Genomic DNA, 56,140 nt, shown 5'->3' with positions numbered 1-56,140 from the left:
CGCCACCCGGAAGGCCAGATGTATATCGCCCTGCAGGGATTGATCGTGCTGGAAGCGGGCGGCAACCGTACCGTGCTGCCGCCGGGCCGGCTGGGCTGGGTGCCGCCGCAGATGGCCCATGGCGCCCATGTCCACGGCAGCAAACTGCGTCCCGGCCTGGCCGGCTACACGCTGCACCTGGCGCCGTCGCTGTGCGACGCTTTGCCGGCCCAGCCCCAGGTGTTGCGCATGTCGCCGCTGGCCACGGCCCTGCTCGACCGCATGCGGGCCTGGCCGGAAGGTACGCCGGGCGATGCGGCCGAGCACCGCCTGATGATGGTATTCCTTGATGAAATGGGCCGCGCCGAACCCGATCCGCTGCGCCTGATCATGCCGCGCCATCCGCGCCTGCTGGCCATGGCCACCAGCATCGCGGAAAATCCGGCCGACGAAACCGACCTGGACGGCTGGGCGGAACGCATAGGCCTGTCGCGGCGCAGCGTGACGCGCCACTTCCGCAATGAAACGGGGATGTCGCTGGTGGAATGGCGCCAGATCGCGCGGCTGCAGAAAGGCATGGAATTGCTGACGGCGGGCGAGTCCGTGACGACGGTGGCCATGAACCTGGGCTATGACAGCGTGAGCAGTTTTATCGCCCTGTTCCGCCGCATCCTGGGCACCACGCCGGCCAAGTTCCTGCCGTGGGGCCAGGTCTAGCGATGGCGTCAGCCGGCCGTACCCAGGATGACGCTGGAGGCCTTGAAGATGGCCGTGGCCGGCGCACCCACGGCCAGGCCCAGCTGCTCGGCGCTGTCGCGCGTGATGATGGCGGCGATGGTGCCGCCGCCCGGCAGCGTAATGCTCACTTCCGTATTGACGGCGCCCGGCTGCAAGCGCGCCACCGTGCCGGCCAGCTGGTTGCGGGCCGAGAAGCGCGCGCCGGCCGCATCGGTGACAACGATGACGGACGACGCCTTGACCAGCGCGAACGCGGCCGCGCCCACCTGCAAGCCCAGGCTGTCGCAACTGTCGCGCGTGATGGTGGCCACGATGTGCTGGCCACCCATGATTTCCAGCACCACCTCGTCGTTGACGGCGCCCTGCTGCAAGGCCGTGACGGTGCCGCTGAACTGGTTGCGTGCGCTGGTTTGCATCTGCATCTTCCGTATCAATAAAAAATCGTCGGCCAGGCCGTGGGACTGGCTGCTCAGGTGGGCGATGAACCTGTCGTGCTCGGCGGCGATCTGGCGAAAGTTGGCCACCAGCTGCGCGCCGCGCGCCGTCAGCCGCGTGCCGCCGCCGCCCTTGCCGCCGGCCACGCGCTCGACCAGCGTGGCGCCGGCCAGGTTGTTCATGGCGTCGATGGCGTCCCAGGCGCCCTTGTAGCTCATCTTGACGGCCTTGGCCGCACCCGTGATGGAGCCCGTCTCGGCAATGGCGGCCAGCAGCGCCACCCGGTCCGGGCCGCCCAGCTTTTCGCCGCCCACCGTCATCCACACATTGCCTTGCAGTGCCATAGTCGGCGCCGCGCCTTGCTCCCCGGCGGGTGCAGGCTCAGCCTGCCGTTTGTCGTGTTCCATCGTTCGTCTCCGGGAATTCAAAAGCCTGCACCGGCGCGATCCGGCCGTCTTCCATGCGCAGGATGTGTTCGCCAAAGGCGCGCGCATCGTCGGGATCGTGGGTGATCAATATCATGGGAATGGCCAGGCGGCGCTGCAAGGCGTCGAGCTCGGCGCGCATGCGCGCGCGCAGGCTGGGGTCGATGGCCGCGAACGGCTCGTCCAGTAGCAACGCCTGCGGATCGGCCACAAGCGCCCGCGCCAGCGCCACCCGCTGCCGCTGGCCGCCGGACAGTTCATGCGGGAACTGGTGCGCCACGTGTTCCAGTTCGAACGCCTGCAGCCAGTAGCGCACGGCCGCGCTGTCGGCCCGCGCGCGCGGATTGAACCAGCCGCGCGCCAGGCCGAAGCCGATGTTCTGCCGCACGTTCAGATGGGGGAACAGCGCATAGTCCTGGAACAGATAGCCCACCTGGCGCTGCTGCGGCGCCAGGTCCACGCCGCCGCTGCGGTCGAACAGGCAGCGGCCGTCGAGCGCGATGCGGCCCGCGTCCGGCGTCATCAAGCCGGCCACGGCTTTCATCAGCTGGCTCTTGCCGGCGCCGGACGGGCCGTAGATGACGATGCGCTGGCTGTCGGACACGAACTGCGCGGCCAGCGTAAAGGTGCGGGGGCCTGCGCGCAGGGTTTTCCGGATATCGACCTGGATCTGCATGACGGTCAACCGTTCACGAGACGCTTGGGCGTCAGCTTGCTGGCCAGCACCAGCACCACGATGCAGGTGACGGAAGTGACCAGCACCAGCATGTTGGCGCTGTCGTCCTGCCCCGCCTGCACGGCTTCATACACGGCGATGGACAGGGTCTGGGTCTTGCCGGGGATGCTGCCGGCCACCATCAGCGTGGCGCCGAACTCGCCCATGGAGCGGGCGAAAGCCAGCAAGGTGCCGGCCAGCACGCCGCGCCAGGCCAGCGGCATGGTCACGCGCAGGAACACGCCGAACGGCGACACGCCCAGCACGTGGGCCGCTTGCTCGAGCTGGCGGTCCACCGTTTCGAACGCGGAACGGGCCGCCTTGAGCACGAGGGGAAGCGCCACCACGGCGGCGGCGATCACGGCCGCCTGCCAGGTAAAAATCAGATTGATGCCGAAGCTGCGCTGCAGCCAGCCGCCCAGCCAGCCGTGGCGGCCGATCAGCACCAGCAGGTAGTAGCCCAGCACGGTGGGCGGCAGCACCATGGGCAAGGTCAGGATGGCGTCCAGCAGCTCGCGGCCGGGAAAGCGGCAACGCGCCAGCAGGTAGCCCAGCGCCAGGCCCAGCAGCAAATCGATGGCCGTGGCCCAGCCGGCCACCTTGAGCGACAGGGCGAGGGCGATCCAGGCCGGGCTATCCATCATGGCGGGCCGCGCTCAGGGACGGCCGAAGCCGTACTTGGCCAGGATGGCCTGGCCGGCCGGGGCCAGCACGAAGGCGACGAAACGGTGCCCCGCCGCCTGCTGCGCACTGCCGGCGGTGATGGCGATCGGGTAGCTGACCGGCGTTTCCGTGGGCACGGTGGCCACCACCTTGACCTTATCCTTTTGCACGGCCACATCGGTAGCGTAGACAAAGCCGGCGTCGGCCTCGCCACGCGCCACGTAGTCCAGGCTCTGGCGCACCGAGGTGGCGTAGATGGCTTTCGGTTCCACGGCCGCCCACAGCCGCGCCTGCTCCAGCGCATGCCGGGCATAGCGACCGATGGGCACGCTGGCCGGGTTGCCCAAGGTGACGCGCTTGACGGCCGCCTGCGGCAAGTCGCCCAGGCCCTTGATGTCCGGCCCGCCGGTGGCCGGCACGATCAGCACCACGCGGTTGCCGGCGAAATTGCTGCGGCTGCCCAGCTGCAGCAGCTTCTGGGCCTCGGCCTTGTCCATCGCTTCCTGGTCGGCCGAGGCGAACACGTCCACCGGCGCGCCCTTGGCGATCTGCTGCACCAGCGCATCGGAGCCGCCGAAATTGAGCTGCACCTTGTCGCCCACGTGGGCTTGCTCGTAGGCCTGGGCCATATCCTTGAAGGCATTGGTCAGGCTGGCCGCGGCCGACACCGTGATCTCGGCCGCGCCGGCCGTTCCCGCCGCCGCGCCCAACGACAGCACCAACAGCGCCGCACCCACACTGGCAATCCGCATCGTTCACTCCCTTTCCAAGATGGCAAGAAACGCAATATACGGAATTATATAGCGCAACGATTTTTCCCGCTCTACATCGAAATAGCTAGGCGCGATACGCATTTTTCGTAAACCTTCTATAATTTCAGGAATTACTGAAAATTCAAAAGGACGCGTATCATGATGAATCTCACCCCGCTGGCGCAACGCTTCATCCTGCACTTTGGCGAGATGGGCAGCCGCTGGGGCATCAACCGCACGGTGGGCCAGATCTACGCCCTGCTCTACGTGAGCGCCCGGCCCCTCAATGCCGACGAGATCGCCGAGGCGCTGTCGTTCTCGCGCTCCAATGTATCGATGGGGCTGAAGGAACTGCAATCGTGGCGGCTGGTCAAATTGCTGCACCAGCCGAACGACCGGCGCGAATACTTCGAGCCGCCCAAGGATATCTGGGACATCTTCAAGGCCTTGCTGGAAGAGCGCCGCCGGCGCGAAGTGGAGCCCACCCTGTCCATGCTGCGCGACGCCCTGCTGGAAACGCCAGCCAACGACGCCGACCGCGTGGCCCAGCAACGCATGCGCGAAATGTACGACCTGATTGAATTGTCCAGCGCCTGGTTCGACGACGTGCAGCGCCTGTCGCCGGAAACCCTGGCCTCGCTGATGAAGATGGGTTCCACCGTCAAGAAGCTGCTGGACGTGGGCGAAACCGTGCGCGACAAGTTCCGCTTCGGCCGCGCCGATACGGCCCCGGCCGGCGACGACGGCGCTACAGTGCCGGCCGCTGCCGGCGCAAAGGACGGCCAGTGAACACACCACCGCCCCCTGCCCGGCGGCGCGGCATGCCGCTGGCGCTCGCCATCGGCCTGGCCCTGCTGCTGAAGGGGGCGCTGCTGTTCTGGCTGTGGCACGCCTTCTTTTCCCATCCGCAAGCCCAACACATGCGGATGCCCACGGTGCAAGTCCAGCAGCACCTGCTGGCCGGCGCCCCGGCATCCATCCCCGCCTCCCCAACTCCAGAGATGAAAAATGACTCCGCTCGATGATGTCGTCAGCCTGTCGCGCCTGCAGTTCGCCGCCACGGCCATGTACCACTTCCTGTTCGTTCCCCTCACGCTGGGCCTGTCCTGGCTGCTGGTGATCATGGAATCCGTCTACGTCATGACGGGCAAGGAAATCTACAAGGACATGACCCGCTTCTGGGGCAAGCTGTTCGGCATTAACTTCGCCATGGGCGTGACCACCGGCATCACGCTGGAATTCCAGTTCGGCACCAACTGGGCCTATTACTCGCACTACGTGGGCGACATCTTCGGTACCCCGCTGGCCATCGAAGGCATGATGGCCTTCTTCCTGGAATCGACCTTCGTCGGCCTGTTCTTCTTCGGCTGGAGCAAGCTGAGCAAGGTGCAGCACCTGGGCGTGACCTTCCTGGTCGCGTTCGGCTCCAGCCTGTCGGCCCTGTGGATACTGATCGCCAACGGCTGGATGAACCATCCGGTGGGCGCCGAGTTCAATTACGAGACTATGCGCATGGAACTGGTCAGCATCGTCGACGTCATCTTCAATCCCGTGGCGCAGGTCAAGTTCGTGCACACGGTGGCGGCCGGCTATGTGACGGCCTCCATGTTCGTGCTGGGCATTTCCGCCTTCTACCTGCTCAAGGCGCGCGACATCCCGTTCGCACTGCGCTCGTTCGCCATTGCGGCCGGCTTCGGGCTGGCGTCCACCTTGTCCGTCATCGTGCTGGGCGACGAATCGGGCTACACGGCCGGCGAAGTAAACAAGGTCAAGCTGGCCGCCATCGAAGCGGAATGGAACACGGAGCCGGCCCCGGCCGGCATCACCGTCGTCGGCCTGCCCAACGACGCGGCCGAGCGCACGGACTACGCCGTCAAGATTCCGTATGTGCTGGGCCTGATCGCCACCCGTTCGGCCGACAAGCCAGTGATTGGCATCAAGGAACTCAAGCAGCAGCACGCGGTGCGCATCCGCAACGGCATGCGGGCCTATGCGGCCCTGACCCGGCTCAAGGGCGGCGACACCTCGCCCGCCGCCCGCGCCGCCTTCGACGCCGTCAAGGCCGACCTGGGCTACGGCCTGCTGCTCAAGAAATACACGCCCAACGTGATAGACGCCACAGAGGATCAGATCAAGCTGGCCGTCAACGACACCATCCCCAAGGTGGCCCCGCTGTTCTGGTCGTTCCGCGCCATGGTGGGGCTGGGCCTGCTGTTCCTGTTCATCTTCAGCTGTTCGTTCTACTTCCTGATCCGCAAGCGGCTGGCGGCCCAGCGCTGGTTGCTGCGGCTGGCCGTGTGCGCCATCCCCCTGCCCTGGCTGGCCGCCGAGCTGGGCTGGGTGGTGGCCGAGTACGGCCGCCAGCCGTGGACCATCGCCGGCATCTTGCCCACCCACCTGTCCGCCTCCACGCTGCAGGCGGGCAGCCTGTACTTCAGCCTGGCCGGCTTCATCGGCTTCTACACGCTGTTGCTGGTGATCGAGATGGGCTTGATGATCAAGTTCGCCCGGCTGGGGCCGAGCAGCCTGCACACGGGCCAGTACCACTGGGAACGCACCGATCGCGCGCCCGCACACTAAGGAGCGACCATGTTATTCGATTATGCAACCTACAAAATCATCTGGTGGTGCTTCGTCGGCGTGCTGCTGCTGGGCTTCGCGCTGACGGACGGCTTCGACTTCGGGGTCGGCATGGCGCTGCCCTTCCTGGGGCGCAACGACGGCGAGCGGCGCGTCATCATCAACACCATCGGCCCCACGTGGGAAGGCAACCAGACCTGGTTCATCGCCGCCGGCGGTACCGTGTTCGCCGCCTGGCCCCTGGTGTATGCGGCCGCCTTCTCCGGCTTCTACATCGCGCTCATGCTGTGTCTGTTCGCACTGTTCTTCCGGCCCGTGGGTTTCGACTACCGCAGCAAGCTGGCCGACCCGCGCTGGCGCAACGCGTGGGACTGGGGCCTGTTCACGGGCGGACTGGTGCCGCCGCTGATCTTCGGCGTGGCCTTCGGCAACCTGCTGCAGGGCGTGCCATTCCAGTACGACAGCACCATGCGCATGGAATACACGGGCAACTTCTTCCAGCTGCTCAACCCGTTCGGCCTGCTGGCCGGCGTGCTCAGCGTGGCCATGCTGGCCATGCACGGCGCCACCTTTTTGCAGCAAAAGACGGATGGCGTCATCGCGCGCCGCGCCCGTGTGCTGGCCATCGGTGCCGCCGCCGTGACCATGGCGCTGTTCGCCGCGGGCGGGCTGTGGGTGGCCCACGGCATCGCCGGCTACCGCATCACGGCCATGCCGGACGCGAACACGGCCTTCATGCCAGTGGCCAAGACGGTGGTGCAAGCCACGGGCGCCTGGCTGGACAACTACAGCCGCTGGCCCGCAACACGCGCCTTGCCCATCGCCGGCTTCTGCGGCGCGGCGCTCGTCATCGTGCTGAGCCTGCGGCGCCACACGGTGGCGGCCTTCCTGGCCAGCGGCCTGACGGTGGCGTCCATCATCCTGACGGCGGGCGCGGCCATGTTCCCCTTCGTGCTGCCGTCGTCGCTGGCGCCGGGCAGCAGCCTGACGGCCTGGGACGCCGTCGCCAGCCACAAGAGCCTGGCCGTGATGTTCTGGGTGGTGGTCATCATGCTGCCCATCGTGGTCAGCTACACGGGCTGGGTCTACCGCGTGGTGCGCGGCAAGGTCACGCTGGAACACATCCGCGACAACGAACACACGGCATACTGAAAGGACGACACTATGTGGTATTTCACCTGGATATTGGGCTTGGGGCTGGCGCTGTCGGCCGCCATCATCAACGTCATGTGGCTGGAGGCCAATTACGCCTTCGGCCAGCGCGACGAGGATACGACGCGCGCCAGCTTCGAGGGCGCGCGCGAGCGCGAGCTAAGGTAGTTCCAGCGTCAGGCCGCCCTGCAGCAGTGGCCGGACGAGAACCTGGTAGACGTCGAAATCAAAGTGCGGCGGAGCCTTGGCACGGCGCCGCCCCTTGCCGCGCGGCCCGAGGTAGCACCAGTGGTCAACCACGTGCACCTGCCGCACGCCATCGGATTCCTCGACGATGCCGACCGCGCCCGCGAACGGCCATGGGGCAATGTGGAGCGGCTCCAGCGCGGCCCGTATCCGCTCCCCGTGCGCCTCCCGGCTCTCGGCGCCGATGCAGACACCGGCGCAGCGCCCCAGTTGGCGGGCAAAGCAGGGCCGGCCCCGTGCCACTTTTTCCAGCCCCAGCACGGCGCAGCACAGGCAGGCACGGTCGGCTACATTACGCAGCGTTTCCATGGCGCTGGAGCGGCCGCCAAACAGGCCGTACAAGCCTTCCGTACGGGCGAAATCGACTTCGCTGGAAAACACTACCTGGGGCAGGTTGCCTTCCATGCGCAGCGCGCACATCTCGCGCAAGCCGCGCAGTTTCTGGTTATAGGGCGGCTGCCACTGCTTGATCAGTTGCGACTCGCGCAACAGCGCCCCGAGCTCGCCGCCCGTGCACTCATAATCGACGCGGCAACTTTGCTGCAGCATGCGCCCTTCCTCGGCCGTGCGCAGATGGCTCAGCACGCGCTGGCGGATGTTGACGCTCTTGCCCACGTATAGGGCGTCGCCATCGGCGTCGCGAAAAATGTAGATGCCAGGCTGGGACGGCAGCGCGTCCAGGCTGGCGCGGTCGATGTGGTCGGGATAACTGAACGGCAAGGTGGCGTCGCCGTGGATCAGGAGGCCGAGGGAATTGACGTGGGTACGCATGAGTAACGAACTATCGGACTGGCGGACTATCGGACTGGACGGCTGGCGAACTGGCGGCTGTCGGTCTGCCGGCTTTTCACCCTTCGGGCAGCTCGGCAATGGTATCCCCTGATGATACGGCGTTTTCGGCCGCTATGGTATATTGCCGCCTCCCCTGCCCGGCTCCCCATTGCCTTTCTGTTATGTCCGCCCTCAAGTACCTCAGCGCCTATTCCGAACAAACCCAGCAACAGGTCTCGCAGCTGGTCGCGCAAAATCGCCTGGGCGAAGTGCTGCTCAAGCGCTACCCCAAGGCGCACGACGTACGCACCGACAAGGCCTTGTACCAGTACGTGCAGGACTTGAAGACGGAACATCTGCGCAACGCTGAACCGATCAACAAGGTGGAATACGACAGCAAGATCCACGTCATCAACCATGCGCTGGGCCTGCATACGGCCATTTCGCGCGTGCAGGGCGGCAAGCTGAAGGCCAAGCATGAAATCCGCGTGGCCACCGTGTTCAAGGAAGTGCCGCTGGAATTTCTGCGCATGATCGCCGTCCATGAACTGGCCCACGTGAAGGAAAAGCAGCACGACAAGGCCTTCTACAAGCTGTGCACCTACATGGAACCGAACTACCACCAGTACGAGTTCGACCTGCGGCTGTACCTGACCCAGCTCGACACGGCCGGCCAGCGGCTGTGGCCATAGCGCGCCGCGGCGTCAGCCGCCGCCAGGCTGCAGCGCCACCTGGGCCCTGATCCGCTCCAGCTGGGCCGGCAGGCGGCCGATCAGCGCCGCGGCCTGGGCCAGACTGCCGTCCTTGCCCATCCCTTCCAGCGCCTGCCCCAGCGCCGCCAGTTCGCCAGCGCCGGCGGCGCTGGCCGACGACTTGACCTTGTGGCCCAGCAAGCCGATGGCGGCCAGGTCCCGCCGTTCCAGCGCCACCTGCAACTCGGTCACCGATTGCTGCAACGATCCCACGAATACGTCCACATAGCGCGCCAGGCGTTCCGGATTATCGACGCACAGCCGGCTCAATACCGACAGGTCCAGCGCACAGGGGCCGCCATCGCAAGGCGGCTTGCCCGCCGCCTGCTGCCGCCGGCCCGCCACGTCCGAGGCGCAACCGGCCCACTTGCGCACCGCGCCGTACAGCAGCTCGAAGTCGACGGGCTTGCTGATGACGTCGTTCATGCCGGCCGCCAGATACTGCTCCCGCTCCTCCTGGCGCGCATTGGCGGTCAGGGCGACGACCGGCAACGCGCACAACGCCGGATCGGCCCGGATACGCCGCACCGCCTCCAGCCCGTCCATCTCCGGCATCTGTATGTCCATCAGCACGCAATCGACGGTCTGCCGGCCCAGTATGGCAAGCGCCTCGACGCCGTTGTCGGCGATCAGCACCGTCGCGCCGGCGTCGGCCAGCATGTCATGGGCCACCTGTTGGTTGAGCGGGTTGTCTTCCGTGAGCAGGATACGGATGCCGGCCAGGCAACGCTGGCTGGCCATGACCGGCGTCTGGCCGGTCTCGAGCGGCGCGCGGCCGAACGCGAACTCGATCGCGCACCAGAAGGTGCTGCCCCGTCCCGGTGAGCTGGTCACGCCGACCGTGCCGCCCATCAGCGTCACCAGGCGCTTGCAGATGCTCAGGCCCAGCCCCGTGCCGCCAAACTGGCGCGTGGTGCTGGAGTCGGCCTGCTGGAACGCCTGGAACAACTTGTCCTGTTCCGCGCGCGCGATGCCGCAGCCATGGTCCTCCACTTCAAACCGGATCAGGCTGCCGCTAGCGCCGACCATCGTTTCCGTCGCGCGGATCACGATCTCGCCACTGGACGAGAACTTGACGGCATTGTTGGCAAAATTGAGCAGGACCTGGGTCAGCCGCAAAGGATCGCCGCGCAGGTAGCGGGGCAAGGCCGGATCCAGCTCCAGCCGCACCCGCAAGCTCTTTTCCAGCGCCCGGAACAGCACCTGGTCCAGCACGTTCTGCAGCAGGCGCTGCAGGTCGAAGTCCGTCACTTCCAGGTCCAGCTTGCCGGCATCGATCTTGGAGAAGTCCAGGATATCGTTGATGATGCCCAGCAGATGCTTGCTCGACAGCTGGATCTTTTCCAGGTAGTCGCGCTGGCGCGGCTGCAGCTCCGTCTTCAGCGTCAGGTACACCATGCCGAGGATGGCGTTCATGGGGGTCCGGATCTCGTGGCTCATATTGGCCAGGAAATCGCCCTTGGCCCGGTTCGACGATTCGGCCGCGTCCCTGGCCTGTTCCAGCTCGCGGGTGCGGGCCGCCACCCGCTCCTCCAGGTGTTCGTTGGCGTGGCGCAGCGCGTTTTCGATCCGGCGCCGGTGCACCAGGTAGCCCGACAGCAGCAACGTCACCGCCAGCATGGGCACCAGGTAGGGCAGCGTGTCGCGCCAGGTCACCTGGCGCGCCTCGTAGATACCGAACCATTTATCGTAGATGGCGTCGTAAGTGCCATCCAGCTTGGCGATCGACATGCCTTCGTTGAGCGTGGCCAGCAAGTCCGCATCGCCCTTTTGCACGGCGAAACCGAACTTCTGCGCGAAGCCGGCTTTGATGGGCAAGGCCTTGACGTTGCCGATCTTCAGCTGTTGCAAGGTCTGCAGGCCCACCAGTTTGCTGATCAACACGGCGTCGTGCTGGCCCGACGCGAGCAGGCGGAAACAGTCGGCGGCCGTGTCGGCCACCACCAGTTGCCGCCAGCCCTGGGCCACGGCGTAGTCGTGCGCCAGGTCCGCCTTCAGCACGATGACGGCCTTGCGGGCCAGATCCGCCTCGGCCCCGATGCCCGACTCGCCCTGGCGCACGAAGATGGCGCCGGCCACCGTCACGTGGGGCACGGTGAAGTCGGCAAAGCGGCGGCGCTGGTCGGACTGGGCCAGGTTGATCAGCACGTCGATCTTGCCGGCGCGAAATTCGTCGAGGATCTGATTGAAGGTCCCCACCCGCAATTGATAGTGCAACTGGCGCTCCCGCGCCACGGCCCGCCACAGCTCGACCGTGAAGCCGCCGGCCGTGGCACTGCTGGTACCGGTGGAAAACGGGGGGAAGTCCTCCTCGCTGCCCACCACCAGCACCCGGCCACCTGGCGCCGGCGGGCCCGCCGGCACGGGCGGCGCCGCCTGGCCGGCCAGCGCCCACAGCAGGCCGGCCAACAGCATCCATCTCAAGTTTCGCGGCATGGGTTCCCTCCTCTCGAGTCACATCGCCGGACTAGCCCGGACCGGCGACCGGCACGGCGCCCCGGCCGCCACCATGCATCAGGCTGTGCATATCGAACGCTTCCCTTACCTGGGCCCGCAGCAGCTGGTCATCCCACGGCTTGGTGAGGAAGCGGTACACGGCGCCCTGGTTGATGGCGTCGATCACGGCGCTGAGTTCCGTGTAGCCGGACAGGATGATGCGTATCGTGTCCGGATACAGCTGCTTGACCTGTTGCAGGAAGGCGGTGCCGGCCATGGTGGGCATGCGCTGGTCGCTGACGATCACCTGCACGTCATGGGTGGCCAGCAACTCGAAGGCCGTGCGCGCGCACGTGGTCTGCAAGATGTGGTAGCCATCCCGGCGCAGCAGCCGCGTGAGCGCGCTCAGCACGTTCGGTTCGTCGTCCAGCAGCAGCAGCGTGCGCTCGCGCCGCAGTTCGCCCGGCACGGCCGGCAGAGCGCCGGGGGCGTGCAGCAAGGCCGTCAGTTGCGGCGCCGCCAGCGGCGCGCTGAAATAATAACCTTGCACCGCGTCGCAGCCCAGCCCGGCCAGGAACTGCAACTGGCCCGCCGTTTCCACCCCCTCGGCCACCGTCTTCATCTTGAGCGACTGCGCCATCAGGACGATGGTGCGCGCGAGCGAGGCGTCGTCGGCGTCGGTGGTGACGTTGCGCACGAAGCTGCGGTCGATCTTGAGCACGTCGATGGGGAAGCGCCTCAGGTAGGCCAGGCTGGAATAGCCGGTGCCGAAATCGTCCAGCGTCAGCAGCACGCCCAGCGCCTTGATGTCGCGCAGGGCCGCCAGCATCGCGTCGCTGTCGCTCATCAGGACGCTCTCGGTCAGCTCCAGTTCCAGCTGGTTGGCGGCCAGGCCCGCGTCGGCCAGCACCTTGAGCAGCAGGCGGGCCACATGTTGTCCGGCGAACTGGTGGGCCGACAGGTTGACGGCCATCGACAGGTGCTCGAAGCCCATCGCGTGCCAGGCGCTGGCCTGGGCGCACGCCGTGCGCAGCACCCATTCGCCGATCGGCACGATCAGCCGCGTTTCCTCGGCCAGCGGGATGAAACTGTCGGGTGACACCATGCCATAGCCGGGCCGGTGCCAGCGCACCAGCGCTTCCACGCCCATGATCCTGCCGCCGCGCAGGTCCACCTTGGGCTGGTAGTACAGCTCGAACTGATGCAGTTCGACGGCCTCGCGCAGCGCGTGCTCGAGCTCGACCCGCTGCTCGACCCGCTGGCTCATCTCCAGCGCGTAGAAGCGGTAGCCGTTGCGGCCGGCCTCCTTGGCCGCGTACATGGCCACATCCGCGTTCTTGAGCAAGGCCTCGCTGTCGCCGCCGTCGGCCGGCGCCACCCCGATGCCGACGCTGGCCGACACCCGCAGCACGTGTTGGCCCAGCAGGAACGGTTCGGCAAACGCGTCGACCAGCTTTTGCGCCATGGCGCGTACGTCGCGCACCCCGGCCAGCCCCGGCAGCACCAGCACGAATTCGTCGCCGCCCAGGCGCGCCACCGTGTCGCTGGCGCGCACCACCGCCTGCAGGCGCCGCGCCACGGCCTGCAGCAAGCGGTCGCCCATGGCGTGGCCGTAACTGTCGTTGACGTATTTAAACCCGTCCAGGTCCAGGCACATCAAGCTCAGCGCCTGGCCATTGCGCGCGGCCAGCGCCAGCCCCTGGGTCAGGCGGTCGTTGAGCAGGTGGCGGTTGGGCAGCTCGGTCAGGGCGTCGAAATTGGCCAGGTAGGCGATGCGCTGCTCGGCCTGGCGGCGCTGGGTGATGTCCTGCACGGTGCCGCTCATGGCCACGGCCAGGCCGCCGGCGCCGAACAGGATGTCAGCCTTGCTATGGACGATGCGCTCGCAGCCGTCCGGCGACAGCAGCCGGTGTTCCAGGTCGTACGGTTCCCGGTCGGCCAGCGCGGCCCGCACCGCCAGCGCCACGCGCTGGCGGTCGTCCGGATGCACCAGCGGCAGGAAGGCTTGATAACCGGGCACGGGAACGGCGGCGCGGCCGCCGCAGAGATGATACATTTCCTCCGACCAGACGACGCGCCCCGTATCAAGTTGCCATTCCCAACTGCCCACGGCGGACAATCGCTGGGCATGGGCCATCTGGGCGTCGCTCTTGGCCACCGATTGCAGCAGGCTGGCCGCTTTCAGGAGGAAACGCAGGCGGTGTTGCAGCAGCACCCAGTTGATGGGCTTGCTGATGAAATCGGTGGCGCCCGCCTCGTAAGCCTGGTTGACGGCGTCCACGTCCTCCAGCGCCGTCAGCACGACGATGGGGCACAGGGCGCCTTCGGGCAGCTGACGGGCGCGGCGGCATACCTCGAAGCCGTCCATGTCGGGCATCATCACGTCGAGCAGGATCAGGTCCGGCGCCAGTTCGGCGATGGCGGCCAAGCCCGCGGCGCCGTCCGGCGCCTCGCGCACGTGCAGGCCCAGTTTTTCCAGGTGGTCGCGCGCCAGCAGGCGGATGAAGGGATCGTCATCGATGACCAGGGCCCGCGCCTGCGGGCGATCGCGGCGGGTGCGATCGCTGATACTTCCAGTTGTGGCTATATCCATGTCTGCACGGCGCCCCCGGGGTCTGTGGACGCGCGCCGGGAACGGCGCTGCCGCCCGTACGATCCCACGATGACATCAGTCTACACGCGAATCCAGCCCAAGGGCAGCGCCAGACGGCGGCGAATTGACGGCGCGTTGCAAACTGTGGCGTGGCCGCCCTGGCAATGCGGGCGGCCACACGTGCGGCCGCGCCGATGGCGGTTCAGACGGCAATGCCGGCCGCCGCGCAGGCGGCCGCCCTGATGGCAGTTCAGGCGCCCGGCGCGCGCAGACGGCGCAGCAGCGCCTGGGGATCGGCCTCGACCAGCATCAGCGCCGCATGCTGCGGCCGGATGAAACCCTGGCCGCTGGCATGGCCGATGAAGCCCATCAGGCTATCGTAGAAGCCGTCCACGTTGAGCAGGCCGACGGGCTTGGCATGGATGCCCAGCTGCGACCAGGTCAGCATTTCGAACAATTCCTCCAGCGTGCCCATGCCGCCGGGCATGGCGATGAAGCCGTCGGCCAGCTGGGCCATCATGGCCTTGCGCTCGTGCATGTCCTTGACGATGAACTGGCGCGTCAGGCCCGTGTGGCCCACTTCCCGCTCCACCAGGGCGGTGGGGATCACGCCCGTCACTTCGCCGCCCAGGCGCAGCACTTCGTCGGCGATGATGCCCATCAGGCCCACGTTGCCGCCGCCGTACACCAGTGCGATGTTCTCTTCCACCAGGGCGCGACCCAGCGCGCGGGCCGCCTCCGCGTAGCGGGGGCTGGCGCCGGCGTTGGCGCCGCAGTACACACAGATCGCTTTCGTCACAGCCATTTAATCCTCAAGTTCTGCCTTCGCCGCTTCCACGTCCAGCCGCTCCATCGCATCGCGCGCGTCGCAGCCGGCCGCCGCTTCATACAGGCCGACGGCTTCGTCCATCTTCTTTTTGCCGTCGAGCATGACCAAGGCGTTAGCATACTCGATGCGGGCGATGGCCGAGTCGGGATTGAGTTCCAGCGCCTTCTTGAAGTGCTTGTAGCCCTCTTCCTTCTTCACGCCGTAGGTCAGGCCGCCTATCATGGCGCCCACCTTGTCGATGATCTCGCTGTGGTAGGTGCCCAGCGCGATGTGGGCGTCCGCATGCTTGGGGGCCAGCTTGAGCGTCATGTCCAGGCTGTGCTTGACCTTGGCGCCCACGCCCTGGGCCAGCGCCTTGACGACGGAGATGCCCTGGGCGTAGCGGCCCAGCGCGTAGGCGTGCCAGTAGTAGCCGGCCGCGTTGTCGGGCTGCTCCTGCTGCTGGCGCTCGCAGCGCTCGGCCACTTCTTCGTAGGTGGCGATCTTTTTCTTCTCGCTCTTTTCCAGGTAGGTGGCGTACATGCAGGTGGCCTTGTGCGCCACCGAGTAACCGTCCACCCCCACGTCCAGCCCCAATTTGGCGGCCCGCTCGAAATCGCCGGCATGGAAGGCGATCCACGCCTCGACCAGGCGCGCGTCTTTCGGGAACGGTTCCGCATCGCCCACGTGCAGGCGGGGCCAGGCCTTTTTCAGGCTGGCCGCCGTGTACACATAAGCATCGTCCGGATGCGGGAATTTACTCCATGCCATAGCGATCTCCGTAAAAGTAACTCAGATTGTTATTTCAATTTTTTCAAGTATTCTTCGGACAGCTTCTGGAACAGCACGCTCGTTTCGTCGCGCAGATAAGGGCCGATCTGCGACAGCACCTGGTAGCAGCCGCGCGCCAGCGCGTCGGCCATCGATTGCTGTTCCGTGTACTTGCGCGGATTGCGCACGTATTCATACGACAACCAATAGGTCGCCACCACCACCATATTGGTGGCCATGGCGTCGATGGCGACGTCGCTCGCTTCCAGCGATTTTTCGCTGCGCAGGTCTTCGCACAGCTGCTTGGCGACCTTGATCTTGTGCGCCAGGATCTGCTTGAAATGCAGTTCCAGCTTGCGGTTGCGCGACAGCAGGTCGTTCAGGTCGCGGTAAAAGAAGCGGTAACGCCAGATCAATTCGAACATCAGGTGCAGATACAGCCACACGTCCTCGATATTGGAGCGGCGGCCGTCGGGCACGGTCAGGATGCGTTCGATTTCCGCTTCAAACTGCACGAATATCGAATTGACGATGTCGTCCTTGTTGCGGAAATGGTAGTACAGGTTACCGGGCGAGATATTCATCTCTTCCGCAATCACGGTGGTCGTGATATTCGGCTCGCCAAATTCGTTAAATAAGCGCAGGGATAATTCCAGGATGCGTTCGCGGGTGCGGCGGGGAGCTTTTTGTAGCATAGCAGGCGATCTCTCTTTATTCTCCTGCAAGCATAACACCGAAGCTGCTATTTTAGAAACTGCCGTGCGTTGGAAGGCCATGGGCTACTTTTAAATACCGTTCAAGGTCGTTGAGGACATTGTCAAGCCGGGTCAGGGCCTTGCGGGCCGGTTTCTGGCTGACCAGGGTCAGGCTGGTGTCGCTCAACACGGACAGTTTGAGCCGCATGCCGTGCCGGGCCAGCCTGGGCGCCAGCTGTTCGCGCTGCTCCCACAGCATCATGCGGGTGTTCTGATAGGCTTGCTCGCACATCCGGCGCCGGTTGTTGTAACTGAAAATATTGGTGAAGAACAGCTCGGCGTCGTCCTCGCTGGGCTGGAACAGCACGATGTCGACCTCCGGATGGCTGATCTGGTAGCTGGCCAGGCCCGTCTCCAGGCGCGAGTGCAGGATGGAACGCAGCGTCTGCGACAGCACATCGAGCAGGCCGCCGTTGGCCAGCTTGCGGGCGCCGGCCTGGAAGCGGGCGTTGTAGGGCACGATGGGGTTGACGCACAGCAGCAGATCGACACCCTCCTCCAGCGCGATCGAGGCGTGCATGGTCTTGCGCAGGGCACCGTCGACGAAATGGTGGCCATCCACTTCCACCGGCGGGAACAGGCCGGGCACGGCCGAGCTGGCCTGCACGGCCACGGAAATGGGCGTGCTGTCCCAGCCGGGCGTGCCGAAGCGCACGGCCTTGCCCGTGTCGAGGTCGGTGGCGACGATGACCAGCTTGTGGGCCAGCTTGCGGAAATCGTTGCTGCGTCCGGCCTGGGAGAACGTGGCGGCCAGGAAGTCGCCGATGGCGTCGCCCGAGAAGAAGCCGGCCGGCAGCAATTCCTTCATGCGCTCGAACGACGAGGCCAGCGTGCCGCGGTGGCGCACGTAATGGAACAGGCCGCCGGCCAGCAAGCCCGGCGCGGCGCTCAGGCGCTTGCCGAACTCCTTCAGGGCCGGGCGCAGCAACGTTTCCGGCTTGAACAGGATGGCGCCGTCGACCGCCTCCACATCGCTTTCGATGAACAGCCGGCACATCTGGTGCGGCGTGACGCCATTGGCCAGCCCGGCGGCGATGATGCCGCCCGCGCTGACGCCCACGTAGATTTTCGCATCGTTCAAGTCCAGTCCCTCGACCGCCTCGGCCAGCGCGGCCAGGGCGCCGATCTCGTACACGGCGGCCAGCGGGCCACCGCCCGCCAATGCCAGCCCGATACGAGGTGGGGGCGGTGCGCTGCGGGATGCCCGGCGCGGTGCGGCACGGCGGGCGGACTTGCTGGGTGATGCGGCAATCTTGGGCATGGCAGTACTACGATTCTTCAGGTGTTACCGGCAATACGTGCAGGTGGCGCGTTTCCATGCCACAACAGTGAGGACGATACTGGACAAAAAAAAGGCCTGCGCACTGCACAAGCCCGGGTATTTCTACGTTCACGTTCCCCCCGGACCCGGCCCGTGCACAGGCCGGGGTGAGGACCGAGGGGAATCGGTACCGCGCCCGCTTGCTCAGGCAGCGGGCGTGTCGGCGGCAACCGCGTTGACGGCGGCGGCTGGCTTGGCGGCTGGCTTCTTGGCGTCGGCGGCGGCTTTCACCGAAGCGGCGGTCGGGAAGCTGATGGCGGCCTTGGCAGCAGGCTTGGCCTTGGCGGCTGGCTTGGCGGCCTTGGCTGCGGCGGGCTTGGCGGCAGCTTTCGGTGCAGCTTTGGCAGCGGCCTTGGGGGCAGCTTTGGCGGCCTTGGGAGCGGCTTTGGCGGCTGGCTTGGCAGCGGCCTTGGCGGCCGGCTTGGCTGCAGCGACGGCCTTGGCGGCGGTTTTCTTGGCAGCGGCCGCTTTCGGCTCGGCCTTGGCGGCCGGCAGCTTCTTGCCCGTCAGCTGTTCGACGGCCTTGCTCAACTGTTCCACACGCTTGCTCAGGGTCTGCACGTCCTTGTGGGTAGGCACGCCGATCGAGCTCAGGGCGCGGGCCACGCGCTCTTCGAACACTTGCTCCAGCTTGTCCCAGGAACCGGCCGCCTGCTTGCCTACGCCATCGGCCAGGCCGCTGACGGTGTCGCGCACATCCGATACTTTTTCTTCGGCCAGGCTGCGGGTGCGTTTCTGCAGTTCCGTGCCTTCCTTGACCAGCTTGGCAAACACACGGCCGCCTTCTTCCTGCGCCTTGGCAAAGGCGCCCAGGCCGGCCTGCCAGATCTGCTGGGCCGAATTGCGCACGGCATTGGCCAGCTGTTTATCGTCGTCTTTTGCCAGAGTCTTCAGTTTCTTTACCATAGTGAACTCCCGTGTGATTTTTCATTGATTCGGATTTACATAATTTCATTTTAGACAGCAAAAGTAGAGACGTGATTCTAATGCGATAGAGCCGCCGTTCTAATGTGTCTCACCCTGAAAACACAGCACTTGCCAATCATAGGCGGGCCTGTAATGATGCGGCAGCGGATTACCAAAAACACAAAAGGAGGAAGCAGATGCAGTATTTTGTTACTGGGGCAACTGGATTCATCGGTAAACGGTTGGTAAAGAAACTGCTGGCACGCAAAGGCAGCGTCGTCTATTTCCTGATGCGGGAAAGCAGCCGCGACAAGCTGCCTGCCCTGCTCGAATATTGGGGCACAACCAAGACCCGTGCCATTCCAGTATATGGTGATCTGCGCAAACCCAAGCTGGGCATTTCCAAGGATGAAATCAAGAACCTGACGAAAAACATCGATCATTTCTATCATCTGGCGGCCATTTATGACATGGCGGCCGATCCCGACGAGGAAATGGCCACCAACATCGGCGGCACCCGCAACACGGTCGAGTTCGCCAACGCAATCCAGGCCGGCATTTTCCACCACGTCAGCTCCATCGCGGCGGCCGGCATGTTCGAAGGCATCTTCCGCGAGGACATGTTCGACGAAGCCGAAGGGCTGGATCACCCCTATTTCGCCTCCAAGCACGAATCGGAAAAAATCGTGCGCCAGGAAAGCAAGATCGCGTGGCGCGTGTACCGCCCCGGCATGGTGGTGGGCGACTCCAGAACGGGCGAGATGGACAAGATCGACGGCCCCTATTACTTCTTCAAGCTGATCCAGCGCATCCGCCAGGTGCTGCCGCCGTGGATGCCCACCATCGGCCTGGAAGGCGGGCGCATCAACATCGTCCCGGTCGATTATGTCGTCAACGCGATGGACCACATCTCGCACCTGCCCAAGCTGGACGGGTGCGCCTTCCACCTGACCGATCCCGACCCGATGCGGGTGGGCGAAGTGCTCAACACCTTCTGCCGCGCGGCCCATGCGCCAACCATGAGCCTGCGCATCAACGCGGCCCTGTTCGGCTTCATTCCCAAGTCCATCCGCAAGGGCGTGTTCGCCCTATCGCCCGTGCGCCGCCTGCGCGACGCCATCATGAAGGACCTGGGCTTGCCGGACGACCTGATGCGCTTCGTCAACTACCCGACACGCTTCGACAACCGCGAAGCGGCCGCCGCCCTCAAGGGCAGCGGCATCAGCTGCCCGCCGCTCGACAGCTACGCGGCGCCGATCTGGGACTACTGGGAACGCAACCTCGATCCGGCCCTGAAGATCGACCACACGCTGCGCGGCCAGGTGGCCGGCAAGGTCGTGCTGGTGACGGGCGGCTCGTCGGGCATCGGCCTGGCCGCCGCCCACAAGCTGGCCGAAGCGGGCGCCATCACCATCATCTGCGGGCGCGACCTGGACAAGCTGGACGCCGCCAAGGCCGAAGTGGAAGCGCGCGGCCATGCACTGGTCACCTACCAGGCCGACGTGGCCGACATGGCCGACTGCGACCGCTTCGTCCAGCTGCTGATCGAGAACCATGGCGGCGTCGATGTGCTGGTCAACAACGCCGGCCGGTCCATCCGGCGCGCGATCGAGTCGAGCTATGACCGCTTCCACGATTTCGAGCGCACCATGCAGCTGAACTACTTCGGCTGCCTGCGCCTGACCATGGGCCTGCTGCCGTCGATGATCGCCAAGAAACGGGGCCACATCATCAACATTTCCTCGATCGGCGTGCTGACCAATGCGCCGCGTTTCTCGGCCTATGTGGCGTCGAAGGCGGCGCTGGAAGCGTGGACCCGCTGCGCCTCGTCCGAACTGTCGGACGTGGGCATCAAGTTCACCACCATCAACATGCCGCTGGTGCGCACGCCGATGATCGCGCCGACCAAGATCTACCAGAACGTGCCCACCCTGTCGCCGGACGAAGCGGCCGACATGGTGAGCCAGGCCATCGTCTACAAGCCGGTGCGCATCGCGACCCGGGTCGGCATCTTCGGCCAGGTGCTGCACGCGCTGATGCCGCGCGTGGCGCAGATCGTGCTCAACACGACCTTCCGCATGTTCCCCGATTCCGACGCGGCCAAGGGCGGCGACGGCAAAAAGGCGCCACAGCTGACGTCCGAGCAGATCGCCATGCAGCAACTGCTGCGCGGGGTGCATTTCTGATCCTGCCCATGTGAGCAGACAAGCGCCGGCGCCAGTGATGGGCCAGCGCTTTTTTGTTTGCGCGATATTGACCTGCACCGACAGCGGGCCGGATACTCAGTACTATTATCGCCACATGAACAGCAAGCACCATAAAACGTTGGAAGCCGTCTGGTCCGATCCAGTTAACGGCAACATCGAATGGGCCCGCATTGAGTCCCTGTTGAGTGCGCTTGGCTGTCATATACTTGAGGGGAAAGGTTCCTCTGTGACATTTGAATGGCAGGGACGCCGAGCAACCTTCCATCGACCGCACCCAGGCAAGGAAGCGTTGCGTTATCGGATTCTGGCGGTGCGCGAACTGCTGACAAGAATGGGGATCAAGCCATGAAAAACACGATGACTTACCGCGGCTACACCGCGAGCATGAGCTTCGATCCAGAAGACAAGATCATCGTCGGCCGCGTCAACGATGTGGATGACATCATCACGTTTCACGGCGTATCGGTGATTGAATTTGAAGCCAATTTCCATCAAATCGTCGACGATTACATCGCCGCCTGCCAGGCGTTGGGTGGCGTTCCTGAAACTCCGGCTAGCGGCAAGCTCGTGCTGCCGTGATACTGGCGGCGGTCGCAACCAATACCAATTCCCGGCTGCCGCCAGCCACATGAAGGCGAGCCCGCATAGCTTGTGCCGGCTCCCCTTCCCTCGCCCTACAAGCTGGCGCGCAGCTCGATGCCGATACGGCGCGGCTCGGACACGGTCGCGAACGGCGTGCCCATGATGCCGGCCGAGGTGTTGTCGATCCGGTTCACGTAGCGCTTGTCGAACACATTGTTGACGAACAGCGCCACGCCCCAGCTGCCGCTGTCCGCCTCCCAACCCAGCCGCAAATCGCTGTGCTGGCGCGCCGCGCCCACCGTGAAGGCCGGCGTGCGCAGGCAGGCGCCCTGCAGCGCGTCCGCATTGCAGCGGGTGGCGCCCGTGTAGGCATGCTGCACGCTCAGGTTGAGTGTGCCGCCCATCGCATCGCGCCACGTGTAATCGACGCCGCCGGCCGCCGACCACAATGGCGCGCCCACCGGCTGGTCGCTCAGGTCCACGCCGTCTCCAGTGACGAAATGCTGGTACTTCTGGTTGATGTACTCGGACGAGAAAGTCAGCCGCAGATCGCGCGTGGCCTGCCAGCGCGCTTCGGCATCGAGGCCGGTGGCGACCTGGTTGCTGCTGCTGACCTGGTAGCTGGGGATGGCGGACCCCGTGTTGCCGATCAGGCTAAGCGACTGCAGGTTGGAGAACTTGTAGTGGAACAGCGAGGCATTGACCAGCAGATGCTGCTCGCGGAAATAGCTCTTCACGCCCGCCTCGTAATTCCAGATCGTCTCCGGTTCGTATTTTCCCGCCACGGCCAGCGCATTGAAGCCGCCCGCCTGGTAGCCCTTGGTGACGGAACCGTACACCATCACGGCCGGCGTCAGCTTGTAGTCCAGCACCGCGCGCGGGCTGACGTCGGTCCAGCCCTTGTGGGCGCTGATGGCCGAGTTGGCGGCCGCCGGGTTGTTGAATTCAATGTTCTGCGTCAGCGCCCCCATCACCTGCTGCAACTGCTCCGGCGTCAGCGCGCCTGCCTGCACCAGGCCGGGGAAGAAGCCTTGCTGGTCCAAGGCCGCCAGCGTGGCGTCGAGCCCCGGCGCGCTGCGGTTCGGGCTGTACCACGAGAAGCGCTTGTCGTCGTGCGTCAGGCGCACACCGGCCGTCAGGTTCAGGCGGGGCGCCACGTGCCAGATGGTGTCGGCAAACAGCGCGTAGGCCTTGGACTGGCTGCGGTTGATCATGCTCTCCTGCCAGCCGTGGCCGAAGAACCTGGCCGGAATGCCGAACTGCTGCGCCGCCCCGTCCAGCAGCGTGTAGACGGGCATGCCGGCCAGGTTGCCGAACACGGTGTCGAGCGTGTCGGTGTTCATGGCGATCTGGCTGGTCTGGTGCGCGTTCTCGTAGAACAGGCTGGCGCCGCCCACCCAGTCCACCAGCGCCGTCTTGCCGGACAATTTGAATTCCTGCTGCCAGCTGCCGTTGCTCTCGTAGTTGATGGTGTCCAGATGGGTGTAAATGCGGTTGGTGCCGTCGCTGTCCTCCAGGTTGCGCGACTTGAAGTGGCGGTAGGCCGTGGTGGAATTGAAGGTGCCCCAGCCGAACGGACGCTCGATGCGCAGGGTGACGCCATCGAAGTCGCGCGCCTCCGCATTGGCGTTGGCGTCGTTGTAGACGGGCGCCGTGCGCGGGTCCAGATACGTTTGCGAATTGACCGGCACCGTGGGCACGCCGGGCGCCGCCGGCAAGGCCACCAGGCCGAAGGCCGGCCGCGCCTTCTGGTCCAGCTTTTCATGTTCCCACGACAGCAGCACCTTGGTCTGCTCCGGCGCGTTCCAGCGCAGCGTGGTGCGCAGGCCCCAGTCGCTGGTGCCGTTCAGGCGTTCGCCGGTGGCGGCGTCGCGCAGCCAGCCCTTGCTGTACTGGTCGACCACCGTCATGCGCAGCGCCAGCGTGTCGTTCAGCGGCACGTTGAGCATGCCGTCCAGGTAGGCCAGGCCGTGGTTGCCGGCCCGCAGATGCACCTCGCCCGCGCGCTCCTGCGACGGCTCGCGCGTGATGACGGAAATGGCGCCGCCCGCGCTGTTGCGGCCGAACAGCGTGCCCTGCGGCCCTTTCAGCACTTCGACCCGCTGCGTGTCGTTGAAGTTCATCAGCGCGCCGCCCGTCTTGCCCGTGTAGACGCCGTCCACATACACGCCCACCGGCGAATCGGTGCCGATGCCGAAGTCGCTGGTGCCGATGCCGCGCATCGCATACTTGGGCTGCGTGGGCTGCTCCGCATCCACGGCCAGGCCGGGAATATAGCCGTTCATGGCCGACAGGTTGGGCGCGGCCAGCTTGCCGATCTGGTCGGAGCTGATCAGCTGCATGGCGATCGGCACGGCTTGCGCTGCCTGGGTACGGCTTTGCGCCGTGATGGTAACGATGCCGATGGCGGCATCCTCGCCCTGCCCGGCCTGGGCGACCGGCTGCGCGCCGGAAGGTTCGGCAGCCGCCGCCGGCTCCAGCAAGGCGCCGGCGGCAAACGCGCCGCCCAGCAAGGCGCGCCAGATGGCCAGCGCCAGCGGGCGCGCCCGCGCGGCGGACGAGGGGGAACGGGCTGCGGCCCACGGGTTTCGATTCTGCATGCTCTGGTCTCCGTTGTTGTTATTGCTGCTCTTGATCGATGGCGGATGATGAATCTTCATTCGTTTGCTACAGCCCCGCGCTCAGCACCGGCCAGCGCGCGGCCACCTGGTCGCCGCGCAGGGCCAGCAGGTCGCCGAACTGCAACAGCACGGCCTCGCTCTGGAACGGCCGCAGGAACACGAAATCGTCCACCTCCAGCGCCACCCTGGCCGAACCGTTCAGACCCTGCTGGTTCGAGCTGACGTAGGCGAAATGGGGATGGAGGCCAGGCGGCGCCTCCGGCTCGGCCAGCCAGTTGCCGCTGTAGATGAAGTACATCTGCGCCAGGTTCGGGTTCCACCCTTCCAGCAGCGGCGCGGTCCACTCGAGCGACGGCAGCCGGGTGTGCGCCAGCCGCTTGAGCACGGGCGTGGCGATGAAGGCGGACGGCTCGAATTCGGCCAGCAACGGCAAGTCGTAGTGGCTGGGCTTCATCAGGCAGGTGCCGGCCGAAATATCGTTCAGCAGCGCGTCGCCTTCGTAGCGGCGGAAGGTGGGGCTGCCGGCGCCGTTCAGGCACAACGGCCTGGCCGCCATGGCAGGCTGGGTGGCCTTGAGCACGTCGAGGCAGGCCTGGTAGCGCGCCCGCACCTTGGGGAACTCGCGCTCGGCCAGGAAATCCGGCAGTCCCATCAAATGGGCGTCATAGCCCATGAAGCCGGCGAACTCCACGTGCCGCGGGTCGGCGGCGATCACGGCCAGCGCCCTGGCCAGCGCCGCGTGGTCATCAAAACCGCCCCGGTGCAGCCCCACGTCCAGTTCGAAGTTGATGCGCATCTTCACGCCCAGCTCGCGCGCCAGTTGCTGGTACTGCGCCAGCCGCGCCTCCGTGTCGACCAGCCATTGCAGCTGGCGTTCGGGCCGGAACGGGCCTTGCAGGTCGGCGTAGAAGTGGCGCACCGCATCGGTCGGCATCGGCTTGCCCAGCAGGATATCGGCATCGGGCCGCATGGCCGCCAGCGCGCTCAGGAACGGCCGGTGGAACACCATGAAGGCATTGGTGCCGGCCGCCTTGGCCACGTAATCAATCAGCCCCGGACTGGGTATCGACTTGACGACGATGCGGTAAGTCTTGGCCGGCGCCACGGCGGCCGACTTGCGCACGCGGGCGATGTTGCGATCCAGCCGGTCCAGATCGATCACCAGTACCGGGCGGTCGATGCGCTGCGCGCGCAGCGTGCGGTTCATGGCGGCGAAATAGGCCGGGTACGGGCCGCCCTCATCATGCGGCCTGGCGATGGCGGCGGCGGCCACGGCGGCGGCGCCACCGGCCGCCAGGAAGGTGCGACGTGTGACCATGTCAGGCTCCGAAGATGTGTTTCAGGTGCGGGTTCAGCATGCGGCCTTGCGGATCGAGGCTGCGCCGCACTTCGTGGAAGTCCTTCCAGTGACGCGGATAGAGCGCCGCCAGCCGGGAAGCATCGAGCGTGTGGATCTTGCCCCAGTGCGGACGGCCGCCGTACTTCCAGAAGATCGGTTCGATCTCGGCGAAATAGGCGCGGTGGTCGGTGTCGCCGTACTGGTGCACGGAGATCGAACAGCCGTCGCGCCCCTCGAACATGGAGAGCCAGATGTCGTCCGCCTTGACGTAGCGGTATTCGAGCGGGAAGGCGATCGGCAGGCGCCGCTCGCGGATGGTGCGCAGGATCTCGCGCACGCAGGCCGGGCCGGCGTCGGCCGGCACCGTGTACTCCATCTCGCGAAAGCGCACCACGCGCACGTGCGGGAACACGTCGTATGACTGGCCCACGCGCACCTGGGCGCCCTCGCCCGCCATGAAGGTGGTCAGCAGCTTGTCGTAGGCCACCTCGCCCATGCCCGGCATCCAGCCCACGGCCTGCCACAGCGTGCGCAGCGACTTGACGGCCTGCGGATCGTCCTCCCCGGCCGGCGTATCGTGCGGCTCCGCTTCGTCGGTGGCGATGGTCACGCACAGCGAAGAATGGGGCAGCGGCATGAATTCGAAATTGCGGTGCATGGCGCAGCGCCTGGCGATTTCGGCCAGCACGTCCTCGGTGGTCTCGATCCTGGTCGTCTCCACCAGCCGGAACGGCGCCACATTCTGCAACGTCATGCGCGAGACGATGCCCAGCGCGCCGACGGAGGTGCGGGCCGCGTGGAACACTGCCGCGTTGCGTTCGGCCGAACATTCGAGCAGCTGGCCCGATGGCGTGGCCAGCGTCAGGCCCGTCACGCACGAGGACATGGAGCCGAAGCGCTGCCCCGTGCCATGCACGGAATTGACGATGGCGCCGCCCATGGCCGGATAGTCCATGTCCGGCATGTTCGGCACCGCCTGGCCTACACCGTGCAGCACGGGGCCCAGCGCATGCATGCGGGTGCCGGCCCAGATTTCCGCCTGCAGCCTGGCCGTATCGTGCGCCACCAGCCCGCTCAGCAGATCGGTGGCGACCAGCGTGCCGTCCGTCGGCACCACGGCGCTGAAGGAATGGCTGGCGCCGACGGCGCGCACCACGCCCCTGGCGCGGGCCAGCACGTCGACCAGTTCCGCCTCGCTGGCGGGCGCGGCGCGCCAGGCCGGCGTGCAGCTCTGGTTGCCGGACCAGTTCATCCACGGCATGGGCTGGCCGGGCACGAAATCGACCGGACTTTGCGGCACGGCGTCGCTGCGGCCGCAGCCGGCCAGCAGGCCCGCCGCTGCCGCGCCCGCGCCGGCGGCCGCCTGCAGGAAGGTGCGGCGCCTCATTTCGCCGCTCCCTGGGTCGCCGCCGCGCCGCCGGCATCAGCGGCAGCGGCAGGCGCGGGCAGCCTGGCCATGAAACGAATCAGGGCACGGAAATCAGCCTCGGTGCAGGCGCTGCAATAGCCCAGCGGCGGCATGCCGCCCATCCCCTGCACAGCGTTGACCAGCATCGCCGGCTCACCTTTGGCCGCGTATGGCTTCCACGCTTGCGCATCGCCCGCCTGCGGCGCGCCCACGCCCGCACGCGCATGGCATTGCAGGCAGTTGTAGGCCAGCAGCTGGGACTGGCGGGCGGTCAGCTCCGCCGCGCCGGCCTGACCCCACAGACAGCCCAGCAGCGCGGCCAGCGCGGCCAGCGCAGGCAGTGCAGACAGTGCCATGGCCGGCCTGGATGAGTTTCGGTTCTGCATCGATGCTCCGGTATCGAAAAAACGCTTAAATTGGACAGTCGTCCAATATTCACATTGTTCAAAACCAGTGTCAATCGAAGTGTTGTTAAATTAACTCAGGCCGGTGGAATCAGACCGGCGCGCCGGGCGGCGTGGCGTCCCGGGCCATCAGCAGGCCCAACAGCAGGCGGAACAGCGGCAACTTGATGTCGGCCACGGCGCTCGCCTCGCCGGTGGACACCTGGGTGAACTCGAGCTGGCGGATGGTGGCCAGCAGCACGGCGCTGTCCACTTCCGGCGCGCGGCTGCCCAGTTGGGCGAATACGCGGGCGGCCAGCTGCACCAGGCCCTTGCTGTGCTGGTCCACCTTGTGGCGCAAGGCCGGCGACAGGTTCCAGGCAAACAGGAAGCTGCACTCCACGGCCAGGTCGGTGCGGTGTTCGCGTACGCCGGCGTGGATGTAGGCGGCCAGCCTATCGGCCATCGCTTCGGCGGTGGCCGTCATGGCCGCCCTGGACGACTGGGCGGGCAGCTGCCGCATTTGCTGGTCGACCTGGGCCACCAGGGCCGTGCGGCGCTGCTCCGTGTGGGCGTGATAGGTATCGAACGCCGCCTCCAGCAACTCTTCCAGCGAGCCGAAGTGGTAGCTGGTGAGCGACAGCCGCACCTCGGCCCGGGCCGCGATGGCGCGGTGGCTCACGCCCGACAGGCCGTGGGCGGCGATGATTTCCAGCGTGGCGCGCAGGATTTGCTCGCGCGTGCGCTCGCCGCGGTCGGACGTACCGCCCGGGCGGCCGACCCGCGCGCGCGATGGCGGCGCCGGCGCGGGCGCGGGCGTTGCTTGCAAATTGGCGGTGGCGGCTTTCTTCATCGTCGGGTCAGGTGCGGTGCGGTACGGTGCGGCGGCTGGCTACGGCCCGCCAGTATAAGCGAACGGCCGGCGATGGCCAGTGCGGCTTGCCATCTTCCGGTCAGCGTACGCCTATGTTACAGTGCGACGGCAACGATGCTAAAAATACAAAGCTCAATCTTGATTAACCGCGGTATCCGTTACCGCCACACGGGGGAGGTGGTCGATGCAATCCGTTGAAATGCGCATGCTGGTGGACCGCTACATCGACGCTTACAACCGCAAGGACGTCGCCGCCATGCTGCTCACCGTGAGCCCGGATGTCGCGTTCCAGAACATCGCCGGCGGCACCGTCAACGCCAGCACCAGCGGACGGACGCAACTGGCGGCGCTGGCCGAGCAGTCGCTGCCCCTGTTCGCCGAGCGGCACCAGGAAATTCTCTCGTTCGACATCCATGACGGCGGCGCCGTCGCCGCCATCCGTTTCCGCGCCGTGGTGGCCCGCGACCTGCCCAACGGCCTCAAACAAGGCCAGGAAGTGGTCATGGCGGGCCGCTCGGAGTTTGCCTTCCGCGATGGCGCGATCTGCAAAATCACCGATATCTGCTGAGCGCCATCTTCCCACCTGAAAGTTCACCGTCCCATGCAATCCTATCTCGCCGTCAGCCAGTACATCGATTTCGACCATCCCGAGGTGGCCGCCAAGGCCGCCGCGCTGGCGGCAGGCGCCGCCGCGCCGCTGGAGGTGGCGCGGCGCTGCTTCGAATTTGTCCGCGACGAGATCCGCCACAGCGTGGACTACCAGCTCAACCCCGTCACCTGCAAGGCGTCGGACGTCTTGCGCCACCAGACCGGCTACTGCTACGCCAAGAGCCACCTGCTGGCCGCCCTGTTGCGCGCCAATGGCATTCCGGCCGGCCTGTGCTACCAGCGGCTGTCCGTCGGCACCGCAGGCGCGCCCTACTGCCTGCATGGCTTGAACGCGGTCCACCTGCCAGAGTTCGGCTGGTACCGCATCGACGCGCGCGGCAACAAGCCTGGCGTGGCTGCCACATTCTCGCCGCCCACGGAAGCGCTGGCCTTTCCCGTGCGCGCGCCCATGGAGCGCGACCTGCCGGAAATCTGGGCCGAGCCGCTGCCCGTCGTCGTGCGCGCGCTCGAGGCCTACCCGACCTACGAGCAGGTGCTGGCCAATCTGCCCGATATTCAACTGGTCGGCTGATCGCCCCGGATCGCCGGAACGACGCCCCGCCGCCACCAAGCAGGCCGGCGCATAGCAGGTCTGATGGGGCGTCATGCGGGACCGGCCCGCAAGGCACGCCCCGGTGCCACTCCATGCCCAGCCACCATCGCCGCGCCCATGTTGCGCGCACCACCGTCGTGCCGTTGCATTGTGGTCCATGCCACAACAATTAAACTTGCGCCAACAAATGTACTTCTGCAATACTTATCAGCCTGGCAGCGTCCGCACGGCATCACCGCACGACCCTCCCTAACCCTGAAGAAAAGTACCATCCATGACTATCTCCAAGCGTCTTATCCTGACTCTGTCGGCGGCCCTGCTGGCCCTGATCTTTGTAGGCGCCAATGGACTGTGGCAGCTGTCTGCCGCGCAACAACGCCTGAACCTGGTCCAGGCCCGCCTGATCCCCAGCATCGAAGGCTTGAACAACGCCAAGGGCGCGCTGGCCGACAGCCGCCTGGCCGGCTACCGCCTGTCCGTGTTCTCCAACCTGGATGACAAGTCCGCCCTGGACAAGGCCTACACCGAGGCCCACGCCAAGTTCGACGAGGTGATCGCCAGCTACGAAAAAGAACACCTCTACGACGACGCCGACCGCAAGCTGCTGGAAGCGGACAAGGCCAACATGGCCGCCTACCGCCAGGCCCTGGTGCCGTTCCTGGCCGCCTCGCACGCGGGCGACATGGACGGCGTACGCGCCACGCTGCTGGCCGGCACCCCGCTGGCCCTGTCGGCGGCCGGCGTCAAGAAGGGCCTGGACGAACACATCGCCTTCAACAAGAAACTGATCGAGGACGTGCGCAGCAGCAGCGACGCCGCCTACAGCGCCGCCGTGCGCCTGCTGGTGAGCGTGACGGCCGCCGGCCTGCTGGTGACGGCCATCCTGGCCGTGCAGCTGTACCGCATCATCCACGCCAGCCTGGGCAACATTCGCGGCACGCTGGAACAGGTCAGCCAGTCGCTCGACCTGACGCACCAGGTGAAGATCGAGCGCATGGACGAAATCGGCCATACGGCGCACGCCTTCAACCAGCTGCTGCGCCAGATCGCCGGCGTGGTGGGCACGGCCCGCAGCTCGGCCGACGCGGTGCAGCTGGCCTCGCAGCAGATCGCCGAAGGCACGGCCGACCTGGCCTCGCGCACGGCCCAGCAGGCGGCGGCGCTGGAAGAGACGGCCTCCTGCATGGACCAGTTGCGCTCGACCGTGGGCCAGAACGCCGACAACGCGCGCCAGGCCAACCAGCTGGCCCGCTCGGCATCCCAGGTGGCGGCCGACGGCGGCGGCGTGGTGGACCAGGTGATCAGCACCATGGGTTCCATCAATGAATCGTCGCGCAAGATCGTCGACATCATCAGCGTGATCGACGGCATCGCGTTCCAGACCAACATCCTGGCCTTGAACGCGGCCGTGGAAGCGGCCCGCGCCGGCGAACAGGGCCGCGGCTTTGCCGTGGTGGCCGGCGAAGTGCGCAGCCTGGCCCAGCGTTCGGCGGCGGCCGCCAAGGAAATCAAGGTGCTGATCGACGACTCGGTGGAAAAGGTGGACAGCGGCACCCGCCTGGTCGAACAGGCCGGCACCACCATGGGCCAGGTGGTGACGAGCGTGCAGCAGGTGTCGGACATCGTGGCCGAAATCAGCTCGGCCACGGCGGAGCAGAATGCCGGCATCGCCCAGGTGCATGAGGCAGTGGCGCAGATGGACCAGGGCACGCAGCAGAACGCGGCGCTGGTGGAACAGACGGCGGCTGCGTCGCAGAACATGCAGGACCAGGCCAGCGACCTGGCCCAGGCCGTCAGCGCCTTCACCATCGACACCGCCCAGCGCACCGCGGCCGCACCGCGCCGCGCCGCCGTGCCGGTGCCGGCCCCGGCCCCGGCCCCGGCGCCAGTCCCCGCAACCCGCGCGGCGGCCCGCCCATCGGCCAAAACCGCGGCGGCGGCGAGCGAGTGGGAAGAGTTCTAGGCGCCGCTCAGCCGCTGATCACGGCACTGGGCCCGTGCAGCTGGGCGTGCAGGCGGAAGCCTTCACGGATGTTCTCGCGCAGCACGGCGCCCTTCCACGGCTTGGTGTAGAAGCGGTCGATGGCGCCGTGGTTGATGGCGGCCATGATGGGCGTCAGGTCCGCATAGGCCGACAGCATGATGCGGAACGTGTCCGGCGCCAGGTTCTTGACCCGCTCCATGAATTCCGTCCCGCTCATCAGCGGCATGCACTGGTCGCACAGGATCACCTGCACCCGGTGCCGCGCCAGCACGTCGAAGCCCTCGGCCGCCGTCTGCGCCGTCAGGATGCGGTAGCCATCCTGGGCCAGGAAGTCCGTCAGCACGTCCAGCATGAACGCGTCGTCGTCCACGATGAGCAGGGTCTGTTGCTCGAGCACCGTCTCGTCGGCCGGCGTCTGCAGGGATTTTCCTTCGCTTAGCATTTGCTCGAACTCCTCTTCCGGCAGGGGACGGCTGAAATAGTAACCCTGCATTTCATCACAGCCGTGGCGGCGCAGATAGGCCAGCTGCGCATCCTTCTCCACGCCCTCGGCGATCACTTCCAGTTTCATGCTGTGCGCCATGTTGATGATGGCCAGCACGATGGCCGCATCGTCCGGGTTGCTCGTCACCTCGCGCACGAAGGCGATGTCGATCTTGAGCTTGTCGATCGGGAAGCGCTTCAGGTAAGCCAGGCTGGAATAGCCGGTGCCGAAGTCGTCGATCGAAATCTGTATCCCCAGCGCCTTCAAATTCTGCAGCACGGTGATGGTGTCTTCCGCGTTCGACATCAGCGAGCTTTCCGTCAGTTCCAGCTCCAGCAGCTCGGGCGCGATGTCGTGGTCGCGGATCGCCTTCATCACTTCCTCCTCCAGCCCGCCGACGAAGAACTGGATGCCCGACACGTTGACCGACAGGTGCACGGGACCGATACTGCTGCGGCTCCACTGGGCGATCTTGCGGCACGCCTCGTTGAGCACCCAGGTGCCGACCCGCACGATCAGCCCCGTCTCTTCCAGGATGGGGATGAACAGGGCCGGCGACACCATGCCGTGGCCGGGCCGCTTCCAGCGGATCAGCGCTTCGGCGCCGCTGATGCGGCCCGAGCCGATGTCCACCTTGGGCTGGAAGAACAGCACGAACTCGTCGTTGTCGATGGCCCGCCGCAGCGCGTTCTCCAGGTCCAGCCGGGCCAGCGACTGGGCGTTCATCTCGGCCGTGAAGAAGCGGAACGCGTCGCGCCCCGCTTCCTTGGCGCGGTACATGGCCGTGTCGGCGTACTGGATCAGGGTGTCGGCGTCGGCGCCGTCGTCGGGGAACACGGAAATGCCGATGCTGGCCGTGACCGTCACCTCATGCCCCTTGAGGTCGAACGGGCGGCGCATGGCTTCGCGGATCTTGTCGACCACGGCGATGGCGTTCTGCGCCCCTTCCGGCAGCATCAGGATGGCGGCGAACTCGTCGCCGCCGAAGCGCCCTATCGTGTCGCGCACCCGCAGGCAATCGACCAGGCGGCTCGAGAACTGGCGCAGCAATTCGTCGCCGATGGTGTGGCCCAGCGTGTCGTTGACGTTCTTGAAGCGGTCCACGTCCAGGAACAGCACGGCCAGCGCCCACTTGTGCTCGGCCGCCTGGTTCAGCGAATGGGTCAGCGATTCGTAGAACTGGCTGCGGTTGGGCAGGCCCGTCAGCGTGTCGAAGTGGGCCAGCTTGAGCAAACGCTGCTCGGCCTCCTTGCGCTCGGTGATGTCGCGCGCCACGGCCACCAGGATCCAGCTCTGGCCCGAACGCAGCGTGCGCCGCTGCACTTCCACCGACAGCGGACTGCCGTCGTGGCGCTGCAGCAGCAACTCCGTCATGGCCCCGCTCTGGTCGCCGGCCAGCAGCTTGTCGTACAGGTCTTCCAGCCGGGCCAGCTTGCTGTCGGCCGATTTCTGTGGTCCCACCTTGAGGAAGTCCTCGCGGTGGTAGCCCAGCATGCGGCACGCCGTCACGTTGACGTCGACGAAGCACATGCCGGCCCGGTCGACCAGGAAGATGGCGTCGGCCGTGGCGTCCATGGCCAGCCGGAAGCGGCGCAAGTCCTCGTCGAGCCGGATGCGGGCGTTCATGTCCGACGTCAGCTGGGCGTGGTGGCGGCGGATTTCCTCGTACAGCAGCAGGTTTTCGTAGGCCACCGAAATCTGCGCCGCCACCGTGGCCGCGACCCGCTCGTCCACCTCGGAAAATTCGTCGGCGCCCAGCTTGTCGACCAGGTACAGCCAGCCGTGGGTGCGCTCGCGCGAGGCGATCGGCACGCCCAGGAAGGAATGGACAGGCGGATGGCCGGGCGGCAGGCCGATCCGGCTGGGGTCGCCCTGGACGTCGTTGATGCGGCACGGCAAACGCTGCTCGAGCAGGCCCCGCAGCACGCCCGAGCGGGGCGCGCCGGCCACCACCCGCACTTGCTGGCCGGTGCCGCAGGAAGCGAAAAAGCTCAGTTCGGAGGCACCGTTGTCGAGCACGCCGATGCAGGCGTACTTGGAGACGCAAATGTTCTGCGCCACCCGGCAGCCGATCTCGACGAGCGCCTGCGGGTCGCGCTCGGCGCCCAGTTCGATGCCCAGCTCGATCAGGGCCGTCAGGCGCAGGCTGACGGCCTGCAGGCTGGAGAGCGAGCTCGACAGGCGGGCCGTCATCAGCGACAGGTGTTCCGGCGCCCGCTCCTCGCCCTCCGTGTGGTTGGCCAGCTGGGTGATCTGCTGGCTGCTCGCCTCGAGCACGTCCAGGTACTCGGCCACCTTGTGGTCGATGCCGTGGAAGCGGCCCTCGGACGGCGGCTCGGGCGAGAAGGTGGGCATGCCCTCCGGTTCCGGCGCCAGCCCCAGCGCCTCGTGCACGGTGCGCAGGATCACGTCCGGGTCGGACGGCTTGGGCAGCACCCAGCGCACGCCGCAGGACTGGGCCACGGCCATCGCTTCCCGTTCGCGGTAAGTGGCCGTGTAGAAGATGATGGGCACGTCGGCCGTGGTGGGGTCGGCGTGCATGCGGGTGACGAACTCGTAGCCGTCCATGTTGGGCATCAGGATGTCGGAGATGACCAGGTCGGGCCGTTCGGCATGCACCATCTTCAAGCCTTCGGCACCGTTGGACGCTTCCAGCAGGCGGTGGCCGCCATAGCCGAGCAGCGTCATGAGGAACTCGCGGTTCAATACATGGTCGTCCACGATCAGGATGGTGGCGACCTCGCTTTTACCGGGGGCCGACGCCCCCGGCAAAAAAGACTCGATCTGGCTCACGAAGGTATCGGGCTCGATGGGCTTGCCGATGTAGCCGTCAAAGCCGGCCGCCAGCAGCTTTTCCCGGTCGCCCACCATGGCCAGCGCCGTCACGGCCAGGGTCGGGATGGCGCGCAGGGCCGGATCGCCCTTGAGTGCGGCCACCACGCCGTAACCGTCCAGCTTGGGCAGGTGCACGTCGCAGATGATCAGGTCCGGCACTTCCTGGCGGGCCGCCGCCACGCCGGCCTCGCCGTCGGCGGCCGTCAGCGGGGTATAGCCGAAGGCGCGCAACAGATACACCATCAGCTCCATGTTGGTGGGGTTGTCTTCAATGATAAGGATGCGTGCCGACACGTTTGCGCTCCTGGTTAATCGTTCTGCCCTGCGGGGCGCTGCCGCCCCTTCATGTGCTGGTGGTCCGCCGTCGTCAATCCAACGGCAGCTGCAGCGTGAACGTACTGCCCACGCCGTACTGACTTTCACAAACGATCTCGCCCTGCAGCAGGCCCGCCAGTTTCTGGCTCAGGTGCAAGCCCAGTCCCGTGCCCTCGTACTGGCGGGTGTTGCCCGCGTCGAGCTGGGTGAAGGCCTGGAACAGCCGGCCCTGCTGCTCGGGTGCGATGCCCGGCCCCGTGTCGTGCACGCTGATGGCGGCGCACTGGCGCCCGTCCACCGTGACCAGGGCTAGCCCCACCTGCACCATGCCGCGCTCGGTAAATTTGATCGCATTGTTTATCAGGTTCATCAATATCTGTTGCAGCGCGCGCCGGTCCGTCAGCAAGCCCACGTCCTGCGGTGCGCTGCGAAAGCTCAGCTCCAGGCCTTTCTGGCGGGCCGGTTCGCGAAACAGTTGCAACACCTCCTCGATCAGGAGCCGGCATTGCAACGGCGAAAAATTCAATTCCACCTTGCCCGACTCGATCTTGGTCAGATCGAGCAAGTCGTTAATCAGCGACAGCAGGTGACGGGCACTGCCCTGGATGGTGCGCAACTGGCGGTCCTGCTCGGCGTTGATGGGCCCGGGCAACTTCATCAACATAGTACCTGTAAATCCGATGATCGCGTTGAGCGGCGTGCGCAATTCATGCGACATGCCGGCCAAAAAGCGGTCCTTGGCGGCATTGGCGTTGGCCAGTTCGATATTTTTTTCGTGCAAGGTGAGTTCGATTTGCTTGCGCTCGCTGATATCGCGAATGGCGCTCATGATGAGCATGCCCTCTTCCGTTTCGATGGGACTGAGGCTGATCTCGACGGGGAACTCCTCGCCGCTCTTGCGCAGGCCGTACAGGTCGCGTCCCGAGCCCATGGGCCGCACCTGCGGCTGGGTGAAATAGTCGCTGCGGTGGCCCACGTGGGCCATGCGCAGGCGGGCCGGCATCAACTCCTCGAGCAAGCTGCCGCGCAGTTCGCCGCGGCTATAGCCGAACAGGGTTTCCGCCTGGCGGTTGGCCAGCACGATGCGGCCGCTGGCGTTGGCCATGATGATGGCGTCCGGCGTCGATTCGAGCAGGCCGCCGAAGCGCGCCTCGACCAGCTTGGCGTCGCGCAGCACCTTGAGGTGGGTGACGTCCTTCTTGCTCCATAAAATGTACTCGACCTCGCCATCGCCTTGACGGATGGCCTTGCTGGAACTGTCGATGTAGACCAGCGTGCCATCCTTGGCCCGGCGCACCGATTCGTAGGTGGCCGCGCCCGTCGTCAGGGTCTGGCGCATGACGGCCTCTTCCTCGCCCAGGCGGTCCGGCGGCACGATCAGGTCGCTCAGCACATTGCCGGTCGCCTCCTGCGCGCTGTAGCCGAACACGGCCTGGGCGCCCGGTGTCCAGCACAACACTTCCCCGGCGGGCGTGGTCAGGATCACCGCGTCCGGCGTTTCATTCAGGATCAAGGTACCGAAGTCTGTTGCCATCGTCGCGCCTTGGGTGGGTGCACGCATGCCTCGCGCCGGGTCGCAGCCTGCGCCGGCCGTGGCGGCCGGACATGTCGGCGGCATGGGCCGCCCTGCTTAGGAATAACCATACAGCAACGAACAAGCGAAAATCTCACAAAAAATCACCTGCCCGCCGGTTTGCCGAACAGGTGGCCGCAAGTGTGACTTCGCGCCAGCGTAAAAACAGTCTACCCAAGCTGGCCGGCACTGTCCACGCGATGTGCGGCGGGCGGCACGGCGCGGATTTCTTCCAGCACCCGGCGCAGTATGAGGGGATGGCGTCCCAGCGCCACATGGCCGATGGCGCCCACCGCCACATGCCGGGCGCCGGGCAGCTGGCTCGAGTCCTGTGGCGCAACAATGTTGTCGTGATGAGAATAGATGGAGGTAATGATGCTACGTTGCAAATTTGCCTCAGCTGCATCGAGTGCCTGCAGCCAGGCGCTGTCGCAGCGCATCTGCGCCGCGTTGCGGCCCAGGCCCCAGCCGGCCAGCGCGGTGCCGTGATGGGGTGTGCCCAGCGTGATGATGCGGGCCACCCGGGCCGGGCCGTAACGGCGCAGATAAGCCCGCGCCACCAGCCCGCCCATGCTGTGGGCCACGATCACGACGCGTTGGGCGTGGCCGGCCTGGCACAGCTGCTCGATGGCCGCGTGCACTTGCGCCACATAATGGTCGATGCCGGCGCCCAGCGGTTCCAGGTCCGGCGCGCAATAACTGATGCCGGCCGCGCGCAGCCGGGCGGACAGCTGGGTCCAGTAACCGCTGTTGCAAGCATAGCCATGCAACAGCAACACGGGCGCTTGGCCACTGCCGGCGTGCACATGGGGCCCCGTACTATGCAGCATGTGTATGGATGACGCGGCCATCGATGCATGGAATTCATACAACACGAGGCGCAGCCAGGCCAGCGGCGTCAGCTTGAACGGTGGCGGCACGATGCTGCCGGCGCGCCAGCTCAGGTAGAAATTGTGCAGCGAGATCAGCAGCCGCACCAGCAGCACCGCACCCACGCCCACCGCCAAGGCCGGCGCCAGGCCCAGGCCCCAGGCATGCTGCGCGGCCAGTGCCAGCCCCAGCGCGGCGGCCGCCTGCACCAGCAACAGCACGATCAGGATACGTTTCAACATGCCATCGTCCTCCTCAACGAAGCAGCCAGCGGTGTGCCGTCAGGCGCTCGCGCGCGGCGCCGGCTTGCCGGTCAGCTGCTGCGCCAGGGCGCTGGCCAGGCGCGCCGTGATGCCATAGATCGACAGCTGGGGATTGGCGCCGATCGAGGTGGGGAACAGCGAGCCGTCATGCACCGACAGGTTGCTCACGCCATGATAGCGACCATCCGCCCCCACCACGCCCAGCCGCTCATCGTCCGACAGCGTGCAGCCGCCCATCACGTGGGCCGATACCACCTTGGCCTGCAACACCTTGTACGGCAAGCTGTTGATGGCTTGCCGGGCCGCATCCCACGTGCTGTAGCTGCCCGCCATCTCATGCACCGGCGTGACGCTCCTGGCGCCGGCCGCGAACTGGATCTCGGCCATGGTGAGCAGCGCGCGCCGCACGCCATCCCACACAAATTCCGTGATCGGATAGTCGAGCACCGGCGCGCCGGCGCCGGTGAGCGTGACGGTGCCGCCCACGGACTCGGGATGGAAGCCGTCGCGCAGCAGCGCCAGCATGCCTTGCAGGTGGGGGAACTGGCGCATCATATCCGCATGGCGCGCGCCGAAACCGGGCATGGTGGACGACAGCAGCAGCGGATGCAGCGGCGGCGCCTCCAGCTTGTAGCCGATGGGACCGTCGATGGCGTCCGTATGCAGGAAATGGTCCGAGTACACGGACTGCGGCGCGCCCGCATAGCCATCCACACGCTGCTCGAACAGGCCGGCCGAGATCAGGGTGGGATGGAGGAAGGTGCGCTTGCCCAGCAAGCCGTGGGGATCGGGCGCCCCCGAGCGCATCAGCAGCGCCGGCGAATTGATGGCGCCGCCCGCCAGCACGAAGTGTTTGGCGCGCAGCGTCACCTTGCGGCCCGTGGGCGCCAGGCCCGCCTCGTCCAGCGCCACGCAATCGAGCTGCTCGACCCGCCCGCCCTTGAACACGAAGCGCTCCGCGCGCAGGCGCGTGAGCAGCACGGCGCCGCGCTTGAGGGCCGACGGCAGGGTCGTCACCAGCATCGACTGCTTGGCGTTGGTGGGACAGCCCATGCCGCAGTAACCGAGGTTCCAGCAACCGTTCACGTTGCGGTGGATGGTGGCCGTGGGCACGCCCAGCTTGGCCGCGCCCTGGCGCAGCAAGTCGTTGTTGGCGTTGGGGGCCGTGCCCCACTCGTGGATGCTGAGCCGCTCTTCCATCATGCCAAACCACGGCGCCAGCGCCTCCGGCGTATAGCTCTTCAGGCCGAAATGCTCGGTCCAGTAATTGAGCGTGCCGGGCGGGGTGCGGAAGCTGGTGGTCCAGTTGACGACGGTGGTGCCGCCCACGGTGCGCCCCTGCAGGATGTTGATGCCCTTGTCGCGCGTCTTGCGCGCGCCCGATTCCTGGTACAGGGCGGGATAGGCGTCCGCCTCGCGCATCTTGAAGTCCTTGGACGACTTGAGCGCGCCCTCTTCCACGATCAGCACCTTGAGCCCGGCCAGCGTGAGGATCTCGGCCGTCACGCCGCCGCCGGCGCCGCTGCCGACGATGACCACATCCGCCTCCAGCGTACGGTCGCCCTCGATGCGGGCGCAGTCGGTGACATCCCAGCCGGCGGCCAGGCCGGCCTGGATGGGATCGGGAATGGGGCCCGTGGCGGGCGCGATGGCGATATTCGTTTTGATCATTACAACTTCCAGAAGAGTGGCGGACGGTTCAGCGCAATTCCTTGATCGGGCCGGGATAGCCGATGGCTTCCCAGCACGCGGGATCGGAATACCAGGCGCCGGCGATCAGGTCATGCAAGGCCTGGTAGGCCGTGACCAGCATGGCGATGCGGTGGTGCTGCCAGCTGTGCAGGAAAGCGTCGGCCTGGGCCGGGGTGGCCTCATTCCAGCTGGCCGGTACGCCGGCCAGGAAGCGGCGCGCCGGCCCCAGCGACAGCAGGCCGAACAGGTCCTGCACTTCCTTCTGGGTGGCCAGCGGCAAGCCATGCACGGCGCCCGCCACCCGCTCCACGGTGCCGGCCACGGCCGCCGCGCGCGCCGGCTGCGCCGTCGGCAACACGGGCCCCAGCATGGACGGGATGATGGCCGTCAGCACGCTGCGGGCATTGTCGTCCAGCGCGAACGGGCGCGGCTGGGCCGGCCCCTGCACGGCGCGGTACAGCGCGCCGCCGGCGGCCAGCGTCAAGGCGCCGAGGATGCCGATCTTGAGAAACGATCTGCGGGAAGTGTGCATGTCTCCATCCGGTTCTAGTGGGTTCTAATGTTTTTTTCTAGTGTACGTCAAAGGCAAGCTTGATTTTGCGGCGAAAAATAGAGTGCCGCGTCTACCAGCTTCTGGTAAAACAGTGTCATGAAGAAAGAAGAATTGGTACAGACACTGCAACAGCAGCTGCATGCCGTCCAGTCGGAACGGCAAGGGGCGAAACGCGATCCGGCCCTGCTGGCGGCCCGCACGGCGCTCAAGCAATTCCAGTCGCAGCGGCTGGCCACCACCCACGCCGACCTGTTGGCCGCGCCCGATTCGCGCGACGCCGCCCTGTTCTTTTTCGAGGAACTGTATGGCGCGCACGACCTGAGCCAGCGCGACACGGACCTGGAACGCATCATCCCCACCATGCAGCGGCTGCTGCCCGTCAACGCCCTGCAGGCGATCACGGAAGCGATCGTGCTCGACGCCCTGTCCGAGCGGCTGGACACGGCCATGGCGCGCCAGCTCGGTACGCAGTTCGATGCCGACGATTACGCAGCCGCCTACCGCGCCTGCACCGCGGCACCCGACCGCACCCGCCAGCTGGCCCTGGTGGAGGCGCTGGGGCTGTCGCTGTGCGAACTGGTGCGGGTGCCGTTCCTGAGCGCCACGCTGCACATGATGCGCGCGCCGGCCAAACTGGCCGGGCTGGGCGACTTGCAGCAATTCCTGGAGCGCGGTTTCACGGCCTTCAAGCGCATGAAGCAGGCGCAACGGTTCGTGGCCACCATCATCGGGCGCGAACGGCAGGCGATGGACAATATCTACGCCGGCGCCAGCGCGCCGTTCGACGTGGTATAGCGCCGTTCAGCGCCGGCGCGCGCCCTTGCCCTGGGCCACGGCCGCCATCTGGCGCGCGATGCCGCGCAGGATGTTGACTTCCTCCGTCTCCAGCCCGGCCCGTGCGAACAGGCGCTTCAGGCGCGGCATCAGCTTGCGCGGATTGCCCGCGTCGAGGAAACCGATTTCCACCAGCGCCTGCTCCAGGTGGGTGTACATGCCTTCGATCTGGGCCAGGCTGGCCGCCTCGCCCTGGAAACCCACTTCCGTGGCGGCGCGCTGGCCGTCCAGGGCCGCCATGCGGCATTCGTAGGCCAGCACCTGGGCCGCCTGCGACAGGTTCAGCGAGGAATAGTCGGGATTGGCGGGAATGTTGATCAGCGCGTTGCACTGGGCCACCACCTCGTTGGGCAGGCCGAAGCGTTCATTGCCGAAAATCAAGGCCCCATGCAGCTCGCCGTTGGCCACCAGCTGGCCGGCCAGCTCACGCGGGGTGAGCACGGGCGGCGAATATTCGCGCAGCCGGGCCGACACGGCGGCCGCGAAATTGATGCCTTCCAGCGCCTCGGCCATGGTGTCGACCACGCGCGCGCCCTGCAGGATGTCGAGCGCACCGCTGGCAAAGGCCACCGCCTCCGGGTCTTCCAGCATGTGCTCGAAGCGGGGCGACACCAGCACCAGCTCCGTGAAACCCATGGTTTTCATGGCCCGGGCCACGGCCCCGATATTGCCCGCACGGCTGGTCTGGACCAGAATAAATCGCAGCCGGTGAAAAAGAGTCGTGTTGATTTCGGGCAGGTTCATTTAAAATAGCGCTATTGCGCGGTATCGATACAAAAATTTTAATCTTGCAAGCCAGTCACCAGCGACGGCCTGCAACCCCGGATTTTACCCTGTCGCCGCCGCTCCGCTCTTTAATTCATTCTTGTACTCCATTGTGCTGCCGGGACGGCTTTGTCCCGGCGGGCAGTGGCGTTCTTTTAACGGAAAAGCTTACATGCACCCAATGCTCAACACGGCGATCAAGGCCGCCCGCCGCGGCGCCGCCGTCATCAACCGCGCCTCTTTTGACCTCGATCGCATCACTGTGACCGAGAAACAACATAACGATTTCGTCACCGATGTCGACCAGGCCGCCGAACAGGCCATCATCGAGGTGCTGTCCAAAGCCTATCCCGAGCACGCCTTCCTGGCCGAAGAGTCGGGCGCTTCCAAGAACGCCAACGACGAGAGTGAATACACCTGGATCATCGACCCGCTCGATGGCACCACCAACTTCATGCACGGCTTCCCCCAGTACTCGATCTCGATCGCCCTGGCCCAGCGCGGCGTGATCACCCAGGCCGTCATCTACGACCCGGTGCGCAACGACCTGTTTACGGCCACCAAGGGCGCCGGTGCCTACCTGAACGACAAGCGCATCCGCGTCACCAAGCTCGACCGCCTGACCAACGCCCTGCTGTCGACCGGCTATGTGGCCGGCTCGGCCAAGGCGCTGGACGAATACCTGAAGATGTACGGCATCATGGCCGAACGTTGCCACGGCGTGCGCCGTCCCGGCAGCGCCGCCCTGGACCTGGCCTACGTGGCCGCCGGCCGCCTGGACGGTTTCTATGAAAAAGGCTTGAAGCCTTGGGATATCGCGGCCGGCGCCCTGATGGTGACGGAAGCGGGCGGCATCGTCGGCGAATTCAGCGGCGAATCCGACTACCTGTACAAGGGCGACATCATCGCCGCCAGCCCGAAAATCTTCGGCCAGATGGTCGGCCTGCTGACCCCGTTTATCTGAGCGCGGACGGCCCCGGACTGAGAATTAGAAGTTTTGTTACAAAAAAAGGGAGCGTTTGCTCCCTTTTTCGTTTCCGTGGCGAAACAATCGGCAAACTATGCTGTTATACTCCGGCCTGCGGCGCCCTGACCAGTCCTCTGCCGCTGTCTTACCTAATCCGATTGCCTGCGACTGGCGTCATCCGTGGCGACAGGCCGATCTTTACATAAAGTTATCATGTCCTTTTCCAAACTCGGTTTGTCCGACGCTATCGTCCGCGCAGTAACCGAAACGGGTTACACCACCCCGACTCCGATCCAAGCGCAGGCGATCCCTGCGGTATTGAATGGCGGCGACCTGCTGGCCGGCGCCCAGACCGGCACCGGCAAGACGGCCGGCTTCACCCTGCCCGTGCTGCATCGCCTGTCGACCGACGCCAACGGCGCGGCCATGACGGGCAACACCTCGCAGCGCCCGATCCGCGCCCTGATCCTGACCCCGACCCGCGAACTGGCGGCCCAGGTCGAGGAAAGCGTGCGCACCTATGGCAAGTACACCAAGCTGAACTCGACCGTGATCTTTGGCGGCGTCGGCATCAATCCCCAGATCAAGCAGCTCAAGCATGGCGTCGACATCCTGGTCGCCACCCCGGGCCGCTTGCTGGACCACATGGAACAGCGCACGGTCGACCTGTCGAAAGTGGAAATCCTGATCCTGGACGAAGCGGACCGCATGCTCGACATGGGTTTCATCCGCGACATCAAGAAAGTGCTGGCCGCCCTGCCGCCGAAGCGCCAGAACCTGCTGTTCTCGGCCACCTTCTCGGAAGAGATCAAGGCCCTGGCCGACGGCCTGCTCAACAAGCCGGCCATGATCGAAGTGGCGCGCCGCAACTCCACGGTGGAAGTGATCGCGCAAAAGATCCACCCCGTCGACCGCGACAAGAAGCACCCCATGCTGGCGCACCTGATCAAGAGCAACAACTGGCACCAGGTGCTGGTGTTTACGCGCACCAAGCACGGCGCCAACAAGCTGGTCGAACAGCTGGGCGGCGACGGCATCGGCGCCATGGCCATCCACGGCAACAAGAGCCAGTCGGCCCGCACCAAGGCCCTGTCCGAGTTCAAGGATAACAAGCTGCAAGTGCTGGTAGCGACCGACATCGCGGCGCGCGGCATCGACATCGACCAGCTGCCGCACGTGGTCAACTACGACCTGCCCAACATTCCGGAAGACTATGTGCACCGCATCGGCCGCACGGGCCGGGCCGGCGCCACGGGCGAAGCCGTGTCGCTGGTGTGCGTGGACGAGCACGACATGCTGAAAGACATCGAAAAGCTCATCAAGCAGACCCTGCCGCGCGCCGTGATTCCGGGCTTCGAGCCGGATCCGAACGCCCGTGCGCAGCCGGTGCAGCTGCGCAGCGGCGGCCCCGGCCATCGCAATGGCGGCGGTCGCAACGGTGGTGGCGGTGGTGGCCAGGTAGTGCGCGTCAAGGCTGGTGGTGGCGGCGCCAAGCCCCGCAGCGGCGGCGGTGGTGGCGGCGCCCGCACCAGCGCCCCGCGCTCGGCGCCGGCGCACCGCTCCGGCGGCCGCGGCCGCTAAGCCCCCCGGCAAAGAAACCACAGCCCGCGCTGTGGTTTTTTTTTGAAAAATGGGGACAAAAAATGGGGACGTACCCCTTTTTCAAAAAATGGGGACGTACCCCTTTTTGCCCCTTTTTGATGCACCTCTTTTTCGCCCCCTTTTTCGACGCAGCTCAAAATGGGGTACGTCCCCATTTTTTCATCATGTTCTGCCGCTATTTTCCCGTTGATCGCCGCGCTCGCTTTGCCTTTGCCGCCCCGCCCGCTTTTCGATTAGCATAGCAACTCACTTACCGGGAGCGCCCATGCCTAAATTTGCCGCCAACCTGTCCATGCTGTTTACGGAAGCACCGTTCCTGGACCGCTTCGCGCTGGCCCGCGAGGCCGGCTTCGATGGTGTCGAATTCCTGTTTCCCTACGCTTATGATGCCCAGCAGATCGCCGAGCGCTTGCGCCGCTATCGGCTGGAACTGGTGCTGCATAACTTGCCGCCGGGCGACTGGGCGGCCGGCGACCGCGGCATGGCCTGCGATCCGCGCCGGATCGAGGAATTCCGCACCGGCGTCGCGCTGGCCCTGGAATATGCGGCGGAACTGGGTACGCCGCGCCTGCATTGCATGGCCGGCATCGTGCCGCCCGGCCTGGAGCCGTCCCGCGCCCGCGATACCTATCTGGACAATCTGCGCTACGCGGCCCAACAGTGCCGCCCGCACGGCATCGCCCTGATGATAGAACCGATCAACCACTACGATATCCCCGGCTATTTCCTCAACCACAGCTGGCAGGCACGCGAACTGATCGCCGCCACCGGCTGCGACAATATTTTCCTCCAGTACGACATTTACCACATGCAGCGCATGGAGGGCGAGCTGGCCAACACCATCCGCGCCAACCTGCCCCTGATCGCCCACATGCAGCTGGCCGATACGCCCGGCCGCCATGAGCCGGGCACGGGCGAAATCAATTACCGCTTCCTGTTCCGGCTGCTCGACGAACTGGGCTACCAGGGCTGGATAGGCTGCGAATACCAGCCGCTGGGCGACACCGCCAGCGGCCTGGGCTGGCGCGACGCGCTGGCCATCGGCCGTTAGACTTGCGCATTCGCAACATCCATACCACCGTGTAGCTCAACAATACTCCCGACGCCGACGCCAAAGGATTATATGAAACCGCTCCGCCTGTTCGTTCCCTCCGGCTTGTTCCGTCTGGTGCTGATGCTGTGGCTGGCCACCGCCCTGGCCGGCTGCGCCAGCAGCTCGGCGCGCATGGCGCAAGTGCGCGACTTCGCGGCCGAATCGGCCAAGCTGGGCCCTTGGCACGATGTAACGGAGCGCTACCGCGACACCTATGCCCGCGAACAGCCCTACCTGAGTCCCGAGGCCGACGCCCGCGAACAGGCGCAGGACGCGGCCCGGCGCGCCGCCAGCGCCGACTTCCTGCGCATCGGCCGCAGCGTGCAGCTGTATATGCAGACCCTGGGCACCCTGGCCGGCGACAACCAGTACGACCTGGAAGACCAGATCAAGTCCGCCGGCACGGCCATCAAGGCGTGGCCGGACAGCGGCCTGGACGATCGCCACGTGAACGCCTATGCCGGCATGACCCGGCTGCTGGCCCACGCCATCGGCAGCCGCTACCAGGAACAGGCCGTGCGCGAGCTGGTGCAGGCCGGCGATGCGCCGCTGCAGGAATTGCTCGACGCCATGCGCATCCTGCTGCGCGCCTACGCGGGCACCAACGACAATGAACAAGCCATCGTCACGGGACTGCTGGAGGTCAACATCCCCTACCGCAACACGCCCGACCAACGCTTGCTGGCCACCCTGGCCAAGGTGCAGCTGCGCGCCCTGCGCGGCGAGTACCGCCTGATCGGACGGCGCCTGGCGCTCACGGCGCGCAACCTGGACGCCATCGCCGCCGGCCACAAGACGCTGCTGGCCCAGCTGGACCAGCCCGACCAGAGCGCCGTCGCCAGCCTGGCCCGTGCCAGCGCGGCCGTGCGCGCCAGCCAGAACCAGGCCGAAGAAACCGCCCCCTCGGCGCTGGCACCGTAGGCGTAGGCCAGCGGCCGCCGTCCGGCCCATCCAGCCCATTCGCCCCGGCCGGCAACCAGCAAGTGCAGCCACTAATTTGCCATCATCACCCCTGATCGACGACGCTATCGCCCCCCATTGCGCAAGGAGCCGCCATGCCAGCCTCACCCACCCCGCCCGCCAGTACGGCCGACATCGAAGCGTTGGCCGAGCGCCTGTCCGCCTGCGCCGACGCCCTGCACGCGCGCCTGATGAAGGCTATCCGCGCCGCCACGCCTGGCCAACAGCCACCCGGCCGCCAGCCGGCCGGCCCCGGCATCTCCATCGATCAGGGCCTGTCGCAAGGCGCGGCCCAGGCTTTGTTCGAGAACGAGGTAGCGCTGCGTCAGCGCGCCAACGGCCTGTATCTGGATGCGGCCGTGCTGGCCGCATCCGGCCTGGCCGGCACCCAACAGCAGCTGCTGGACGTGACGCAACAGGCCGGCGAACGCATCCGTACCCTGGATCGGCTGCGCGACCTGATCGACCTGGCCGCCGAGCTGTTGCAACTGGGCGCGGCCGTCGCTGCCGGCGCGCCCGAGCATCTGGCCACGCCGCTGGAGAAGATCAAACAGCACTTGGCCGACTTGCACGGCCCCGCTGCCACACCGCCAGCCTGACTGCTGGCCTGACTGCTGACCGGATCGCCGCCCTGACCGCTGGTTTGGCTGCTGGCCGGATTGTCGGCCTGACCGTTGCTCGGATCACCGGCCTGAGCACCGGCCTGAGCGCTGGCCTGAGCACTACGCGGATCGCCGGCCTGACCGCTGGCCTGACCGCTATCCGGATCACCGGCCTGCTCGCCGGCCTTGCGCGGTGCGCCACCTGCGGTGATACGGGCCGCCGCCCCCTGCCGTGCAGGCCCCTGACGCCGCACGCCCCCCCGCGCCGGCGCTGCCGTGCCCCAACGATTGCAGTACAATGCATTGAACGCCATCCTGCGCGCCGTGCGCGCGGGAGCGCCCTTGCCCACCAGCGCTAGCGAGGCAGTCATGAACGGTCTGGAACAGGAACAATACAAGGCCCTGCAAGCCCGGCTTGAACAGGCCCGTCTGGACCTGTTGAGCCAGCTGGCCGACGACCTCGATCCGGGCGCCGACGTGCTGGCCCCGCCCGTCATGGAAGTGGAAGCGTCGCCGGCCGACAACGCCAGCAACCGCACCTTGAATGAGCTGGTGCATGAAGCGGCCGAACACTCGGCCCGTCACCTGCAGGTGGTGCGCCATGCGCTGGCCAAGTTCGACGACGGCAGCTACGGCCTGTGCGAAACGTGCGGCGACCCCATCGGCTATTCACGCCTGAACGCGCGCCCGGAGGCGCGCCTGTGCATCGCCTGCCAGACGCGGGAAGAAAAGGCGCGGCGCTAAGCAAGCCACAGCGCCAAGCAAGCCGCCGCGCCATGCGCCCCGCCGCGTCTGGCGTCGGGCGCCTTGTGCTGGGCCACGATCCGTCCGGCTCGGCAGGGAAAATCGGCCGTCCTAGCGCATGTGCTGGCCGCCGTTGATGGCGATCTCGGCCCCCGTCATGAAGGCCGCCTCTTCCGACGCCAGATAGGCCACCAGGGCCGCCACCTCGTCCGGTTCGCCCAGCCGGCCGACGGCGATCTGCGGCAGGATCTTCTGTTCCATCACCTCGGCCGGCACCTCCTCCACCATGCGCGTGCGCAAGTAGCCGGGCGAGACCGTGTTGACGGTGATGCCGTGGCGCGCCGTTTCCAGCGCCAGCGCCTTGGTCAGCCCGTGCATGCCGGCCTTGGCCGCCGCATAGTTGCACTGCCCGAAGGCACCCTTCTGGCCATTGACGGAGGAAATATTGATGATGCGGCCCCAGCGCTGCTCCAGCATGCCGTCCAGCACCTGCTTGCTCATGTTGAACACGCTGTCGAGATTGGTGCGCAGCACGGCTTGCCAGTCGTCCCGGCAGAGTTTGCGCAAGCTCTGGTCGCGCGTGATGCCGGCGTTGTTGACCAGCACGTCGACCCGGCCCAGCTCGGCCCGGATGCGGGCCACGGCCCGCGCGCAATCGTCATAGTCGGCCACATCCACCTGATAGCCGCGGCAACGCAGGCCCTCATCCTTGCGCTCTTCGATCCAGGCCTGGGCCCCGCTGTTGCCGGGCGAATAGGTGGCGGCCACGGCAAAACCGGCCCGGTACAGCCGGTGGCAGATCGCCGTGCCCAGTCCCCCCATGCCGCCCGTCACGACGGCCACGCGCTTGCTGTCCATATCCCCTCCTGATGTTGTTATAAATGCACCAGTGTATGAGATATATCAGACGCAGTCTTGCGCCAGATCAAACGTGTTGCGCCTACGCCGTCAATCGTCCGACAGCCACGGCTGGCTGCGGATCTTGGCCACCTGGCGCTGGGCCAGCCAGTGCCACAGCTGCAGCGCGTCGGCCTGGGACAAGGCCGTCATGTGGCGCGGGTTGGCCAGCGCGATTTCGCAGTCGCGGTCCGACCACTCCTCGAACCGCACATTGCCGCCGCCGGCCACTTCCAGCGCATACATCAAGCCGTCGTCGTAACCGAAACGCAGCACGGCCGTACCGGGGCTGCCGTCCGGCCCCGTCGTCTTGCCGCTGTAGACGTCGGCCAGCGCGGCCGCCAGCTGGGCCTCGGTGGGGGCCGTCACGTCGCGACCGTCGGGCCGCGTGAGCTCTACCCATGCCTGTGTCATTGCCGCGTCCCCCTCTCCTATCGTTAGCATCCTGCCGGCAGATCATGCCTGTTCTGCACGGCAGGGCCATGATGTAGCTCTGCTCCAGGCCCGGTGACGGGCGCCCTGCAGCGCACCGCAAGGCGCCGGACGGAATAGGGCATTTTTATTGTAGCAACTATCATGGGGAAAATCGCAAGCGGCGCCGCAAATTGTTGCCGGCCGCAACAAGCGGCCCCGTCATGTGGCATGAAAAAACTTCCAGCCCGCGCACCGCCCGCGCCGACCTAGGCCTTATAATCGATTGACCCTGTTTGTTATGTTTCTGTCCATATAGCTTTCATTACGATAGGTACGCCTGATGGATCTGCACGACCAGCCCGCTGCCAGCCCGCCCGTCCCGCCGTCGCCGGACGGCTGCGGCGTGCAGCTGCAACTGTCGGTGGAGCAGGCGCCGGTGGGCATCGTCTACCTGGACCGGGACGGCATGGTCGAGCGCGTCAACCCCCGCCTGTGCCAGCTGCTGGGCATGTCGCCGGCCGAGCTGCAGGGCCACCATTACGGCCAGTTCCTGACCGAGGCCGACCACCAGCTGATCGCGGCCGGCCAGGCCGACCTGCTGGCCGCGCCCGGCGTGCCGCAAAAAAGCGAGGTGCGCTGGCGCGGCAAGGACGATACCCTGCTGTGGACCCACGTGACCCGCTACAGCATCGCCGGCGCCGCAGGAGCGCCGCAGGGCCAGGTGTGGTGGGTCAACGACATCACCCAGCGGCGCCAGCTCAAGGACATGCTGCTGCTGTCGAACCGGGCCCTGGCGGCCTGCTCGAACGGCGTGCTGATCACCAGCGCCACCGAGCCCGACTACCCCATCATGTACGCCAACCCGGCCTTCTGCCAGATGACGGGCTACGCCCCGATCGACATCATGGGCCGCAACTGCCGCCTGTTGCAGAACGGCGACCGCGACCAGCCGGCGCTGGCCGCCATCCGCGCCGCCCTGAGCCAGCGCAAGGATGCCCACGTGGTGCTGCGCAACTACCGCAAGGACGGCAGCCTGTTCTGGAACGACCTGCTGATCTCGCCCGTGCCCGACGAGCAAGGCACCATCACCCACTACATCGGCATCCTCAACGACATCACCCTGCTCAAGGAAAAGGAAGAGCGCCTCACCTACCAGTCCACCCACGACGAGCTGACGGGGCTGCCCAACCGCAGCCTGTTCAACGACCGCCTGCAACAAGCCATGCTGCAGGCGAGCCACCACAACCACACGGTGGCCCTGCTGTGCGTGGGGCTGGACAATTTCGACCTGGTCAACGAAAGCCTGGGCCACGCGGCCGGCGACCAGATGCTGGCCATCGCCGCCCAGCGCCTGCAGCAATGCATGCGCGAGCACGACACGCTGGCCCGGCTGGGCGACCATGAATTTCTCGCCATCGTGGGCGCCGTCCAGGGCGCGGCCGACGTCATGCCCGTGTGCGAGCACATGTTCGCCGCGCTGGCGCCGCCGTTCACCCTGGCCGGCCAGCCGGTGCACGCCAGCGCCAGCGTCGGCATCGCCCTGTACCCGCAGGACGGGACCGACAGCGCCACCCTGCTGCGCTACGCCGACCTGGCGCTGTCGCGCGCGCGCGAACAGGGCGGCGCCAAGTACCAGTTCTTCGCGATGGAAATGAACCAGCGCACGCTGGCACGCATCGGCATGGAAGCCGGGCTGCGGCTGGCCATCGCGCGCGACGAGCTGCGCCTGCTGTACCAGCCCGTGGTGGACTTGCAGACGGGCGCCATCGCCAGCGTGGAAGCGCTGGTGCGCTGGCAGCATCCGCAACAGGGCTTGCTGGTGGCGGCCGATTTCATCGCCGTGGCCGAGCAGGCCGGGCTGGCCGACGCCATCGGCGACTGGGTGCTGCGCCAGGCGTGCCGCGACCTCAACGCCTGGACGGCGCAACAGCTGGCGCCGCTGCCGGTGGCCGTCAACGTATCGCCGCGCCAGTTCCGCGACCGCCTGTTCGCCGGCACCGTGGCCGCCATCCTCAGCGAGCACGGCATCCTGGCGCCGGCCATCACGCTCGAGATCACGGAGGCGGCCCTGATGCAGGACAGCGCCGCCAGCGGCGCCAGCCTGGCCCGCCTCAGGGCGCTGGGGGTGCGCCTGACACTGGACGATTTCGGCACCGGCTACGCCTCGCTGAGCAACCTCAAGCGCTACCCGTTCGACGCCGTCAAGATCGACTGCCAGTTCATCCGCGACGTCGTCACCGACAGCGGCGACGCGGCCCTGGCCAAGACCATCATCGCCATGGCCCACAACCTGGGCATCGTGGTGGTGGCTGAAGGGGTGGAGACGGAAGCCCAGTGCGACTTCCTGCGCCGCAATATGTGCGACCTGATCCAGGGCCGCTACTTCGCCGCGCCCGTCGCGGCCGACGAGCTGGCCGCCATGCGGCACGCCGCGCGCGCCCTGCCGCCCCACCTGCTGCGCATCCAGAAGCAAAAGCGCAGCCTGCTGCTGGTGGACGACGAGCAGAACATCGTGTCGTCGCTCAAGCGCCTGCTGCGCAAGGACGATTACCAGATCTACACGGCCAACAGCGGCCAGGAAGGGCTGGACGTGCTGGCCCAGCACGCGGTGGACGTGATCGTGTCCGACCAGCGCATGCCCGGCATGCTGGGCGCGGACTTCCTGCGCAAGGCCAAGCTGCTGTATCCGGACACGATACGCATCATGCTGTCGGGCTATACGGAACTGCAGTCGGTGACGGACGCCGTCAACGAGGGCGCCATCTACAAATTCCTCACCAAACCGTGGGAGGACGAACTGCTGCGCGGCCACATCGCCCAGGCCTTCCAGCTCAAGGAGATCGCCGACGACAACGAGCGCCTGCACCTGGAAGTGCGCACCGCCAACCACGAGCTGGCCGCCGCCAACCGCCGCATGGAGGAACTGTTGCTGCGCAAGGAGCGCCAGATCAGCCGCGACGAGATCAGCCTCAACGTGGCGCACGAACTGCTGCAGCACCTGCCCCTGCCCGTGATCGGCATGGACGACGCCGGCATGATCGCCTTCATCAACGGTGCCGCCGCCGCCCTGTTCCAGCACAGCGGCGCCCTGCTCGGCAACGAGGCCTGCATGGTGTTGCCGGAACTGTTCCCGGACGCGGAACAGGCCGGCGCCCCGGCCCACCAGACCGTCATCGGCGGCCAGCGCTACGCCGTCATGGTCTATCCCATGGGCGCGCGCTCGGCGTCGCGCGGCAGCCTGATCACCCTCAGCCGCAGCGAGGTGCCGGCATGAACCGCCCGGCCGGCCAGCACATCGCCCTAGCCCAGGCCGCGCCCGGCATGGTGCTGGCGGCCGACCTGCTGGACGGCCACGGCGCCGTGCTGCTGCCGCGCGGCGCGGCCCTGACGGACGCCACCCTGGCCAGCCTCAGGCGGCGCGGCGTGGCACACTGCACCGTCGAGCCGGCGGCGCCGGCCGACGCTGAGGCCGACGCTGCGGCCCGGGCCGCGCGGGCGCGCCAGCGCGAACAGCAGCTGGCCCGGCTGCAGCACCTGTTCCGCCACTGCGCCGGGCAAGAGGCCAACGCCACGCTGCTGCAGCTGCTGACCGACTACCGCAACCGGGAGTGAGCATGCCCACCATCGACGAAATCATCAAGCGGGTGCACGACCTGCCCTCGCTGCCGGCCGTGGTGGCCGAGTTGCTGGCCACCGTCGAGCAGGACGACGTGGACTTGCACGCGCTGGCCCACAAGATCACGCTCGACCAGTCGCTCACGGCCAAGACCCTGCGGCTGGCCAACTCCTCGTTCTACGGCATGCCGTCCCAGGTCACCACCATCCAGCAGGCGATCGCCGTGCTGGGCTTCCACAGCATCCGCACCCTGGTGACGGCCTGTTCCGTCACAGGCGCCTTCGGGCCCGGACCCGGCATCCATTTCGACTTCGAACCGTTCTGGCGCCACGCCGTCGGCACGGCCGTATGCGCCCGCGTGCTGGCCCGCCACGCGCGCCTGAGCCCGGAAACGGCCTTCACGGCCGGCCTGCTGCACGACCTGGGCACGCTGGTGCTGGCCACCCGCTACCCGGCCGAGTACGACGCGGTGGAAGCGTACCGGCGCCAGCACGACTGCCTGCCCGGCCCGGCCCAGCAAGCCATCTTCGGCTACGACCACGGGCGCGTGGGCAGCGCGCTGGCGGCCCACTGGAAGTTCCCCCGCAAGATACAGGAAGCCGTGGCCGGCCACCACCAGCCCGAAGCGGGCGAGACCGTCTCGCTGGCCCTGCTGATCCAGGTGGCCGACGCGCTGGCCCATGCGCTTGACCTGGCCGGGCAGGACGACGACCAGGTACCGCCCCTGTCGCAGCAAAGCTGGCGCATGCTGGCCCTGAGCGACGCCACCTGGCTGGCCGTGTTCGCGGAAACGGAAGCGACGTTCCAGGACATGTGCCAGATCCTGGTCCACTGACGGAGTATGCCCCAGCCATGAACCTCCACTTCGATCCTCCCGCCGGCAGCGACGACGCGGCACACGCCGGTATCGAACTGTCCGAATTTTTCGACGGCCATCCGGTGGCCACCTTCGCCATCGACACCGACCACGTGGTCACCCACTGGAACAAGGCGTGCGAACAGCTGCTGGGCTGGAACAAGGCGGACATGGTGGGCACGCGCAACCACTGGCAAGCGTTCTACCCCAAGCAGCGGCCCCTGCTGGCCGACCTCATCGTGTCCGGGGTGGAGGACGAGATCGACCGCCACTACCTGGGCAAGCACAAGCGCTCGACCCTGATCCCCGGCGCCTACGAGAGCGAGGACTTCTTCCCCAACATCGGCGAGAGCGGCCACTGGCTGCACTTCACGGCCGCGCCCCTGCGCGACCGCCAGGGCAAGGTGGTGGGCGCGATCGAGACCCTGCGCGACGTGACGGAGCGCCGGGTGGCCGAGAACGCCCTGCGCAAGGCCCACGACAACCTGGAGAGCGTGGTCGAGAAGCGCACCGCCCAGCTGGCCGAAGTGAACGAGCGGCTGGAGGACGACATCCGCCAGCGCGAACTGGCCGACGCCGAACTGCGCCGGCGCAACCTGGAGCTGACGGAACTGAACGAGCAGCTGTCGATGGCCCAGCAGCAGCTGGTGCAGTCGGAGAAGCTGGCCTCAATCGGCCAGCTGGCGGCCGGCGTGGCGCACGAGATCAACAACCCGATCGGCTATATCTTCTCCAACTTCGGCACCCTGCAAAGCTACCTGGACCAGCTGTTCGAGATGCTGGCCGCCTACCAGGACGCCGAGGCCAGCGTCACGGCGCCCGAGGTGGCGGCCCGGCTGCGCGCCATGCGCGAACAGATCGACCTCGACTTCCTGCGCGAGGACATCCCTTCCCTGATGAGCGAATCGAAGGAAGGCATCGTGCGCGTGCGCCACATCGTGCAGGACTTGAAGGATTTCTCGCGGGTGGACGCCAACCAGGAATGGGTGTGGGCCGACCTGCACCAGGGCATCGATTCCACCCTCAACATCGTCAGCAACGAAGTCAAGTACAAGGCCGACGTGGTCAAGGAATACGGCGCCATCCCCGACATCGAATGCCTGCCGCTGCAGATCAACCAGGTGGTAATGAACCTGGTGGTCAACGCGGCCCACGCCATCGGCCCCGAGCGGGGCCGGATCACGGTGCGCACCGGCACCGAGGGCGACCAGGTGTGGCTGGAAGTGGCCGACACGGGCAGCGGCATCGCGCCCGAGGCCCTGTCGCGCATCTTCGATCCGTTCTTCACCACCAAGGCCGTGGGCAAGGGAACGGGGCTTGGTTTGTCGCTCGCTTATGGTATCGTGCAAAAACATAAGGGCAGGATCGACGTCAGCACGGAGCTCGGCAAGGGCACCTGCTTCCGCGTCACGCTGCCCATCCGCCACCCTGCCGACACCAAGGAAGCGAGCCTATGACAGCTGCCGCACTCCCGCACAGCCCGCCCGTGCTGCAGACGGCCAGCGCCACCGTGCTGTTCGTCGACGACGAGCCCAACATCCTGTCCGCCCTGCGCCGCCTGTTCCGTCCGCGCGGCTACCGGGTGCTGACGGCCGAGAGCGGCGCCGAGGGGCTGGAAGTGCTGGAGCGGGAGCCGGTCGACCTCGTCATTTCCGACATGCGCATGCCGGAAATGGACGGCGCCCGCTTCCTGGCCCAGGTGCGCCAGCGCTGGCCGGGCGTGCTGCGCCTGCTGCTGACGGGCTATTCCGACATCCAGTCCATCCAGGACGCCATCAACTGCGGCGAGATCTACCGCTACATCACCAAGCCGTGGGACGACAACGACATCGTGCTGGTGGTGCGCCATGCGCTCGAGCGGCGCGAACTGGAACTGGAAAAGCAGCGCCTGGAACAGCTGACGGTACGCCAGAACGAGGAACTGAAGGCCCTCAACCAGAGCCTGGAGGCGAAGGTGGAGGCGCGCACGCGCCAGCTCAAGGTCGAGCACGACGCGGCCGTGGCCGCCAACGACAAGCTCAAGACCAACTTCATCACCACCATCAAGATCTTTTCCAGCATCGTCGAGCTGCGCGGCGGCCAGCACACGGGCCATGCGCGCCAGGTGGCCGACCTGGCCCGCAAGCTGGCCGTGGCCCTCAAGCTCGACGCGCGCGAAACCCAGGACGTGTTCATCGCCGCCCTGCTGCAGGACATCGGCAAGATCGGCTTCACCGACGACATGCTGGCCACCCCGCTCACGCTGCTCCATGGCGAGGCGCTGGGCCAGTACCGCAAGCACCCGCTGCGGGCCGAGCAGCTGCTGATGCCGCTGCAGGACTTGCGCGGCAGCGCCGCCATCCTGCGCGCCCAGCTCGAACGCTTCGACGGCAACGGCTTCCCCTACGGCATCTCAGGGCTGGCCATTCCCATCGGGGCCCGCATCCTGGCCCTGGCGGCCGACTATTTCAACCTGCAGCAGGGCGCCATGGTGCAGCGCCACCTGCGGCCCGAGGAAGCCAGGTCGCTCATCCTGGACGCGGCCGGCAAACGCTACGACCCGGCCGTGGTGACGGCATTCCGCCAGATCGTCGACTACACGGCCGAGGATCCGGGCGCCGGGGTCGATGTGCTGTCGGGCGAACTGCAGCCGGGCATGGTGCTGGCGCGCGACCTGATCAGCCGCGACGGCCTGATGCTGCTGCCGGCCGAGTATGTGCTGGACCCGCGCATGATCCAGCAGGTGCAGGACTTCGAATCGAAGAGCGAGGGCCGGCTGGCGATCTGGATACGCCCCGCCAAGCCGGCCCAATAGCGGCCGCCCCGGCC

The 56,140-nt window shown here is 66.5% G+C and carries 50 protein-coding genes (1 of these 50 cut by a window edge); 25 read left to right on the top strand and 25 right to left on the bottom strand.

What is annotated here, in order from left to right; genetic code table 11:
- Positions 1 to 696: the 3' portion of a helix-turn-helix transcriptional regulator gene (locus AC3WOS_RS08870; protein ID WP_492715544.1), read on the top strand. It extends 108 nt beyond the left edge of the window; only the last 696 of its 804 coding nucleotides appear in the window; its start codon lies off the left edge, out of view; it ends in the stop codon at positions 694 to 696.
- Between the two features lie 8 nt (positions 697 to 704).
- Here the strand turns inward: AC3WOS_RS08870 and AC3WOS_RS08865 are convergent, their stop codons facing one another.
- The 4 genes from AC3WOS_RS08865 to modA are packed head-to-tail and all read right to left on the bottom strand — an operon-like array spanning position 705 to position 3,707.
- Positions 705 to 1,496: a TOBE domain-containing protein gene (locus AC3WOS_RS08865; protein ID WP_492715543.1), complete on the bottom strand. Its 792-nt coding sequence runs from the start codon at positions 1,494 to 1,496 to the stop codon at positions 705 to 707.
- A 37-nt stretch (positions 1,497 to 1,533) separates the two neighbouring features.
- On the bottom strand, positions 1,534 to 2,253 hold the full coding sequence (locus AC3WOS_RS08860; RefSeq protein WP_492715542.1) for an ABC transporter ATP-binding protein: 720 nt from the start codon (positions 2,251 to 2,253) through the stop codon (positions 1,534 to 1,536).
- A gap of 5 nt (positions 2,254 to 2,258) precedes the next feature.
- Positions 2,259 to 2,933, bottom strand: coding sequence for a molybdate ABC transporter permease subunit (gene modB, locus AC3WOS_RS08855; RefSeq protein ID WP_492715634.1), 675 nt, complete (start codon positions 2,931 to 2,933; stop codon positions 2,259 to 2,261).
- A gap of 15 nt (positions 2,934 to 2,948) precedes the next feature.
- Positions 2,949 to 3,707 carry a molybdate ABC transporter substrate-binding protein gene (gene modA / locus AC3WOS_RS08850; protein ID WP_492715541.1) on the bottom strand — a complete coding sequence of 253 codons (759 nt, stop codon included), beginning with the start codon at positions 3,705 to 3,707 and terminating at the stop codon, positions 2,949 to 2,951.
- A 162-nt stretch (positions 3,708 to 3,869) separates the two neighbouring features.
- Between modA and AC3WOS_RS08845 the strand changes: the two genes are divergently transcribed.
- Genes AC3WOS_RS08845 through cydX form a run of 5 tightly spaced genes read left to right on the top strand, consistent with a single transcriptional unit; the run spans position 3,870 to position 7,607 of the window.
- Positions 3,870 to 4,496: a GbsR/MarR family transcriptional regulator gene (locus AC3WOS_RS08845; RefSeq protein ID WP_492715633.1), complete on the top strand. Its 627-nt coding sequence runs from the start codon at positions 3,870 to 3,872 to the stop codon at positions 4,494 to 4,496.
- Positions 4,493 to 4,732 (top strand): cytochrome oxidase putative small subunit CydP, encoded by a 240-nt coding sequence (gene cydP, locus AC3WOS_RS08840; protein WP_492715540.1) that lies wholly within the window; start codon positions 4,493 to 4,495, stop codon positions 4,730 to 4,732. The genes AC3WOS_RS08845 and cydP overlap by 4 nt, the downstream gene beginning before the upstream one ends.
- Complete coding sequence (locus AC3WOS_RS08835) at positions 4,716 to 6,287, top strand: cytochrome ubiquinol oxidase subunit I (protein ID WP_492715538.1); 1,572 nt, start codon at positions 4,716 to 4,718, stop codon at positions 6,285 to 6,287. Before cydP ends, AC3WOS_RS08835 begins: the two co-directional genes overlap by 17 nt.
- 9 nt (positions 6,288 to 6,296) lie before the next feature.
- Positions 6,297 to 7,439, top strand: a complete 1,143-nt coding sequence (gene cydB / locus AC3WOS_RS08830; RefSeq protein ID WP_492715537.1) for a cytochrome d ubiquinol oxidase subunit II — start codon at positions 6,297 to 6,299, stop codon at positions 7,437 to 7,439.
- Between the two features lie 12 nt (positions 7,440 to 7,451).
- Positions 7,452 to 7,607: a cytochrome bd-I oxidase subunit CydX gene (cydX, locus tag AC3WOS_RS08825; RefSeq protein WP_492715536.1), complete on the top strand. Its 156-nt coding sequence runs from the start codon at positions 7,452 to 7,454 to the stop codon at positions 7,605 to 7,607.
- On the opposite strand, the gene AC3WOS_RS08820 is transcribed toward cydX, so the two are convergent.
- Complete coding sequence (locus AC3WOS_RS08820) at positions 7,599 to 8,456, bottom strand: GIY-YIG nuclease family protein (RefSeq protein WP_492715535.1); 858 nt, start codon at positions 8,454 to 8,456, stop codon at positions 7,599 to 7,601. The two genes, cydX and AC3WOS_RS08820, sit on opposite strands and share 9 nt — an antisense overlap.
- Positions 8,457 to 8,638: 182 nt before the next feature.
- Between AC3WOS_RS08820 and AC3WOS_RS08815 the strand changes: the two genes are divergently transcribed.
- Positions 8,639 to 9,148: a YgjP-like metallopeptidase domain-containing protein gene (locus AC3WOS_RS08815; RefSeq protein WP_492715534.1), complete on the top strand. Its 510-nt coding sequence runs from the start codon at positions 8,639 to 8,641 to the stop codon at positions 9,146 to 9,148.
- Positions 9,149 to 9,160: 12 nt separating this feature from the next.
- On the opposite strand, the gene AC3WOS_RS08810 is transcribed toward AC3WOS_RS08815, so the two are convergent.
- The 7 genes from AC3WOS_RS08810 to AC3WOS_RS08780 all read right to left on the bottom strand — a co-directional run bounded on the left by AC3WOS_RS08810 (position 9,161) and on the right by AC3WOS_RS08780 (position 18,798).
- On the bottom strand, positions 9,161 to 11,644 hold the full coding sequence (locus AC3WOS_RS08810) for an ATP-binding protein (protein ID WP_492715533.1): 2,484 nt from the start codon (positions 11,642 to 11,644) through the stop codon (positions 9,161 to 9,163).
- 31 nt (positions 11,645 to 11,675) lie between these two features.
- Positions 11,676 to 14,237 (bottom strand): EAL domain-containing protein, encoded by a 2,562-nt coding sequence (locus AC3WOS_RS08805; protein ID WP_492715532.1) that lies wholly within the window; start codon positions 14,235 to 14,237, stop codon positions 11,676 to 11,678.
- Positions 14,238 to 14,487: 250 nt separating this feature from the next.
- A complete protein-coding gene (locus tag AC3WOS_RS08800; RefSeq protein WP_492715531.1) occupies positions 14,488 to 15,042 on the bottom strand; it encodes an LOG family protein in 555 nt (184 codons plus the stop codon).
- Positions 15,043 to 15,816 carry a hypothetical protein gene (locus AC3WOS_RS08795; RefSeq protein ID WP_492715530.1) on the bottom strand — a complete coding sequence of 258 codons (774 nt, stop codon included), beginning with the start codon at positions 15,814 to 15,816 and terminating at the stop codon, positions 15,043 to 15,045.
- A 29-nt stretch (positions 15,817 to 15,845) separates the two neighbouring features.
- Positions 15,846 to 16,511, bottom strand: coding sequence for a TetR/AcrR family transcriptional regulator (locus tag AC3WOS_RS08790; RefSeq protein WP_492715529.1), 666 nt, complete (start codon positions 16,509 to 16,511; stop codon positions 15,846 to 15,848).
- 52 nt (positions 16,512 to 16,563) lie between these two features.
- Positions 16,564 to 17,832, bottom strand: a complete 1,269-nt coding sequence (locus tag AC3WOS_RS08785) for a patatin-like phospholipase family protein (protein ID WP_492715528.1) — start codon at positions 17,830 to 17,832, stop codon at positions 16,564 to 16,566.
- Between the two features lie 204 nt (positions 17,833 to 18,036).
- Positions 18,037 to 18,798: a phasin family protein gene (locus tag AC3WOS_RS08780; RefSeq protein WP_492715527.1), complete on the bottom strand. Its 762-nt coding sequence runs from the start codon at positions 18,796 to 18,798 to the stop codon at positions 18,037 to 18,039.
- 197 nt (positions 18,799 to 18,995) lie between these two features.
- Between AC3WOS_RS08780 and AC3WOS_RS08775 the strand changes: the two genes are divergently transcribed.
- From AC3WOS_RS08775 to AC3WOS_RS08765, 3 genes are read left to right on the top strand one after another with little or no spacing between them, the layout of a single operon-like run.
- The gene (locus AC3WOS_RS08775) at positions 18,996 to 20,984 is read left to right on the top strand and encodes an SDR family oxidoreductase (protein ID WP_492715526.1); all 1,989 of its coding nucleotides are present in this window, start codon (positions 18,996 to 18,998) and stop codon (positions 20,982 to 20,984) included.
- Positions 20,985 to 21,021: 37 nt separating this feature from the next.
- Entirely contained in the window at positions 21,022 to 21,354 is a 333-nt protein-coding gene (locus AC3WOS_RS08770) for a type II toxin-antitoxin system HicA family toxin (protein WP_492715525.1), read from the top strand.
- On the top strand, positions 21,351 to 21,584 hold the full coding sequence (locus AC3WOS_RS08765; RefSeq protein ID WP_492715524.1) for a type II toxin-antitoxin system HicB family antitoxin: 234 nt from the start codon (positions 21,351 to 21,353) through the stop codon (positions 21,582 to 21,584). The genes AC3WOS_RS08770 and AC3WOS_RS08765 overlap by 4 nt, the downstream gene beginning before the upstream one ends.
- Positions 21,585 to 21,679: 95 nt before the next feature.
- Here the strand turns inward: AC3WOS_RS08765 and AC3WOS_RS08760 are convergent, their stop codons facing one another.
- The 5 genes from AC3WOS_RS08760 to AC3WOS_RS08740 all read right to left on the bottom strand — a co-directional run bounded on the left by AC3WOS_RS08760 (position 21,680) and on the right by AC3WOS_RS08740 (position 28,191).
- Positions 21,680 to 24,187, bottom strand: coding sequence for a TonB-dependent receptor (locus tag AC3WOS_RS08760; protein ID WP_492715523.1), 2,508 nt, complete (start codon positions 24,185 to 24,187; stop codon positions 21,680 to 21,682).
- 67 nt (positions 24,188 to 24,254) lie between these two features.
- Positions 24,255 to 25,526, bottom strand: a complete 1,272-nt coding sequence (locus AC3WOS_RS08755; RefSeq protein ID WP_492715522.1) for an alanine racemase — start codon at positions 25,524 to 25,526, stop codon at positions 24,255 to 24,257.
- A 1-nt stretch (position 25,527) separates the two neighbouring features.
- Positions 25,528 to 26,934 carry a D-arabinono-1,4-lactone oxidase gene (locus tag AC3WOS_RS08750; RefSeq protein ID WP_492715521.1) on the bottom strand — a complete coding sequence of 469 codons (1,407 nt, stop codon included), beginning with the start codon at positions 26,932 to 26,934 and terminating at the stop codon, positions 25,528 to 25,530.
- Entirely contained in the window at positions 26,931 to 27,311 is a 381-nt protein-coding gene (locus AC3WOS_RS08745) for a c-type cytochrome (protein WP_492715519.1), read from the bottom strand. The genes AC3WOS_RS08750 and AC3WOS_RS08745 overlap by 4 nt, the downstream gene beginning before the upstream one ends.
- Positions 27,312 to 27,450: 139 nt before the next feature.
- Positions 27,451 to 28,191, bottom strand: a complete 741-nt coding sequence (locus AC3WOS_RS08740) for a TetR/AcrR family transcriptional regulator (RefSeq protein ID WP_492715518.1) — start codon at positions 28,189 to 28,191, stop codon at positions 27,451 to 27,453.
- A 205-nt stretch (positions 28,192 to 28,396) separates the two neighbouring features.
- Here AC3WOS_RS08740 and AC3WOS_RS08735 point away from each other — a divergent pair, with 205 nt between their 5' ends.
- The 3 genes from AC3WOS_RS08735 (at position 28,397) to AC3WOS_RS08725 (ending at position 31,376) form a co-directional block, all read left to right on the top strand.
- Positions 28,397 to 28,780, top strand: coding sequence for a nuclear transport factor 2 family protein (locus tag AC3WOS_RS08735; protein WP_492715517.1), 384 nt, complete (start codon positions 28,397 to 28,399; stop codon positions 28,778 to 28,780).
- A gap of 33 nt (positions 28,781 to 28,813) precedes the next feature.
- A complete protein-coding gene (locus tag AC3WOS_RS08730; RefSeq protein ID WP_492715516.1) occupies positions 28,814 to 29,392 on the top strand; it encodes a transglutaminase-like domain-containing protein in 579 nt (192 codons plus the stop codon).
- Between the two features lie 295 nt (positions 29,393 to 29,687).
- On the top strand, positions 29,688 to 31,376 hold the full coding sequence (locus tag AC3WOS_RS08725) for a methyl-accepting chemotaxis protein (protein WP_492715515.1): 1,689 nt from the start codon (positions 29,688 to 29,690) through the stop codon (positions 31,374 to 31,376).
- Positions 31,377 to 31,383: 7 nt separating this feature from the next.
- Here the strand turns inward: AC3WOS_RS08725 and AC3WOS_RS08720 are convergent, their stop codons facing one another.
- The 5 genes from AC3WOS_RS08720 to AC3WOS_RS08700 form a co-directional block, all read right to left on the bottom strand.
- The gene (locus AC3WOS_RS08720) at positions 31,384 to 35,010 is read right to left on the bottom strand and encodes an EAL domain-containing protein (protein WP_492715514.1); all 3,627 of its coding nucleotides are present in this window, start codon (positions 35,008 to 35,010) and stop codon (positions 31,384 to 31,386) included.
- A gap of 73 nt (positions 35,011 to 35,083) precedes the next feature.
- Positions 35,084 to 36,565 (bottom strand): PAS domain-containing sensor histidine kinase, encoded by a 1,482-nt coding sequence (locus AC3WOS_RS08715; RefSeq protein ID WP_492715513.1) that lies wholly within the window; start codon positions 36,563 to 36,565, stop codon positions 35,084 to 35,086.
- A gap of 209 nt (positions 36,566 to 36,774) precedes the next feature.
- Positions 36,775 to 37,716, bottom strand: a complete 942-nt coding sequence (locus tag AC3WOS_RS08710; protein WP_492715512.1) for an esterase/lipase family protein — start codon at positions 37,714 to 37,716, stop codon at positions 36,775 to 36,777.
- Between the two features lie 39 nt (positions 37,717 to 37,755).
- On the bottom strand, positions 37,756 to 39,408 hold the full coding sequence (locus tag AC3WOS_RS08705) for a GMC family oxidoreductase (protein WP_492715511.1): 1,653 nt from the start codon (positions 39,406 to 39,408) through the stop codon (positions 37,756 to 37,758).
- A gap of 28 nt (positions 39,409 to 39,436) precedes the next feature.
- Positions 39,437 to 39,961, bottom strand: a complete 525-nt coding sequence (locus AC3WOS_RS08700) for a hypothetical protein (RefSeq protein ID WP_492715510.1) — start codon at positions 39,959 to 39,961, stop codon at positions 39,437 to 39,439.
- A 117-nt stretch (positions 39,962 to 40,078) separates the two neighbouring features.
- Here AC3WOS_RS08700 and AC3WOS_RS08695 point away from each other — a divergent pair, with 117 nt between their 5' ends.
- Entirely contained in the window at positions 40,079 to 40,777 is a 699-nt protein-coding gene (locus AC3WOS_RS08695) for a DUF8198 family protein (protein ID WP_492715509.1), read from the top strand.
- Between the two features lie 6 nt (positions 40,778 to 40,783).
- Here the strand turns inward: AC3WOS_RS08695 and AC3WOS_RS08690 are convergent, their stop codons facing one another.
- Entirely contained in the window at positions 40,784 to 41,560 is a 777-nt protein-coding gene (locus AC3WOS_RS08690; protein WP_492715508.1) for an RNA methyltransferase, read from the bottom strand.
- A 202-nt stretch (positions 41,561 to 41,762) separates the two neighbouring features.
- On the opposite strand from AC3WOS_RS08690, the gene AC3WOS_RS08685 reads away from it, so the two are divergent.
- From AC3WOS_RS08685 to AC3WOS_RS08660, 6 genes are all read left to right on the top strand, one after another.
- Positions 41,763 to 42,545, top strand: coding sequence for an inositol monophosphatase family protein (locus AC3WOS_RS08685; protein ID WP_492715632.1), 783 nt, complete (start codon positions 41,763 to 41,765; stop codon positions 42,543 to 42,545).
- A gap of 216 nt (positions 42,546 to 42,761) precedes the next feature.
- A complete protein-coding gene (locus AC3WOS_RS08680; RefSeq protein ID WP_492715507.1) occupies positions 42,762 to 44,129 on the top strand; it encodes a DEAD/DEAH box helicase in 1,368 nt (455 codons plus the stop codon).
- A 286-nt stretch (positions 44,130 to 44,415) separates the two neighbouring features.
- A complete protein-coding gene (gene otnI, locus AC3WOS_RS08675; protein WP_492715506.1) occupies positions 44,416 to 45,201 on the top strand; it encodes a 2-oxo-tetronate isomerase in 786 nt (261 codons plus the stop codon).
- A gap of 72 nt (positions 45,202 to 45,273) precedes the next feature.
- Entirely contained in the window at positions 45,274 to 46,164 is an 891-nt protein-coding gene (locus AC3WOS_RS08670) for a hypothetical protein (RefSeq protein WP_492715505.1), read from the top strand.
- Between the two features lie 134 nt (positions 46,165 to 46,298).
- Positions 46,299 to 46,802: a hypothetical protein gene (locus tag AC3WOS_RS08665; protein WP_492715504.1), complete on the top strand. Its 504-nt coding sequence runs from the start codon at positions 46,299 to 46,301 to the stop codon at positions 46,800 to 46,802.
- Positions 46,803 to 47,081: 279 nt separating this feature from the next.
- On the top strand, positions 47,082 to 47,549 hold the full coding sequence (locus AC3WOS_RS08660) for a TraR/DksA family transcriptional regulator (protein WP_492715503.1): 468 nt from the start codon (positions 47,082 to 47,084) through the stop codon (positions 47,547 to 47,549).
- Between the two features lie 111 nt (positions 47,550 to 47,660).
- Here AC3WOS_RS08660 and phbB read toward each other — a convergent pair whose 3' ends face one another.
- Positions 47,661 to 48,407: an acetoacetyl-CoA reductase gene (gene phbB, locus AC3WOS_RS08655; RefSeq protein ID WP_492715502.1), complete on the bottom strand. Its 747-nt coding sequence runs from the start codon at positions 48,405 to 48,407 to the stop codon at positions 47,661 to 47,663.
- A gap of 90 nt (positions 48,408 to 48,497) precedes the next feature.
- A complete protein-coding gene (locus AC3WOS_RS08650) occupies positions 48,498 to 48,860 on the bottom strand; it encodes a hypothetical protein (RefSeq protein WP_492715501.1) in 363 nt (120 codons plus the stop codon).
- A 340-nt stretch (positions 48,861 to 49,200) separates the two neighbouring features.
- On the opposite strand from AC3WOS_RS08650, the gene AC3WOS_RS08645 reads away from it, so the two are divergent.
- Genes AC3WOS_RS08645 through nosR form a run of 5 tightly spaced genes read left to right on the top strand, consistent with a single transcriptional unit; the run spans position 49,201 to position 56,126 of the window.
- Complete coding sequence (locus AC3WOS_RS08645) at positions 49,201 to 52,134, top strand: EAL domain-containing protein (protein ID WP_492715500.1); 2,934 nt, start codon at positions 49,201 to 49,203, stop codon at positions 52,132 to 52,134.
- On the top strand, positions 52,131 to 52,472 hold the full coding sequence (locus AC3WOS_RS08640; RefSeq protein WP_492715499.1) for a hypothetical protein: 342 nt from the start codon (positions 52,131 to 52,133) through the stop codon (positions 52,470 to 52,472). The genes AC3WOS_RS08645 and AC3WOS_RS08640 overlap by 4 nt, the downstream gene beginning before the upstream one ends.
- Positions 52,473 to 52,474: 2 nt before the next feature.
- Positions 52,475 to 53,311 carry an HDOD domain-containing protein gene (locus AC3WOS_RS08635; protein WP_492715498.1) on the top strand — a complete coding sequence of 279 codons (837 nt, stop codon included), beginning with the start codon at positions 52,475 to 52,477 and terminating at the stop codon, positions 53,309 to 53,311.
- Between the two features lie 17 nt (positions 53,312 to 53,328).
- A complete protein-coding gene (locus tag AC3WOS_RS08630) occupies positions 53,329 to 54,789 on the top strand; it encodes an ATP-binding protein (RefSeq protein WP_492715497.1) in 1,461 nt (486 codons plus the stop codon).
- A complete protein-coding gene (gene nosR, locus AC3WOS_RS08625; RefSeq protein ID WP_492715496.1) occupies positions 54,786 to 56,126 on the top strand; it encodes a response regulator c-di-GMP phosphodiesterase, NosR family in 1,341 nt (446 codons plus the stop codon). The genes AC3WOS_RS08630 and nosR overlap by 4 nt, the downstream gene beginning before the upstream one ends.
- Positions 56,127 to 56,140: the final 14 nt, after the last annotated feature.

The organism is Rugamonas sp. FW305-51, assembly GCF_058786935.1.
This window is presented reverse-complemented; position numbering and strand designations above follow the sequence as displayed.

What these genes read in the sequence shown, in the direction of transcription:
- AC3WOS_RS08800 (WP_492715531.1), bottom strand. Translation starts at nt 15,042, where the DNA reads ATGGCTGTGACGAAAGCGATCTGTGTGTACTGCGGCGCCAACGCCGGC.
- modB (WP_492715634.1), bottom strand. Translation starts at nt 2,933, where the DNA reads ATGGATAGCCCGGCCTGGATCGCCCTCGCCCTGTCGCTCAAGGTGGCC.
- AC3WOS_RS08700 (WP_492715510.1), bottom strand. Translation starts at nt 39,961, where the DNA reads ATGCACACTTCCCGCAGATCGTTTCTCAAGATCGGCATCCTCGGCGCC.
- AC3WOS_RS08680 (WP_492715507.1), top strand. Translation starts at nt 42,762, where the DNA reads ATGTCCTTTTCCAAACTCGGTTTGTCCGACGCTATCGTCCGCGCAGTA.
- AC3WOS_RS08790 (WP_492715529.1), bottom strand. Translation starts at nt 16,511, where the DNA reads ATGCTACAAAAAGCTCCCCGCCGCACCCGCGAACGCATCCTGGAATTA.
- AC3WOS_RS08725 (WP_492715515.1), top strand. Translation starts at nt 29,688, where the DNA reads ATGACTATCTCCAAGCGTCTTATCCTGACTCTGTCGGCGGCCCTGCTG.
- AC3WOS_RS08815 (WP_492715534.1), top strand. Translation starts at nt 8,639, where the DNA reads ATGTCCGCCCTCAAGTACCTCAGCGCCTATTCCGAACAAACCCAGCAA.
- AC3WOS_RS08635 (WP_492715498.1), top strand. Translation starts at nt 52,475, where the DNA reads ATGCCCACCATCGACGAAATCATCAAGCGGGTGCACGACCTGCCCTCG.
- AC3WOS_RS08765 (WP_492715524.1), top strand. Translation starts at nt 21,351, where the DNA reads ATGAAAAACACGATGACTTACCGCGGCTACACCGCGAGCATGAGCTTC.
- AC3WOS_RS08820 (WP_492715535.1), bottom strand. Translation starts at nt 8,456, where the DNA reads ATGCGTACCCACGTCAATTCCCTCGGCCTCCTGATCCACGGCGACGCC.
- AC3WOS_RS08735 (WP_492715517.1), top strand. Translation starts at nt 28,397, where the DNA reads ATGCAATCCGTTGAAATGCGCATGCTGGTGGACCGCTACATCGACGCT.
- AC3WOS_RS08650 (WP_492715501.1), bottom strand. Translation starts at nt 48,860, where the DNA reads ATGACACAGGCATGGGTAGAGCTCACGCGGCCCGACGGTCGCGACGTG.
- AC3WOS_RS08865 (WP_492715543.1), bottom strand. Translation starts at nt 1,496, where the DNA reads ATGGCACTGCAAGGCAATGTGTGGATGACGGTGGGCGGCGAAAAGCTG.
- modA (WP_492715541.1), bottom strand. Translation starts at nt 3,707, where the DNA reads ATGCGGATTGCCAGTGTGGGTGCGGCGCTGTTGGTGCTGTCGTTGGGC.
- nosR (WP_492715496.1), top strand. Translation starts at nt 54,786, where the DNA reads ATGACAGCTGCCGCACTCCCGCACAGCCCGCCCGTGCTGCAGACGGCC.
- AC3WOS_RS08705 (WP_492715511.1), bottom strand. Translation starts at nt 39,408, where the DNA reads ATGATCAAAACGAATATCGCCATCGCGCCCGCCACGGGCCCCATTCCC.
- AC3WOS_RS08750 (WP_492715521.1), bottom strand. Translation starts at nt 26,934, where the DNA reads ATGAGGCGCCGCACCTTCCTGCAGGCGGCCGCCGGCGCGGGCGCGGCA.
- AC3WOS_RS08640 (WP_492715499.1), top strand. Translation starts at nt 52,131, where the DNA reads ATGAACCGCCCGGCCGGCCAGCACATCGCCCTAGCCCAGGCCGCGCCC.
- AC3WOS_RS08695 (WP_492715509.1), top strand. Translation starts at nt 40,079, where the DNA reads ATGAAGAAAGAAGAATTGGTACAGACACTGCAACAGCAGCTGCATGCC.
- AC3WOS_RS08805 (WP_492715532.1), bottom strand. Translation starts at nt 14,237, where the DNA reads ATGGATATAGCCACAACTGGAAGTATCAGCGATCGCACCCGCCGCGAT.
- phbB (WP_492715502.1), bottom strand. Translation starts at nt 48,407, where the DNA reads ATGGACAGCAAGCGCGTGGCCGTCGTGACGGGCGGCATGGGGGGACTG.
- AC3WOS_RS08795 (WP_492715530.1), bottom strand. Translation starts at nt 15,816, where the DNA reads ATGGCATGGAGTAAATTCCCGCATCCGGACGATGCTTATGTGTACACG.
- AC3WOS_RS08845 (WP_492715633.1), top strand. Translation starts at nt 3,870, where the DNA reads ATGAATCTCACCCCGCTGGCGCAACGCTTCATCCTGCACTTTGGCGAG.
- AC3WOS_RS08760 (WP_492715523.1), bottom strand. Translation starts at nt 24,187, where the DNA reads ATGCAGAATCGAAACCCGTGGGCCGCAGCCCGTTCCCCCTCGTCCGCC.
- AC3WOS_RS08715 (WP_492715513.1), bottom strand. Translation starts at nt 36,565, where the DNA reads ATGGCAACAGACTTCGGTACCTTGATCCTGAATGAAACGCCGGACGCG.
- AC3WOS_RS08810 (WP_492715533.1), bottom strand. Translation starts at nt 11,644, where the DNA reads ATGCCGCGAAACTTGAGATGGATGCTGTTGGCCGGCCTGCTGTGGGCG.
- AC3WOS_RS08775 (WP_492715526.1), top strand. Translation starts at nt 18,996, where the DNA reads ATGCAGTATTTTGTTACTGGGGCAACTGGATTCATCGGTAAACGGTTG.
- AC3WOS_RS08740 (WP_492715518.1), bottom strand. Translation starts at nt 28,191, where the DNA reads ATGAAGAAAGCCGCCACCGCCAATTTGCAAGCAACGCCCGCGCCCGCG.
- AC3WOS_RS08730 (WP_492715516.1), top strand. Translation starts at nt 28,814, where the DNA reads ATGCAATCCTATCTCGCCGTCAGCCAGTACATCGATTTCGACCATCCC.
- AC3WOS_RS08770 (WP_492715525.1), top strand. Translation starts at nt 21,022, where the DNA reads ATGGGCCAGCGCTTTTTTGTTTGCGCGATATTGACCTGCACCGACAGC.
- AC3WOS_RS08685 (WP_492715632.1), top strand. Translation starts at nt 41,763, where the DNA reads ATGCTCAACACGGCGATCAAGGCCGCCCGCCGCGGCGCCGCCGTCATC.
- AC3WOS_RS08710 (WP_492715512.1), bottom strand. Translation starts at nt 37,716, where the DNA reads ATGTTGAAACGTATCCTGATCGTGCTGTTGCTGGTGCAGGCGGCCGCC.
- otnI (WP_492715506.1), top strand. Translation starts at nt 44,416, where the DNA reads ATGCCTAAATTTGCCGCCAACCTGTCCATGCTGTTTACGGAAGCACCG.
- AC3WOS_RS08630 (WP_492715497.1), top strand. Translation starts at nt 53,329, where the DNA reads ATGAACCTCCACTTCGATCCTCCCGCCGGCAGCGACGACGCGGCACAC.
- AC3WOS_RS08835 (WP_492715538.1), top strand. Translation starts at nt 4,716, where the DNA reads ATGACTCCGCTCGATGATGTCGTCAGCCTGTCGCGCCTGCAGTTCGCC.
- AC3WOS_RS08665 (WP_492715504.1), top strand. Translation starts at nt 46,299, where the DNA reads ATGCCAGCCTCACCCACCCCGCCCGCCAGTACGGCCGACATCGAAGCG.
- AC3WOS_RS08780 (WP_492715527.1), bottom strand. Translation starts at nt 18,798, where the DNA reads ATGGTAAAGAAACTGAAGACTCTGGCAAAAGACGACGATAAACAGCTG.
- AC3WOS_RS08645 (WP_492715500.1), top strand. Translation starts at nt 49,201, where the DNA reads ATGGATCTGCACGACCAGCCCGCTGCCAGCCCGCCCGTCCCGCCGTCG.
- AC3WOS_RS08860 (WP_492715542.1), bottom strand. Translation starts at nt 2,253, where the DNA reads ATGCAGATCCAGGTCGATATCCGGAAAACCCTGCGCGCAGGCCCCCGC.
- AC3WOS_RS08690 (WP_492715508.1), bottom strand. Translation starts at nt 41,560, where the DNA reads ATGAACCTGCCCGAAATCAACACGACTCTTTTTCACCGGCTGCGATTT.
- cydB (WP_492715537.1), top strand. Translation starts at nt 6,297, where the DNA reads ATGTTATTCGATTATGCAACCTACAAAATCATCTGGTGGTGCTTCGTC.
- AC3WOS_RS08670 (WP_492715505.1), top strand. Translation starts at nt 45,274, where the DNA reads ATGAAACCGCTCCGCCTGTTCGTTCCCTCCGGCTTGTTCCGTCTGGTG.
- AC3WOS_RS08755 (WP_492715522.1), bottom strand. Translation starts at nt 25,526, where the DNA reads ATGGTCACACGTCGCACCTTCCTGGCGGCCGGTGGCGCCGCCGCCGTG.
- cydX (WP_492715536.1), top strand. Translation starts at nt 7,452, where the DNA reads ATGTGGTATTTCACCTGGATATTGGGCTTGGGGCTGGCGCTGTCGGCC.
- AC3WOS_RS08745 (WP_492715519.1), bottom strand. Translation starts at nt 27,311, where the DNA reads ATGGCACTGTCTGCACTGCCTGCGCTGGCCGCGCTGGCCGCGCTGCTG.
- AC3WOS_RS08785 (WP_492715528.1), bottom strand. Translation starts at nt 17,832, where the DNA reads ATGCCCAAGATTGCCGCATCACCCAGCAAGTCCGCCCGCCGTGCCGCA.